Annotated in this window: 57 protein-coding genes and 1 pseudogene (1 of these 58 only partly in view); 29 read left to right on the top strand and 29 right to left on the bottom strand. The window is 59.3% G+C overall.

Going from position 1 to position 54972, the window contains the following annotated elements; all coding sequences use genetic code 11:
* Positions 1–974 carry the 5' portion of a bile acid:sodium symporter family protein gene (locus EJA70_RS11985; RefSeq protein WP_158830895.1) on the bottom strand. 25 nt of this gene lie to the left of the window's left edge, so the window shows 974 of its 999 coding nt (coding positions 1–974); it begins with the start codon at positions 972–974; its stop codon lies beyond the left edge, outside the window.
* Between the two features lie 84 nt (positions 975–1058).
* On the opposite strand from EJA70_RS11985, the gene EJA70_RS11980 reads away from it, so the two are divergent.
* A complete protein-coding gene (locus tag EJA70_RS11980) occupies positions 1059–1847 on the top strand; it encodes a helix-turn-helix domain-containing protein (RefSeq protein WP_158830894.1) in 789 nt (262 codons plus the stop codon).
* On the opposite strand, the gene EJA70_RS11975 is transcribed toward EJA70_RS11980, so the two are convergent.
* Positions 1848–2792, bottom strand: a complete 945-nt coding sequence (locus EJA70_RS11975) for a Dyp-type peroxidase (RefSeq protein WP_158830893.1) — start codon at positions 2790–2792, stop codon at positions 1848–1850.
* 195 nt (positions 2793–2987) lie between these two features.
* Here EJA70_RS11975 and EJA70_RS11970 point away from each other — a divergent pair, with 195 nt between their 5' ends.
* The gene (locus tag EJA70_RS11970) at positions 2988–3965 is read left to right on the top strand and encodes a TerC family protein (RefSeq protein ID WP_158830892.1); all 978 of its coding nucleotides are present in this window, start codon (positions 2988–2990) and stop codon (positions 3963–3965) included.
* A 121-nt stretch (positions 3966–4086) separates the two neighbouring features.
* Here the strand turns inward: EJA70_RS11970 and EJA70_RS11965 are convergent, their stop codons facing one another.
* Both EJA70_RS11965 and EJA70_RS11960 read right to left on the bottom strand, forming a co-directional pair.
* The gene (locus EJA70_RS11965) at positions 4087–5187 is read right to left on the bottom strand and encodes a polyamine ABC transporter substrate-binding protein (protein WP_008082750.1); all 1101 of its coding nucleotides are present in this window, start codon (positions 5185–5187) and stop codon (positions 4087–4089) included.
* Positions 5188–5544: 357 nt separating this feature from the next.
* On the bottom strand, positions 5545–6951 hold the full coding sequence (locus EJA70_RS11960) for a cytosine permease (protein ID WP_158830891.1): 1407 nt from the start codon (positions 6949–6951) through the stop codon (positions 5545–5547).
* 324 nt (positions 6952–7275) lie between these two features.
* Here EJA70_RS11960 and EJA70_RS11955 point away from each other — a divergent pair, with 324 nt between their 5' ends.
* Both EJA70_RS11955 and EJA70_RS11945 read left to right on the top strand, forming a co-directional pair.
* The gene (locus EJA70_RS11955) at positions 7276–7761 is read left to right on the top strand and encodes a flavin reductase family protein (protein ID WP_158830890.1); all 486 of its coding nucleotides are present in this window, start codon (positions 7276–7278) and stop codon (positions 7759–7761) included.
* A 378-nt stretch (positions 7762–8139) separates the two neighbouring features.
* Positions 8140–8238: pseudogene (locus EJA70_RS11945) on the top strand (flavin reductase); the annotation flags it as partial.
* Between the two features lie 139 nt (positions 8239–8377).
* Here the strand turns inward: EJA70_RS11945 and EJA70_RS11940 are convergent.
* Complete coding sequence (locus EJA70_RS11940) at positions 8378–10324, bottom strand: methyl-accepting chemotaxis protein (RefSeq protein WP_158830889.1); 1947 nt, start codon at positions 10322–10324, stop codon at positions 8378–8380.
* A 203-nt stretch (positions 10325–10527) separates the two neighbouring features.
* On the opposite strand from EJA70_RS11940, the gene EJA70_RS11935 reads away from it, so the two are divergent.
* The gene (locus tag EJA70_RS11935; RefSeq protein ID WP_158830888.1) at positions 10528–11571 is read left to right on the top strand and encodes an LLM class flavin-dependent oxidoreductase; all 1044 of its coding nucleotides are present in this window, start codon (positions 10528–10530) and stop codon (positions 11569–11571) included.
* A 552-nt stretch (positions 11572–12123) separates the two neighbouring features.
* On the opposite strand, the gene EJA70_RS11930 is transcribed toward EJA70_RS11935, so the two are convergent.
* Entirely contained in the window at positions 12124–12510 is a 387-nt protein-coding gene (locus EJA70_RS11930; protein WP_158830887.1) for a hypothetical protein, read from the bottom strand.
* Between the two features lie 208 nt (positions 12511–12718).
* Entirely contained in the window at positions 12719–13168 is a 450-nt protein-coding gene (locus EJA70_RS11925; protein ID WP_158830886.1) for a helix-turn-helix domain-containing protein, read from the bottom strand.
* A 163-nt stretch (positions 13169–13331) separates the two neighbouring features.
* On the opposite strand from EJA70_RS11925, the gene EJA70_RS11920 reads away from it, so the two are divergent.
* The 5 genes from EJA70_RS11920 to argE all read left to right on the top strand — a co-directional run bounded on the left by EJA70_RS11920 (position 13332) and on the right by argE (position 18290).
* The gene (locus EJA70_RS11920; protein ID WP_158830885.1) at positions 13332–14150 is read left to right on the top strand and encodes an alpha/beta fold hydrolase; all 819 of its coding nucleotides are present in this window, start codon (positions 13332–13334) and stop codon (positions 14148–14150) included.
* 369 nt (positions 14151–14519) lie between these two features.
* Positions 14520–15839 carry an NAD(P)/FAD-dependent oxidoreductase gene (locus EJA70_RS11915; RefSeq protein ID WP_158830884.1) on the top strand — a complete coding sequence of 440 codons (1320 nt, stop codon included), beginning with the start codon at positions 14520–14522 and terminating at the stop codon, positions 15837–15839.
* Positions 15840–15897: 58 nt separating this feature from the next.
* Positions 15898–16314, top strand: coding sequence for a RidA family protein (locus tag EJA70_RS11910; protein ID WP_008086115.1), 417 nt, complete (start codon positions 15898–15900; stop codon positions 16312–16314).
* Positions 16315–16467: 153 nt separating this feature from the next.
* The gene (locus EJA70_RS11905) at positions 16468–17145 is read left to right on the top strand and encodes a DUF1028 domain-containing protein (RefSeq protein WP_158830883.1); all 678 of its coding nucleotides are present in this window, start codon (positions 16468–16470) and stop codon (positions 17143–17145) included.
* Positions 17142–18290, top strand: a complete 1149-nt coding sequence (argE, locus tag EJA70_RS11900; protein WP_158830882.1) for an acetylornithine deacetylase — start codon at positions 17142–17144, stop codon at positions 18288–18290. The genes EJA70_RS11905 and argE overlap by 4 nt, the downstream gene beginning before the upstream one ends.
* A gap of 17 nt (positions 18291–18307) precedes the next feature.
* Here the strand turns inward: argE and EJA70_RS11895 are convergent, their stop codons facing one another.
* Positions 18308–19219: a LysR family transcriptional regulator gene (locus EJA70_RS11895; RefSeq protein ID WP_053121255.1), complete on the bottom strand. Its 912-nt coding sequence runs from the start codon at positions 19217–19219 to the stop codon at positions 18308–18310.
* Positions 19220–19603: 384 nt separating this feature from the next.
* Between EJA70_RS11895 and EJA70_RS11890 the strand changes: the two genes are divergently transcribed.
* Together EJA70_RS11890 and EJA70_RS11885 are read left to right on the top strand one after the other, a co-directional pair.
* A complete protein-coding gene (locus EJA70_RS11890) occupies positions 19604–21019 on the top strand; it encodes a cytosine permease (protein WP_158830881.1) in 1416 nt (471 codons plus the stop codon).
* A gap of 98 nt (positions 21020–21117) precedes the next feature.
* Entirely contained in the window at positions 21118–21741 is a 624-nt protein-coding gene (locus EJA70_RS11885) for a glutathione S-transferase family protein (RefSeq protein ID WP_158830880.1), read from the top strand.
* 55 nt (positions 21742–21796) lie between these two features.
* On the opposite strand, the gene EJA70_RS11880 is transcribed toward EJA70_RS11885, so the two are convergent.
* The 4 genes from EJA70_RS11880 to EJA70_RS11865 form a co-directional block, all read right to left on the bottom strand.
* Positions 21797–22225 (bottom strand): molybdopterin-binding protein, encoded by a 429-nt coding sequence (locus EJA70_RS11880; protein ID WP_158830879.1) that lies wholly within the window; start codon positions 22223–22225, stop codon positions 21797–21799.
* A gap of 96 nt (positions 22226–22321) precedes the next feature.
* The gene (locus tag EJA70_RS11875; protein WP_053121263.1) at positions 22322–22666 is read right to left on the bottom strand and encodes a gamma-glutamylcyclotransferase family protein; all 345 of its coding nucleotides are present in this window, start codon (positions 22664–22666) and stop codon (positions 22322–22324) included.
* 9 nt (positions 22667–22675) lie between these two features.
* Complete coding sequence (locus EJA70_RS11870; RefSeq protein ID WP_158830878.1) at positions 22676–23356, bottom strand: M24 family metallopeptidase; 681 nt, start codon at positions 23354–23356, stop codon at positions 22676–22678.
* An 83-nt stretch (positions 23357–23439) separates the two neighbouring features.
* On the bottom strand, positions 23440–24318 hold the full coding sequence (locus tag EJA70_RS11865; protein ID WP_158830933.1) for a LysR family transcriptional regulator: 879 nt from the start codon (positions 24316–24318) through the stop codon (positions 23440–23442).
* A 103-nt stretch (positions 24319–24421) separates the two neighbouring features.
* Between EJA70_RS11865 and EJA70_RS11860 the strand changes: the two genes are divergently transcribed.
* The 3 genes from EJA70_RS11860 to EJA70_RS11850 all read left to right on the top strand — a co-directional run bounded on the left by EJA70_RS11860 (position 24422) and on the right by EJA70_RS11850 (position 27477).
* Positions 24422–25813: an aldehyde dehydrogenase family protein gene (locus EJA70_RS11860; RefSeq protein WP_158830877.1), complete on the top strand. Its 1392-nt coding sequence runs from the start codon at positions 24422–24424 to the stop codon at positions 25811–25813.
* 384 nt (positions 25814–26197) lie between these two features.
* Positions 26198–26794, top strand: coding sequence for a paraquat-inducible protein A (locus EJA70_RS11855; protein WP_158830876.1), 597 nt, complete (start codon positions 26198–26200; stop codon positions 26792–26794).
* Positions 26791–27477, top strand: a complete 687-nt coding sequence (locus tag EJA70_RS11850) for a paraquat-inducible protein A (protein WP_158830875.1) — start codon at positions 26791–26793, stop codon at positions 27475–27477. The genes EJA70_RS11855 and EJA70_RS11850 overlap by 4 nt, the downstream gene beginning before the upstream one ends.
* Here the strand turns inward: EJA70_RS11850 and EJA70_RS11845 are convergent.
* Positions 27410–30436: an FAD-binding and (Fe-S)-binding domain-containing protein gene (locus EJA70_RS11845; RefSeq protein WP_158830874.1), complete on the bottom strand. Its 3027-nt coding sequence runs from the start codon at positions 30434–30436 to the stop codon at positions 27410–27412. The genes EJA70_RS11850 and EJA70_RS11845 overlap by 68 nt on opposite strands.
* A 158-nt stretch (positions 30437–30594) precedes the next feature.
* Between EJA70_RS11845 and EJA70_RS11840 the strand changes: the two genes are divergently transcribed.
* Entirely contained in the window at positions 30595–31479 is an 885-nt protein-coding gene (locus EJA70_RS11840; protein ID WP_158830873.1) for a LysR substrate-binding domain-containing protein, read from the top strand.
* A gap of 122 nt (positions 31480–31601) precedes the next feature.
* On the opposite strand, the gene EJA70_RS11835 is transcribed toward EJA70_RS11840, so the two are convergent.
* Positions 31602–32876 carry a glucarate dehydratase family protein gene (locus EJA70_RS11835; RefSeq protein ID WP_158830872.1) on the bottom strand — a complete coding sequence of 425 codons (1275 nt, stop codon included), beginning with the start codon at positions 32874–32876 and terminating at the stop codon, positions 31602–31604.
* A gap of 30 nt (positions 32877–32906) precedes the next feature.
* Positions 32907–34274 carry an MFS transporter gene (locus EJA70_RS11830; RefSeq protein WP_158830871.1) on the bottom strand — a complete coding sequence of 456 codons (1368 nt, stop codon included), beginning with the start codon at positions 34272–34274 and terminating at the stop codon, positions 32907–32909.
* A 121-nt stretch (positions 34275–34395) separates the two neighbouring features.
* On the opposite strand from EJA70_RS11830, the gene EJA70_RS11825 reads away from it, so the two are divergent.
* Positions 34396–35295, top strand: coding sequence for a LysR substrate-binding domain-containing protein (locus tag EJA70_RS11825; RefSeq protein ID WP_008085804.1), 900 nt, complete (start codon positions 34396–34398; stop codon positions 35293–35295).
* A gap of 143 nt (positions 35296–35438) precedes the next feature.
* On the opposite strand, the gene EJA70_RS11820 is transcribed toward EJA70_RS11825, so the two are convergent.
* On the bottom strand, positions 35439–36029 hold the full coding sequence (locus tag EJA70_RS11820) for a DUF6338 family protein (protein WP_158830870.1): 591 nt from the start codon (positions 36027–36029) through the stop codon (positions 35439–35441).
* 163 nt (positions 36030–36192) lie between these two features.
* Positions 36193–37398 (bottom strand): NAD(P)/FAD-dependent oxidoreductase, encoded by a 1206-nt coding sequence (locus tag EJA70_RS11815; protein ID WP_158830869.1) that lies wholly within the window; start codon positions 37396–37398, stop codon positions 36193–36195.
* A 292-nt stretch (positions 37399–37690) separates the two neighbouring features.
* Here EJA70_RS11815 and EJA70_RS11810 point away from each other — a divergent pair, with 292 nt between their 5' ends.
* Positions 37691–38239 carry an Rrf2 family transcriptional regulator gene (locus EJA70_RS11810; RefSeq protein ID WP_158830868.1) on the top strand — a complete coding sequence of 183 codons (549 nt, stop codon included), beginning with the start codon at positions 37691–37693 and terminating at the stop codon, positions 38237–38239.
* Between the two features lie 79 nt (positions 38240–38318).
* On the opposite strand, the gene EJA70_RS11805 is transcribed toward EJA70_RS11810, so the two are convergent.
* Entirely contained in the window at positions 38319–38654 is a 336-nt protein-coding gene (locus tag EJA70_RS11805; protein ID WP_158830867.1) for a hypothetical protein, read from the bottom strand.
* A 186-nt stretch (positions 38655–38840) separates the two neighbouring features.
* On the opposite strand from EJA70_RS11805, the gene EJA70_RS11800 reads away from it, so the two are divergent.
* Complete coding sequence (locus EJA70_RS11800; RefSeq protein ID WP_008085812.1) at positions 38841–39080, top strand: hypothetical protein; 240 nt, start codon at positions 38841–38843, stop codon at positions 39078–39080.
* A 67-nt stretch (positions 39081–39147) separates the two neighbouring features.
* On the opposite strand, the gene EJA70_RS11795 is transcribed toward EJA70_RS11800, so the two are convergent.
* Positions 39148–39345 carry a DUF2188 domain-containing protein gene (locus EJA70_RS11795; protein WP_158830866.1) on the bottom strand — a complete coding sequence of 66 codons (198 nt, stop codon included), beginning with the start codon at positions 39343–39345 and terminating at the stop codon, positions 39148–39150.
* A 223-nt stretch (positions 39346–39568) separates the two neighbouring features.
* On the opposite strand from EJA70_RS11795, the gene EJA70_RS11790 reads away from it, so the two are divergent.
* A complete protein-coding gene (locus EJA70_RS11790; protein ID WP_158830865.1) occupies positions 39569–39931 on the top strand; it encodes an NUDIX hydrolase in 363 nt (120 codons plus the stop codon).
* 4 nt (positions 39932–39935) lie between these two features.
* Here EJA70_RS11790 and EJA70_RS11785 read toward each other — a convergent pair whose 3' ends face one another.
* The 3 genes from EJA70_RS11785 to EJA70_RS11775 all read right to left on the bottom strand — a co-directional run bounded on the left by EJA70_RS11785 (position 39936) and on the right by EJA70_RS11775 (position 42268).
* Positions 39936–40178: a DUF1652 domain-containing protein gene (locus EJA70_RS11785; protein WP_008085818.1), complete on the bottom strand. Its 243-nt coding sequence runs from the start codon at positions 40176–40178 to the stop codon at positions 39936–39938.
* Between the two features lie 111 nt (positions 40179–40289).
* The gene (locus EJA70_RS11780) at positions 40290–41189 is read right to left on the bottom strand and encodes a polysaccharide deacetylase family protein (RefSeq protein WP_158830864.1); all 900 of its coding nucleotides are present in this window, start codon (positions 41187–41189) and stop codon (positions 40290–40292) included.
* 131 nt (positions 41190–41320) lie between these two features.
* Positions 41321–42268, bottom strand: coding sequence for an ABC transporter substrate-binding protein (locus tag EJA70_RS11775; protein ID WP_158830863.1), 948 nt, complete (start codon positions 42266–42268; stop codon positions 41321–41323).
* Positions 42269–42563: 295 nt separating this feature from the next.
* Here EJA70_RS11775 and EJA70_RS11770 point away from each other — a divergent pair, with 295 nt between their 5' ends.
* From EJA70_RS11770 to EJA70_RS11755, 4 genes are all read left to right on the top strand, one after another.
* Entirely contained in the window at positions 42564–43544 is a 981-nt protein-coding gene (locus EJA70_RS11770) for an aliphatic sulfonate ABC transporter substrate-binding protein (protein WP_158830862.1), read from the top strand.
* Positions 43545–43606: 62 nt separating this feature from the next.
* The gene (locus tag EJA70_RS11765; protein ID WP_008085827.1) at positions 43607–44446 is read left to right on the top strand and encodes an ABC transporter permease; all 840 of its coding nucleotides are present in this window, start codon (positions 43607–43609) and stop codon (positions 44444–44446) included.
* A gap of 47 nt (positions 44447–44493) precedes the next feature.
* On the top strand, positions 44494–45174 hold the full coding sequence (locus EJA70_RS11760) for an SOS response-associated peptidase (protein ID WP_158830861.1): 681 nt from the start codon (positions 44494–44496) through the stop codon (positions 45172–45174).
* A gap of 345 nt (positions 45175–45519) precedes the next feature.
* Positions 45520–45792 (top strand): hypothetical protein, encoded by a 273-nt coding sequence (locus EJA70_RS11755; RefSeq protein WP_158830860.1) that lies wholly within the window; start codon positions 45520–45522, stop codon positions 45790–45792.
* A gap of 47 nt (positions 45793–45839) precedes the next feature.
* On the opposite strand, the gene EJA70_RS30835 is transcribed toward EJA70_RS11755, so the two are convergent.
* From EJA70_RS30835 to EJA70_RS11740, 4 genes are all read right to left on the bottom strand, one after another.
* Positions 45840–45986 (bottom strand): hypothetical protein, encoded by a 147-nt coding sequence (locus EJA70_RS30835; protein ID WP_178116848.1) that lies wholly within the window; start codon positions 45984–45986, stop codon positions 45840–45842.
* A gap of 63 nt (positions 45987–46049) precedes the next feature.
* Positions 46050–46361 (bottom strand): AzlD domain-containing protein, encoded by a 312-nt coding sequence (locus tag EJA70_RS11750; protein WP_176472272.1) that lies wholly within the window; start codon positions 46359–46361, stop codon positions 46050–46052.
* Positions 46361–47059, bottom strand: coding sequence for an AzlC family ABC transporter permease (locus EJA70_RS11745; RefSeq protein WP_158830859.1), 699 nt, complete (start codon positions 47057–47059; stop codon positions 46361–46363). The genes EJA70_RS11750 and EJA70_RS11745 overlap by 1 nt, the downstream gene beginning before the upstream one ends.
* Positions 47052–47204: a hypothetical protein gene (locus tag EJA70_RS11740; RefSeq protein ID WP_158830858.1), complete on the bottom strand. Its 153-nt coding sequence runs from the start codon at positions 47202–47204 to the stop codon at positions 47052–47054. Before EJA70_RS11740 ends, EJA70_RS11745 begins: the two co-directional genes overlap by 8 nt.
* A gap of 38 nt (positions 47205–47242) precedes the next feature.
* On the opposite strand from EJA70_RS11740, the gene EJA70_RS11735 reads away from it, so the two are divergent.
* Positions 47243–48178: a GGDEF domain-containing protein gene (locus tag EJA70_RS11735; RefSeq protein WP_158830857.1), complete on the top strand. Its 936-nt coding sequence runs from the start codon at positions 47243–47245 to the stop codon at positions 48176–48178.
* A 52-nt stretch (positions 48179–48230) separates the two neighbouring features.
* Positions 48231–48611 carry a DUF2784 domain-containing protein gene (locus tag EJA70_RS11730; protein ID WP_158830856.1) on the top strand — a complete coding sequence of 127 codons (381 nt, stop codon included), beginning with the start codon at positions 48231–48233 and terminating at the stop codon, positions 48609–48611.
* On the opposite strand, the gene EJA70_RS11725 is transcribed toward EJA70_RS11730, so the two are convergent.
* Positions 48608–49135 carry a DUF3087 domain-containing protein gene (locus EJA70_RS11725; protein WP_158830855.1) on the bottom strand — a complete coding sequence of 176 codons (528 nt, stop codon included), beginning with the start codon at positions 49133–49135 and terminating at the stop codon, positions 48608–48610. The genes EJA70_RS11730 and EJA70_RS11725 overlap by 4 nt on opposite strands.
* Before the next feature lie 223 nt (positions 49136–49358).
* Here EJA70_RS11725 and ppnN point away from each other — a divergent pair, with 223 nt between their 5' ends.
* Entirely contained in the window at positions 49359–50732 is a 1374-nt protein-coding gene (gene ppnN, locus EJA70_RS11720) for a nucleotide 5'-monophosphate nucleosidase PpnN (RefSeq protein WP_105704980.1), read from the top strand.
* Between the two features lie 218 nt (positions 50733–50950).
* A complete protein-coding gene (locus EJA70_RS11715) occupies positions 50951–51685 on the top strand; it encodes an ABC transporter substrate-binding protein (RefSeq protein WP_158830854.1) in 735 nt (244 codons plus the stop codon).
* A 260-nt stretch (positions 51686–51945) separates the two neighbouring features.
* Here the strand turns inward: EJA70_RS11715 and EJA70_RS11710 are convergent, their stop codons facing one another.
* Complete coding sequence (locus tag EJA70_RS11710; protein ID WP_158830853.1) at positions 51946–53340, bottom strand: FAD/NAD(P)-binding protein; 1395 nt, start codon at positions 53338–53340, stop codon at positions 51946–51948.
* Entirely contained in the window at positions 53341–53904 is a 564-nt protein-coding gene (locus tag EJA70_RS11705) for a helix-turn-helix domain-containing protein (RefSeq protein WP_158830852.1), read from the bottom strand.
* A gap of 85 nt (positions 53905–53989) precedes the next feature.
* On the opposite strand from EJA70_RS11705, the gene EJA70_RS11700 reads away from it, so the two are divergent.
* Positions 53990–54928: a DMT family transporter gene (locus EJA70_RS11700; RefSeq protein WP_158830851.1), complete on the top strand. Its 939-nt coding sequence runs from the start codon at positions 53990–53992 to the stop codon at positions 54926–54928.
* Positions 54929–54972: the final 44 nt, after the last annotated feature.

Genomic DNA, 54972 nt, shown 5'->3' with positions numbered 1-54972 from the left:
TCCGGCACCGATTCCGGCCGCTTTGCGTAACGCTGGGCCAGCACCGCGCAGACCATCAGTTGAATCTGGTGGAACAGCATCAGCGGCAGAATCAACACGCCAATCGTGCTGCCGGCAAATAGCACCTGCGCCATCGGCACGCCAGTGGCCAGGCTCTTTTTCGAACCGCAGAACAGGATGGTGATGCGGTCTTCCTGGCTGAAGCCGAAGGCCTTGCCGAGCAGCGTCGATGCCAGCAATACCAGCGCCAACAGGATGCAGCAAACCACCACCAGCCCGAGCAGTTCGACCACCGGGATCTGATGCCAGATGCCTTCGTTGACCGCTTCGCTGAATGCGCCGTAGACCACCAACAGAATCGAGCCCTGATCGACGAACTTCAGCCAGTTCTTGTTGCGCCCGACCCACGCGCCGATCCAGCGACGGGCGATCTGCCCGGCAATGAATGGCAGCAGCAATTGCACGCTGATTTTCAGGATTGCATCAAGCGTCGAACCGCCGTCACCGTGGACGTTGAGCAGCAGGGTCACCAGCAACGGCGTGAGGAAGATCCCGAACAGGCTCGATGCCGCCGCGCTGCAAATCGCCGCCGGAATATTGCCCCGCGCCAAAGAAGTGAAAGCAATCGCCGACTGCACCGTGGCGGGCAGTGCGCACAGATACAGCATGCCCATATACAGCTTGTCGCCGATCAATGGCGACAGCAGTGGTTTCAGCGCCAGGCCCAATAACGGGAAAAGCACAAAGGTCAGGCCGAACACCAGCAAGTGCAGGCGCCAGTGGCCGGCGCCGGCAATGATCGATTCACGGGACAGTTTGGCGCCATGCAGGAAAAACAACAGTGCAATAGCCACGTTGGTCAGCCAGCCGAAGCCGACGGCGACCTGGCCGCTGGCCGGCAGAAAACTGGCGAGCAGCACAACGCCGATCAGCGTCAGGGTGAAGTTATCGGGCAAAAATCTTGGGCGAGTCATGGTGTTTTTATCCGGGGGTTGCCAGTGCGTGCCGATGACTCTAACGTGACTGAAAATTACCGACTAACGCCGAAGAGCCTTGAGATGCCGCCTAAAGGACATGACAAAAGCATCCGCCGCAGCATTCCCGGGCTGCCCAGCCTGCCGCGCCCTCTGTATGGACGCACGGAATCATTGCCCAATCGTGCACTGACCCGGCGCCATAGTCATCCGTGGGTGCAGTTGTCTTATGCGATTCAGGGCGTACTGGAAATACAGACCAGCGCAGGACGCTTCGTCGCACCGCCGGAGCGCGCCGTGTGGATTCCGGCGGGTGTGCCGCATCGGGTGTTCAGCTCGCCGCACACCGAAATGCGCAGTCTGTACATCGATTGCAGCGTTGCCGGATGGGCAATCGAGCGTTGTCACGTGCTCGGCGTCAGCGATCTGCTCAGGGAACTGATCCGCGCGTTCAGTCAGGTTCCGGTGGAATACGACCAGAGCGGCCCGCATGGACGTCTGGCCCAGGTCATCCTCGATCAACTGGCCGACGCCCCGCAGATCGATCTGATGCTGCCGCTGCCGCAGGACCCACGATTGCGGCAGATCTATCAGAGCCTGGAACAACATCCGGAACAACAGACCACGCTGAGCCACTGGAGCGAGAAATTCGGCGTCACTGAAAAAACCCTGACCCGCCTGTTCCTGCGCGACACCGGCTTGACCTTCCGCGCCTGGCGTCAACGCCTGCGCTTGCTCGGGGCGCTGACGCCGCTGGAGAAAGGCGAACGCGTGACCGATGTTGCGCTGGCCTGCGGATACGACTCGACGTCGGCGTTTATCGCGGCGTTCCGACAACAGTTTGGCGAAACGCCGGGGGAGTTTTTTCGCTGATCAACGCTCCGCGAGTTCTTCCAGCAGATCGGTTGAAGGTACGAAGTACAAGCCGCCGGTGACGGCGGTGCTGAAGTCGAGCAACTTGTCATAGTTGCCCACCGGATTGCCGACAAACATGTTCTCCAGCATCTGCTCCATCGGTTCAGGCTTGCGCGCGTAACCGATGAAGAATGTGCCGAACTCGCCAGCGCCCGGCCGGCCGAACGGCATGTTGTCGCGCAGGATTTTCACCTCCTCGCCCTCGGCGGTGGTGATCGTCGTCAGTGCACTGTGTGAATTGGAAGGTTTAACCGAGTCGTCCAGTTCGATGTCGGAGAGTTTCTTGCGACCGATCACCCGTTCCTGCGCTTCGACACTCAGCGAATTCCAGGCAGTCATGTTGTGCAGGTACTTCTGCACCAGCACGTAGCTGCCACCGCTGAAGTCCGGATCTTCGTCACCGACGATGGTGAAATTGACCGCTTTGCGCCCGACCGGGTTTTCCGTGCCGTCGACAAAACCGATGATGCTGCGCATGTCGAAGTAACGGAAACCCTGCACCTCGTCGACCACGGTGACGGCGTCGCCCAGCACGGCCATGATTTGCGTGGCCAGTTCAAAGCACAGGTCCATCTGATCGGCACGGATGTGCAACAGCAGGTCGCCCGGAGTTGACGGTGCGTGGCGCCCTTCTCCACCGAATTCGCGAAAGCTGTGCAGGGACGCCGGGCGCGGGTGGCCGAACAGGCGATCCCAGGCGTTCGAGGAAAAACCGCAGATACAGGTCAGATTGCCTGACGGCACGCGCTTGCCGACCGACCGCACCAGCCCGGCAACATCACCGCACCAGCCTTTCACGGTCTCGGCGGCGTCGGCCCCCTCATTGATTGTCGCGACGATAAAAATCGCGCTGCGGGTGATCGGGCTACACACGGCTTGAGGTTCGAGAATGTCGGTTTGCATGGCTGAAAATGCCGCTCCGTAAGGGTGACACCAACAGTGCGACCCGGAATCGAGGAAGAATCGGATGCCCCTGTTGGCCCGACACTTCGTTTTTATCGAACTCTGCCGCAGAAATAAACGATTTTTCTTGCCCGCTAACGCGCCGCTAGCATGGCTTCGTCTGAGCCTAATCGAATCACAGAGAGGGAGCGTGACATGCCAGCCACTCACATCAACATCGGCGAACCCTGGATGTGGGGCGCCTTCATCGTCTTTGTGCTAGCGATGCTGGCATTGGACCTGTTTGTTTTCGGTGGACGCAAGGCGCACCGGGTGTCAGTGCGCGAAGCCTTGTCCTGGGTCATTGCCTGGTGCTTGTTGGCGCTGAGCTTCGCCGCCCTGCTCTGGTGGTACCTGAACGGCACGTTCGGCGCGGATATCGCCCGGCAGAAGACTCTGGAATTTCTCACCGGTTACCTGATCGAGCAATCGCTGTCGATCGACAACATGTTCATCTTCGTGATGATCTTCACCTACTTCGCCGTGCCGCCCGAGTTGCAGCGACGGGTGCTGCTGTACGGCGTGCTCGGGGCGATTGTGATGCGCGCGGCGATGATCTTCGCCGGCGTGTGGCTGGTGTCGCAGTTCGCATGGCTGCTGTACGCGTTCGGTGTGTTCCTGATCATCACCGGGGTCAAGATGCTGGTGTTCGCCGAGCAACAACCGGATCTCGACAACAATCCGTTGCTGCGCTGGGTACGCGGGCATTTGCGCATTACCAGCGGCTTTCATGGCGAGCGGTTTTTCATTGTGCAAAACGGCGTGCGTTGGGCGACGCCGATGTTTCTGGTGTTGGTGTTGATCGAAGCGAGCGACTTGATGTTTGCGGTCGACAGCATCCCGGCAATCTTCGCTGTGACCACCGACCCGTTCATCATTTTCACCTCGAACATCTTCGCGATCATGGGCCTGCGGGCGCTGTACTTCCTGCTGGCGGACATGGCTGAGCGCTTTCATTTGCTCAAGTATGGGCTGGCGATTGTGTTGGTATTTATCGGCAGCAAGATGGTGTTGATGCCGTGGCTGCACATGCCGGTGGAGTGGTCGCTGGCGGTAGTGGGTGGGGTGATTCTTGGCTCGGTCCTGTTGAGCCTGCTCATCTCCCGCAAAGAGAACCGCACAAACCTCCTGTAGGAGCTGCCGCAGGCTGCGATCTTTTGATCTTGTCTTTTAAAACAAAGTCAAAAGATCGCAGCCTGCGGCAGTTCCTACAGGGGTTGTTTTCACGATCCGGCGATGTAATAGAAACAGAGGGTTATTTGTCGGATTTGATGTTGGTCCAGACGCGGGTGCGTACGCGTTCCAGTTTTTGCGGCAATGGCTGCACGACGTAGAGGTTTTTCAGCGCCTCCGGCGTTGGTGTCAGGTTCGGGTTATCGGTGATTTCTTTGTTGATCAGCGGGATCGAATCCTTGTTCGCATTCGGGTAGCCGAGGAAGTCACTGATGGGCGCGATCACTTTCGGATCAAGCAAGTTGTTGAGGAATTCGTGAGCCTCTTCGACATTTTTCGCGCTCTTCGGGATCGCGAAGGTATCGAACCAGATTGGCGCGCCTTCCTTCGGCAAGCGCCAGTCGACCACGACACCGTTTTTCGCCTCTTTGGCACGGTTGCCGAACTGGTAGAAACTGCCCGAATACCCGATGGCCACGCAGATGTCGCCGTTGGCGATGTCGGTCATGTACTTGGCCGAGTTGAAGTAGGTCACGTAGGGGCGGACCTTGAGCATCAGCTCTTTGGCTTTCTCGTAATCGGCGGGGTTCTGGCTGTTTGGATCGAGCCCCAGATAATGCAGGGCCAGCGGCAGAATTTCCGTCGGTGAATCGAGCATTGCTACGCCGCAGGATTTGAGCTTTTCCATGTTCTCCGGTTTGAACACCAGATCCCAACTGTCGACCGGCGCGTTATCGCCCAGCGCAGCCTTGACCTTGGCCGGGTTGAAGCCGATCAGCACGGTGCCGACCATGTAAGGCACGCCGTACTGGTTGCCCGGGTCGTTCTTGCCCAGGAGTTTCAACAGTTCCGGATCCTGGTGGCTCCAGTTCGGCAGTTTCGACTTGTCGAGTTTCTGGAACACGCCCGCCTTGATCTGCGTTTCGAGGAACTGGTTCGACGGCACAACGAGGTCGTAGCCGGAGTTGCCGGTAAGCAGTTTGGCTTCCAGCGATTCGTTGGTGTCGAAGGTATCCCAGATCACTTTGATGCCACTTTTTGCAGCAAAATCCTTGGGCACTGACGGCAGAATGTAATCCGCCCAGTTGTATACCCGCAGTTCGCGTTGCTCGGCCTGGACGGCGCTGGCCAGCAGCGTCAGCCCACACACGGTGGCACCCAGAATGCGTTTCATCGTGACCATGGTTGTATCCCCAGAATGCGGCGTGAGTTCGATGGTTTTTATGTTCTGTACACGGCAGCGGCTGTAAGGGTAGCCGGGGTAAAAAGGTCCAGCGTCTAGTTATGGTTTGATTCTTGCCGACAGCGTAGACGGATCACAGTGGGGGATGGGCCAAAAGGGGATCGATGTGGCCAATATGAATGACCACCCGGATGCGCGAGCATCCCGCAAATCACTTGTGGCGAGGGGATTTATCCCCGATGGGCTGCGAAGCGCCCCCCGTTCAATCCTAGGGAGAAACGCATTCGCTGATTTCACGACTGCTTCGCAGCCGATCGGGGATAAATCCCCTCGCCACAGTTTTGGCTGCGGGGGGACTTAGTCTGTGTACCCTAGTTTTGCCACCCTGCGCTGTTGAGCTTGGCCACGTGTCGCCAGGCAGTAATACAGCGGCACAGTAACCACCAGACCAACCAGCCAAGACAAGTCCGCACCATCCACCAGATTGGCATACGGCCCTACGTACAGCGAAGTGTTGGCAAACGGCAACTGCACAATGATGCCAATGAAGTAGGCAACGATCGCGTGCAGATTGAAGCGACCGTAGACGCCGCCGTCAGCCTGGAAGATCGAGGTGATGTCGTAGCAGCCGCGCTTGATCAGGTAGAAGTCGATCAGGTTGATCGAAGCCCACGGTACCAGCACCAGCAACAGCGCCAGAATCAGGCCGATGAACTCGGAAATGAAATCCGCCGACGCCCCCAGCGCCACCACGCAGCAACCGGCCAACACCACGCTCGACAGAACAACGCGCACCTTGATGCTTGGCGTCCATTGGCTGGCGAAGGTCTGGATCGAGGTGATGATCGAGAGCACCGCGCCGTACAGATTCAGCGCGTTGTGGCTGATGATATTGAGCAAGAACAGCACCATCAGAATCGGACCAAGCCACCCGGTGGACTGCTTGACCGCGACCATCGCTTCAGTGCCTTCCGGCGTCGCCAGCACGGCCACGGCGCCAAAGGTGAAAGACAAAATCGTGCCCAGCGTCGCGCCCAGATACGTCGCCCAGAACGGCTTGGCGATACCAATATCGGCCGGCAGGTAACGCGAATAGTCAGAGACGTACGGCGAGAAACTGATCTGCCAGATGATCCCCAGCGACACCGTCGCCAGCCAGCCCGACAGGTTGAAACTGCCGCGCGTAAAGAAGTCCGCCGGCAAGTCATGGGCAAAGATGTAGATGAAACCAGCCAGTAACGCGCTACCCATCACCCAGGTACCGATGCGGTTCAGCGTGTGAATGAAGTTGTAGCCGATCACGCCAATCGCCGTGGCCGCCAACGCACCGATCAAAATGCTCAGCGGCGCCGGCACTGACGGCGCGATGCCGACGATGGATTTACCGGCCAGCACGATGTTGGAAATGAAGAAGCCGATGTAGATGATCGCCGCAAAAAATACGATCAGCAGCGCACCATAGCGGCCGAACTGACCGCGGCTCTGGACCATCTGCGGAATGCCCATGCGCGGGCCCTGGGCCGACGCCAGCGCGATCACCACGCCGCCGATCATGTGCCCCAGCGCAATCGCCAGCAGCCCCCAGAGCAAATCGAGATGGAACACCTGGACCACCATGGCGCCGGTGACAATGGGCAGTGGCGCAATGTTGGTGCTGAACCAAAGGGTGAACAGGTCGCGGGCCTTCCCGTGGCGTTCCGCGAGTGGGACGTAGTCGACCGTATGATTCTCGATCAACGGATCTTGCCGGGACATCTGGGACATATGCATGAACTCAAGTTTGTCTGTTCTTATCGTTGTATGAAGCCAAACCGGGGGGACTCTCTGGTCGCCCCTCAGATGCAAACCATATTATGGTATTCCAAACTTTGCACAAGACTGATCCGGTAATTTGAGCGCTACCTGATCCGCTATCCTCGCTGATTCCGCACTCCTCTGACTAGGTTAAAGCCCCGTAAACATTGACTTTCCGACGAAATCAGCACGTTTATCGGTTCACCTGAAAATCCCTTGCAAAGAATGTATTACGGTATACCATCAGACCTACAAACACATAAAAACCGCGTCACACCACCCGAGGACCACCCAATGATCGATGCTGCCATCTACAAACAAGTCATGGGCTCGTTCCCGTCCGGCGTCACTGTCATCACTACGCTGGACGACGATGGCCAGATCGTCGGCCTGACGGCCAGCGCGTTCAGTTCATTGTCGATGGACCCGGCGCTGGTGCTGTTCTGCCCCAACTACAGCTCCGATTCCTATCCAGTGCTGATCAAGAAAAAACGTTTTGCCATTCACCTTTTGTCCGGCGGCCAGCAAAGCGAAGCCTACGCCTTCGCCCGTAAAGGCAAGGACAAGGCGCAGGGCATCGAGTGGACGTTGAGCGAGTTGGGCAACCCGATTCTGGCCAATGCAACGGCAGTCATCGAGTGCGAGCTGTGGCGCGAATATGAAGGGGGTGACCACGCGATCATGGTCGGCGCAGTGAAGAACCTGATCGTGCCCGAGCAGGTTGCCGCGCCGTTGGTGTACTGCCACGGCAAGATGGGCGCCCTGCCCGCTGTGGCCTGATCCCCTTTTCTACACATAACCCTGTGGGAGCTGGCTTGCCAGCGATAGCGTCAGTGCAGTCAGCATTAATGTTGACTGTGATGACGCCATCGCTGGCAAGCCAGCTCCCACAGGTTTTGTGGTGTCTGGGCTGGCGCGGTCAGGTTTGGAAGCGGCCACCCGTTGATTCAATGTCTGTGACAACGCCATAGTCGGCGCAGTGAAGAACCTGATCGTGCCCGAACAGGTTGCCGGGCCGTTGGTGTACTGCCACGGCAAGATGGGCGCCCTGCCTGCTGTGGCCTGATCCCCTTTTCAACACATAACCCTGTGGGAGCTGGGCTGGCGGGGTCAGGTTTGGAAGCGGCCACCCGTTGATTCAATGTCTGTGACAACGCCATGGTCGGCGCAGTGAAGAACCTGATCGTGCCCGAGCAGGTTGCCGGGCCATTGGTGTACTGCCACGGCAAGATGGGCGCCCTGCCCGCTGTGGCCTGATCCCCTTTTCAACACATAACCCTGTGGGAGCTGGCTTGCCAGCGATAGCGTCAGTGCAGTCAGCATTAATGTTGACTGTGATGACGCCATCGCTGGCAAGCCAGCTCCCACAGGTTTTGTGGTGTCTGGGCTGGCGGGGTCAGGTGCGGAAGCGGCTCACCAGTTGATTCAACGTCTGTGACAACGCCGTCAGGTTTTGCGCGTCCTGGCGGGTTGAATCCGCCAGACTGGCCACCAACTGCGCATCGCCATGGATCTGGCTGATGTGCCGATTGATGTCTTCGGCTACTTGATGCTGCTCCTCCGCCGCCGTGGCGATCTGCGTATTCATGTCGCGGATCACGTCCACCGATTCGCGAATCATCTCGAAACTCGCCCGCGCCTCATTGATCGACACCACGGTCTCCTGCGACACCTCGAGGCTGGCGTGCATCTGCTTGCCCATTTGATGGGTGCGTCGCGCCAGATTACCCAGCAGCGCGTCGATCTCGCCGGTGGAATCCGCCGTGCGTTTGGCCAGCGCCCGGACTTCATCGGCAACCACCGCAAATCCACGGCCCTGCTCGCCCGCCCGCGCCGCTTCGATCGCCGCATTGAGCGCGAGCAGATTGGTCTGCTCGGCAATCGAACGGATGGTGCCGAGGATCGACTGAATATCGTTGCTGTCCTTCTCCAGTTGCTGCATCGACTCGGCGCTGTGACCGATCTCCTGACTCAGCCGGCCGACATTGCTCACCGCCGCATCGATCTGCTGCTGCCCGGTGTGCGCCTGACGCTGGCCGTTATCGGCCGAGTCCGCTGCCTGGCTGCACGAACGCGCGACCTCGTTGGAGGTGGCGACCATTTCATGAAATGCCGTCGAGACCATGTCGACTGCCTCGCGCTGCCGCAAGGCGACTTCGGCCATTTCCGCCGAAACCTCGGTAGCGCTGCCGGAGCTACTGTGGATCTGCCCGGCCGCCTGACCGATGCGCTGAATCAGGGTACGGATCGCCTCAAGAAACTGGTTGAACCAGCCCGCGAGTTGCGCGGTTTCATCCTGCCCACGCACCGTCAGCCGCGCGGTCAGATCGCCCTCGCCTTGGGCAATGCCTTCCAGACCGCTGGCCACGCCACGGATCGGCTTGACCATCAACCCGGCAAACCACGCACCAGCCATGGCAAACAGCAACGCGCACACCACCGCGATGGCGCCGATGATCCACGTCAGCCGCGTGGCGCCGGCCATGACTTCACTGGCCTTGACCAGCCCGACAAAACGCCAGCCCAGTGTCTCCGATGGCCAGACCAGCGCCATGTAACGCTCGCCGGCCAATTCCACTTCCACCAAGCCCTTGCCGGCCTCGGCCAGTTGTTTGTAGCCATCGCCCAGATCGTTGAGTTTTTTGAAGTTGTGCGCCGGATCGCTGGGGTCGACCAGCACGGTGTTGTTGGCTTCCATCAGCATCAGGTAGCCGCTGTCGCCGAGGCGGATCTGCTTGACCAGATCGGTCAGTTGCTTGAGCGACACGTCGATGTTTACCACACCGGCGTTGCTGCCCAACTGATTGTTGAAGCTGCGCACAGTACTCACCAGCACCACGTCATCCGCCGCCCAGTAATAGGCGTCGGTGCGCAGGGTTTTGCCAGGATTGGCCATTGCGGTTTTGTACCAGGGCCGCGTGCGCGGATCGTAACTGGCCAGCTTCGAGTCACCCGGCCAGAACAGATAACCGCCCTCCTGCGTGCCCAGCGAGAGATAGGTGTAAGCCGGGTGGGCCTTGGCCAGTCCGGCGAACAAACTGAACACCTGTTGATCCTGCGGCCCCACCGGGATCTGCGCGGCATCACTGCTCAGGTAGCGCTTGAGGCTGCCATCAATCCCCTGCAATTGCGGATGTTCAGCCAGATACGCCACGTTCTGGCTGATACCTTCGAAGAACAGCTGCATGGCGTTTTCGACCTGACGCACCTCCCTCCCGGTGCTGTCGATAAAAGTGTCCCGCGCACCATCGCGTACGTTGAGGATGATCAACACTGCCACCAGCAACACCGGCAGGCTGGCGATCACCGCGAACGCCATGGTCAATTTTTGTTTTATGTTCATCTACTGCGCCTTCCTTGTTCGAAGTGTCGGTCAGAAATATTTTGCGGATATTCCGTATTATGGTATACCAATATTCAATCAACCGACCAGCCGTCCTCGAAGGCGTGCTTGAATGGTGAGAAGACTTGCGAGCGTTCACCGCTCATGCCAGTGACACAGGCCCGCAAACGACCGGCCATCAACAAAAGATCCGAGGTAGCGTCATGAAATTTTCCCTGTTCGTACACATGGAACGCTGGGACGAAAGCGTCAGCCACCGCCAACTGTTCGAAGACCTGACCGAACTCACCCTGATGGCCGAGGCCGGCGGTTTCAGCACCGTGTGGATTGGCGAACACCACGCCATGGAATACACCATCTCGCCAAGCCCGATGCCGCTGCTGGCCTACCTCGCGGCGAAAACCACCACCATTCATCTCGGCGCGGGCACCATCATCGCGCCGTTCTGGCACCCGTTGCGGGTCGCCGGCGAATGCGCCCTGCTCGACGTCATCAGCAACGGTCGCATGGAAGTCGGGCTGGCGCGTGGCGCCTATCAGGTTGAATTCGATCGCATGGCCGGCGGCATGCCTGCCTCAAGTGGCGGTCAGGCGCTGCGCGAGATGGTTCCGGTGGTCCGCGCCCTGTGGAAAGGCGATTACGCCCACGACGGCGACATCTGGAAATTCCCCACTTCGACCAGCGTGCCGAAGCCGATTCAGCAGCCGAACCCACCGATGTGGATCGCCGCCCGCGACCCGGATTCGCACAACTTCGCCGTGGCCAACGGCTGCAACGTCATGGTCACACCGTTGATGAAGGGCGACGAAGAAGTGCTCGACCTGAAGAACAAATTCCAGACGGCGCTGGACAACAACCCGGACGTGCCGCGCCCGCAATTGATGGTGCTGCGCCACACCCACGTACACACCGCCGACGATCCGGACGGCTGGAAAGTCGGCGCCAAAGCGATCTCGCGCTTCTACCGCACCTTCGATGCGTGGTTCGGCAACAAGCAAACCCCGGTCAACGGTTTCCTCGCGCCAAGCCCGGAAGAGAAGTTTGCCGGACGTCCTGAGTTCGAGCTGGAAAGCCTGCACAAGACCGCGATGATCGGCACGCCGGAAGAGATTATTCCGCGTATCAAGTACTACCAGGAGCTGGGCGTGGATGAGTTCAGTTTCTGGTGCGACAACAGCTTGCCGCATGAAGAGAAGAAAAAGTCGCTGGAGCTGTTTATCAAGCACGTGGTGCCGGCGTTTCGCTGAGTGATCTGCTGATCAGGCCCGGCCAATGAAAACGCCCCGATTGATTCGGGGCGTTTTTTTTAACAGTCCTGACAACTTTATTGCCAATGAAATTCGGGGCGGATTTCGCAAGTCACTCCAGCAGCCAGAAGACTCTTTCGAACCTTTAAAACCTCTTGAGCCCGACCGGCCATCAGCAGAGGAAGGTCCTGCTGCAGCAAAGTTCTTGCCTCTAAAAGATTGCCACCGGTCGCTCCTGCTACCGCTCTGACATGCGCCTGATCTCGATAGTCCCCGCGACAGTGCACCTCATATTGGGTCTCATCCATTTCCACAGGCGAAAAATGGGTGGTCACCACCGATGCGCCACACTGGACACACTGTAAGCCCTGAGTGCGGCCAGCCTTAAAAGCAACCAATCCTGCGCCACACTGCTCGCACGCCATCATACATTCCCCTCCCCCACGGCGGATCACAATTAAACAGCCCTTTGACGAGAAAGCGAGCCAGCCTCACAGCCACTCGCTGCGATGCCACCTCAACTTCTCAAGCGAATCGGCTAACGCGCTCTACTCAACACCCATATTTTTGAGCAACCTGATCACCGGACAGCAGAGCATCGTCGACGTCGGACAAAATACAAGGCCAGAGTTTCGCAACGCTCAAAAAGAACACCCGGTACATCAATCTCGAGTGTTGTGTATGGTCAAGGTTTATTTCAATCAGCGATTGGGGAGGATCACCCAATACGTTCTGCCACTCCAGACGATCTTCGCTGTCGTACATCTCGTAAAACCAATACTCCGGAAGCAATGACAGCCATATATCCGAGTCGCCTTCACCGATTGTCCCCCGAGGCTTCCCGCCAGCGTTAACGAATCCACCGGCGGCGAGAACAGCCGCTCTGAAATCTTCTACGGTTAGTTTTCTTGAGGAAATGATCATTGCGGATAACGACATTTACTCCGGCCTCCTCTGCTGGATCAGGGTCAACTCATCGCGGCTGACAATCTGGCCGCACGCTCGGATAGAACAGGGATCTGCGCCTGGGACAGTCGCCGCAAAGACCTGCACACATTCAACACTGTCGGTGTCCTTGGCTTCGAACGCGGCCTCCAACTCCCGAAGCACGTAATCCTTGGGCACTAACGAGCCCGGAAAATATACCTCAATGCGCAACGCCGAGCCGCGTGGACACGTCTTGCGGTGCAAGCACACGACCATCCTCGGCCACCAGCTCCAACTTGCGCAGCGGCTGGCGATTCTGCGCATCGACCATCACCGAGCCCGGCTCGCCCGGCGCGTACATGAATTCGCCACCCCATTGCGACAACGCCACGATCACCGTCTGCAGGGCTTTGCCACGCTCGGTCAGCACGTATTCCTTATGCGCACCGCCATCCGCTGCGGGCACCGTTTGCAGGATGCCCTGCTCGACCAGGCCCTTGAGCCGGGCGCTGAGCATGTTCTTGGCGATGTCCAGGTTCTTCTGAAAATCACTGAATCGCCGAATCCCCTCCAGCGCATCACGAATGATCAGCAACGACCACCAGTCACCGATCAGATCCAGTGTCCGCGCCACCGGGCAGGCAGCGCCTTGCAGGCTTTTGCGCTTCACGAAAGGTACTCCACTGACAGATCAAAGGTTGCATCATACAACTCTGTTGTGGATTAGCACCTGTATAACCCAGCACCTGCATACAAGTAGCCGTCGCGCTTTGCACCGATAGTGAAGTCGGCCATTTCGGCTTTACGAGCGATCCCTGACGCAAGGAGTTTGCATGAGCACGTTCTTCACTCAAGACGGCATCGAAATCTATTACAAGGATTGGGGCAGTGGTAAGCCCGTGCTGTTCAGCCACGGCTGGCCGCTGGATGCCGACATGTGGGAATACCAGATGGAATACCTGAGCAGTCGCGGTTACCGCACGATCGCTTTCGACCGTCGCGGTTTCGGGCGCTCGGAACAGCCGTGGAACGGCTACGACTACGACACCTTCGCCGACGACATCGCGCAACTGATCAACCATCTCGACCTGCGAGACGTCACCCTGGTGGGCTTCTCCATGGGCGGCGGCGATGTCAGCCGCTACATCGCCCGCCATGGCAGCGAACGTGTTGCTGGCCTTGTGTTGCTGGGCGCGGTGACGCCGTTGTTCGGCAAAAAGCCTGACTTCCCGCAGGGTGTCGACAAGTCAGTGTTTGACGGCATCAAGGCGGGTTTGCTGAAGGATCGTGCGCAGTTCATCGCTGACTTCGCGGCTCCGTTTTATGGCACCAATCAGGGCCAGACCGTTTCTGCCGGCGTGCTCACCCAAACCCTCAACGTCGCGCTGCTTGCGTCGCTTAAAGGCACGGTGGATTGCGTGACGGCGTTCTCGGAAACCGACTTCCGCCCGGACATGGCCAAGATCGATGTGCCAACGCTGGTGATTCATGGTGACGGCGATCAGATCGTGCCGTTTGAAACCACGGGTAAGCAGGCGGCTGCGCAGATCAACGGCGCTGAGCTGAAGGTTTATGCGGGGGCACCGCATGGGTTTGCGGTGACGCATGCACAAGCACTGAATGAAGATTTGCTGGCGTTCCTCAACCGATAAATCCTCTAAGGTTCCTATTACCCCTGTGGTGAGGGGATTTAGCGAAACGTCGCACCGCCCCGTTGGACTGCGCAGCAGTCCCTTCTTTTTAAAATCAAAAGAGGGGCCGCTTCGCAACCCATCGGGGATAAATCCCCTCACCACAAGGATCGCACGCTGGTTGAAGATTTTTGTTTGTAGTAGCAGGTTCGTCCACTGCTAGAACCCCCCGGTTTTAAAGGCCTTAACCTCCCTGCATCAGAATTTTATCTTCACATCCCAGCTTAATAATATTTTACCGATATCGCCCCTCTCCCTAGTCTGACCTCAAGCCAAACGGACAAGCCAACAGCGCCCGAATCCAACTGCCTTGCTAGGAAGGATGTAGAGATGACCACTGAAATAATAAAAACAGACACGCTGATCGTGGGTGCCGGCCAGGCAGGCGTAGCCATGAGCGAGCACCTGAGCAAACTCGGTGTGCCGCACCTGGTGCTGGAGCGCAATCGCATCGCCGAACGCTGGCGCACCGGGCGCTGGGATTCGCTGGTCGCCAACGGCCCGGCGTGGCACGACCGCTTTCCGGGTCTGGAATTCGATGACGTCGACCCCGACGGTTTCGCCCCGAAAGAACGTGTGGCCGATTACTTCGAAGCCTATGCGAAGAAATTCAACGCGCCGATCCGCACCGGCGTTGACGTAAAAAGCGTAGTGCGCAATGTCGGTCGCCCCGGTTTCACCGTCGAGACCTCCGAAGGCGTGATCGAAGCCAGCCGCGTGGTCGCCGCCACCGGCCCGTTTCAGAAACCGGTGATTCCCGCAATCACCCCGCAAGACGAACGCCTGCTGCAAATCCACTCCGCTGACTATCGCAACCCGCAGCAACTGCCACAAGGCGCGGTGCTGGTGGTCGGCGCAGGCTCGTCGGGCGTGCAGATTGCCGATGAACTGCAGCGCTCCGGCAAGCAGGTTTACCTGTCTGTCGGCGCTCACGACCGCCCGCCTCGCGCTTACCGCAACCGTGATTTCTGCTGGTGGCTGGGCGTGCTCGGCGAGTGGGATCAAGCGGCGATGAAACCTGGCCGCGAGCACGTGACCATTGCAGTCAGTGGTGCCCATGGTGGCCGCACCATCGACTTCCGTGGCCTGGCCCATCGCGGCATGACCCTGGTCGGCGTCACAGAATCGTTCAACAACGGCGTGGTGACCTTCAAACAGGATCTGGTCGGCAACCTCAATCGCGGTGACGAAAACTATCTGGCGCTGCTCGATGCGGCCGATGCCTACATCGAGCGTAACGGCCTCGATCTGCCGGAAGAACCTGAAGCTCGCGAAACGTTTCCAGAGCCTGAGTGCGTGAAGCATCCGCTGGCCGATCTGGATCTGGCCAAGGCCGGCATCACCTCGATCATCTGGGCCACCGGGTTTGCCGTGGATTACTCCTGGCTGCAAGTCGCCGCCTTCGACGACAAAGGCAAGCCTGTGCATCAGCGCGGCGTGTCGAGTGAGCCGGGGGTGTACTTCCTGGGTCTGCCGTGGCAGTCGCGTCGCGGTTCGTCGTTCATCTGGGGTGTTTGGCACGACGCCAAACACGTCGCCGATCACATCGCCACCCAGCGCAAGTATCTCGACTACCGCGATGCCGAGCAGCGTGAAGCCGAGCTGCACTCGCCTGCGCACAACAAAGTCGCCGACACCGTCGACGCCTGATTTCCCTCTTTCGCTCCGGCGCCGATTGCGCCTGGCAAACCTGATTCTGGAGCTGCACATGAGCAAGCCAACCCACACGCGCATTCGTATGTTCAACACCAAAGACACTTACCCGAACCAGACGCTGGACAACGACCTGTGCCAGGCCGTGCGTGCCGGCAACACCGTCTATGTGCGTGGTCAGGTCGGCACTGATTTCGACGGCAACCTGGTGGGGCTGGGTGATCCGCGTGCGCAGGCGGAACAAGCCATGCGCAACGTCAAGCAACTGCTGGAAGAAGCCGGCAGCGACATGAGCCACATCGTCAAGACCACCACCTACCTGATCGACCCGCGTTATCGCGAGGCGGTGTATGGCGAAGTGGGCAAGTGGCTCAAGGGCGTGTTCCCGATCTCCACCGGTCTGGTGGTGTCGGCGCTGGGGCAACCGCAGTGGTTGATGGAGATTGATGTGATTGCAGTGATTCCCGAGTAAGGCATCACACCGCGTTATGGCCATCGCTGGCAAGCCAGCTCCCACAGGGTTTTGGGTTGTTCCAAATTTTGTGACCCCCTCAATACCTGTGGGAGCTGGCTTGCCAGCGATGAGGCCCTCAAGGACAACATCTTCCTAGAAAGGAGTAAGCAGATGACCTTTTCAATCGCAGCCCGCTGCGCCGAAACCGGCCAGTTCGGTGTCGCCATCAGTTCCTCCAGCATCGCCGTCGGCGCGCGCTGCCCATGGCTGCTGCCCGGCGTCGGCGCGGTATCGAGCCAGAACATCACCCTGCCCTCCCTCGGCCCGGAAGTCCTCGCGCTGATGGAGCAAGGCCTGGCCCCGGACGACGCGCTGGACAAAGTTCTCACGCGCAACGGCTACAGCCAGTACCGCCAGATCACCGCGATCAACCACCTCGGCCAGACCGCGCATTTCAGCGGCTCGCAAACCCTCGGCGTGCACAACGCAGTCTCCGGTGAACAATGCGTGGCCGCCGGCAACATGCTCGCCGGGCGCTCGGTGATCGAAGCGATGGTCCGCGCCTTTGAAGACGGCGAAGGCCAACTCGCCGACCGTCTGCTCAAAGCCCTGCACGCGGCGCAAGCCCTCGGTGGCGAAGCCGGCCCGGTGCATTCGGCAGCGGTCGTGGTGGTCGGCGAACAGACTTGGCCGATCGTCAATCTGCGCGTCGACTGGGCCGATGAAAACCCGATCGGTCAGCTGCAAAAACTCTGGGACGCCTACCAACCGCAGCTTCAGGACTACATCGACCGCGCCCTCGACCCCGCCAAGGCTCCGGGTTACGGCGTTGCCGGTGATGACCGATGAACAGCGTCGAGTTGCTCAGAGCGCTGGTGGCGTTCGACACCACCAGCCGTGAATCCAACTTGCAACTGATCGAATTCGTCCGCGATTACCTCGAAGGCTTCGACGTACCGTGCGCGCTGATCTACAACGACGAGCGCAGCAAAGCCAATCTGTTCGCCACGATCGGCCCGGTGGATCAACCGGGCATCGTGCTGTCCGGCCACACCGATGTGGTGCCGGTCGACGGTCAGCCGTGGACCCTGCCACCGTTCGAACTGACTGAGCGCGATGGCAAGCTGTTCGGGCGTGGCACGGCGGACATGAAGGGCTACATCGCCAGCGTGCTCGCCTTGGTGCCGGCGCTGGTGCAGGCGTCGTTGCGCATCCCGGTGCACATCGTCTTGTCGTATGACGAAGAAGTCGGCTGCCTCGGCGTGCGCTCTTTGCTCAAGGTTCTGCAGCAACGTCCGGTCAAACCGCTGCTGTGCATCATCGGCGAGCCAACCGAACTGAAACCGGTGCTCGGGCACAAAGGCAAACTGGCGATGCGCTGCGATGTGCACGGCCATCCGTGCCATTCGGCCTACGCCCCGCTTGGGGTCAACGCCATTGAGTACGCCGCCGAACTGATCGGCGAGCTGGGGCGCCTCGGCCAGCAACTGAAAGCGCCGGAGCATCACGACAAGCGTTTCGATCCGCCTTACAGCACCGTGCAAACCGGTGTGATCAGCGGCGGTAAAGCGCTGAACATCGTGCCGGCCGATTGCCGTTTCGATTTCGAAATCCGCGCCCTGCCCTCGCAGGATCCGGCGCGGGTTGCCGAGGCGCTGAAGAATTATGCCGAGAGCGAAGTGCTGCCGCGTATGCGTGCGGTCAGTGCGCAAAGCGAAATTCGTTTCAGCGAGTTGTCGGCGTATCCGGGGCTGGTCACCGATGCGCAGAGTCAGGCTGCCGAGTTGATTGCGGCGTTCTGCGGCTCAACGGAATTCGGCACGGTGGCGTTCGGCACTGAAGGTGGTTTGTTTGATGCGGTGGGCATTCCGACCGTGGTCTGCGGCCCCGGCAGCATGGATCAGGGCCACAAACCCGATGAGTTTGTCAGCCTCGATCAACTGAGTGCTTGCGATGACATGCTCCAACGTGTGCTGGCGTATATCCGCGATTGAAACCGGCTCGACTGCGCTCAAGCGTACAGTCGGGCCAATTCCTCACGGCAATGGTCGACAAACAACTGCACCGGTTTGGTCAGTTGCACGCGTCGCAACCACGCCGCCGACAAGCCCGAACCGGTCACCGTTTCCGCCAACGGCACACAGACGACTTGCTGGCCGTCGTAGGTGTAGTCGCTGAACGGTTTGGTCACCAGAATCGAAAAGCCGAAACCGTTGCCGACCATGCCGCGCACCATCTCGATCGACGGTGAGCTGAAGACGATATTCGGCGTCAGTCCGCGCTCTTCGAAGATGCTCACGAAGTAGGTTCGGCTCGGCACCACGTCGAGCAGGATCATCGGCTCCAGCACCAGATCATGCAGCGAGACCTTGGCCTGTTGCGCGAAGCGATGGTTGGCCGGGAGCAAGGCGTACGGCTGCTGCGGTGGCATCAGTGGCGTGGTTTCGATGGTGCTGTCGAGGTCGTGCTCGAACATCATCGCGACGTCGATGCTGCCGGCGGTCAGGGCTTGCACCAGTTCCTGTTGTTCGCCGTCGCGAATGCGGATTTCCACGCCGGGCCAGCGCGCCTTGAAACCGGCGATCAGGCGCGGCAAGTACAGCGGCGCGACGGTTTCGAAACAGCCGATATCGATCTGTCCGGAGACCACGTCGTTGTCGGCCAAAGCGTTTTGTTCGAATTCGTGGGCAACGCGCAACAGCTCCAGTGCCTTGCGATAGAAACGTGAGCCGCTGGGTGTCAGGGAAACGCCCTGGGCGTGGTGGCGGATGAACAGCTGCACGCCGAAGCTTTCTTCCAGATGCTTGATCGCGGTGGAGACCGACGGCTGCGCGATGTACAGCTTGCGCGAGGCCTCGGCGACACTGCCACAGTCGGCGGTGGTGACGAAGTATTTGAGCTGACGCAGGTTGTAGGCGGCCATGGAAATCTCCAGAAAATCAAAGGATCGCTGTGGCGAGGGGATTTATCCCCGATGGGGCGCGGAGCGGCCCCTGTTTTTAAAGTCAAAAGAGAGGCCGCTGCGCAGCCCATCGGGGATAAATCCCCTCACCACAGGACCCTCATTGCAGATAAATCTCTGCTTGCAGGTAAATCCCATCATCACAAAGGGTCACTGACTACTGGAGGCGAACATACCGGAGCACCGCCTCCCCCAGAGCATATTTTTTTTAACGTCTGTAGCAACAAACTTACTAATTTATCTATCCCGACGCTTTACCCATGATCACTTCAACAAGAATTGCGCCGCCCGTGCCGGCGCTTGCCGAAGTACGTCCACGTACTCATCCTTGCCTTGGAGTTCGTCATGGCTACCCCTGCAGCATCCTCCGCTCCGCTGATTGAAAAACACACGATAGGATACGTGCCCCCCGAAGATCGCCACGGAAAGGTCAGGGATCTGTTCACGCTCTGGTTCGGCGGTAACATCGCGCCGTTGCCCATCGTCACCGGTGCGCTGGGCGTGCAGTTGTTTCACCTGAATCTGGTCTGGGGCATCGTCGCGATTCTCGTCGGCCATCTGGTCGGCGGCGTGCTGATGGCGCTGCACTCGGCGCAAGGCCCGCAGATGGGCATTCCGCAGATGATCCAGAGCCGCGCCCAGTTCGGCTCCCTCGGCGCCCTGCTGGTGGTGCTGATTGCCGGCGTCATGTACATCGGCTTCTTTGCCTCCAACATCGTCCTTGCCGGCAAGTCGTTGCACGGCGTGGTCGACAGCGTTCCGGTGCCGGTCGGCATTGTTATCGGCGCCGTGGGTTCGGGCATCATCGGCATCATCGGCTACCGCTTCATCCACGTGCTCAACCGCATCGGCACCTGGGTGCTGGGGATCGGCATCGTCGTCGGTTTTGGCTACATCTTCACCCACATTCAAACCGATGACTTCCTCACCCGTGGCAGCTTCAACCTCTCCGGCTGGCTGGCCACCGTGTCGTTGGCAGCGCTGTGGCAGATCGCGTTTGCACCTTACGTGTCCGACTATTCGCGTTACTTGCCGGCCGACGTCAAAGTCTCCTCGACGTTCTGGACGACGTACCTGGGTTCGGTGCTCGGTTCAAGCCTGGCGTTCATCTTCGGTGCCGTTGCCGTGCTTGCCACACCGGTTGGCATGGACACCATGGACGCGGTGAAAATGGCCACTGGCTCGATTGGCCCGCTGATGTTGGTGCTGTTTCTGCTCAGCGTGATCAGCCACAACGCCCTCAACCTCTACGGCGCCGTGCTGTCGCTGATCACCCTGGTACAGACCTTCGCCTACCGCTGGATCCCCACCGCCAAGAGCCGCGCGGTGATCTCGATCATCGTGTTGCTGGCCTGCTGCTTCGCCGCTGTCGGCGCCTCGAAGGACTTCATCGGCCACTTCGTCGACATGGTGTTGGTGCTTTTGGTGGTGCTGGTGCCGTGGACCGCGATCAACCTGATCGACTTCTACGCGATCCACAAAGGCAAATACGACATCCAGTCGATCTTCCAGGTTGATGGCGGCATCTACGGCCGCTACAACCCGCAGGCCTTGCTGGCCTACGCGATCGGCATCGCCGTGCAGATCCCGTTCATGAACACGCCGCTGTACGTCGGCCCGGTGTCAGCGCACATCAACGGCGCGGATCTGTCATGGCTGGTGGGCTTGCTGGTGACGTCGCCGCTGTACTTCTGGCTGGCGAATCGGGACACCTCCTATCGTCGGCGGATGATGGGCGGGAAGTTGGCGAGCAGCCTGTGAGTTGATTCGATGAAAACGGAAGGCCCGCCATGAGCGGGTCTTCTTCGTATCGGTGTGGTATTTCTTTACGTCCGACGACCTGATGGAAAGGACATCCGATGCTGCGAATACTTGGCAAAGCCTCATCGATCAATGTACGTAAGGTGCTGTGGACCTGCGCCGAATTGCAGCTTCCGTTCGACCGGGAGGATTGGGGTTCAGGGTTCAAAACGACGCATACGCCGGAGTTCCTCGCGCTCAATCCCTGCGCCATGGTGCCGGTGATTCAGGACGGCGATTTCACGTTGTGGGAATCGAATACGATCATTCGTTATCTGGCCTCGCGCTACGGCGGTGCGCAGCTGTATCCAGTTGATCCGATGGCCCGGGCGCGGGTCGATCAGTGGATTGACTGGCAGGCTTCGGAACTGAATCGTTCGTGGTCGTATCCGCTGATGTCGCTGGTGCGCAAGTCACCTGATTATCAGGACGGCACTGCGCTGGCGGTCGGGATCGAGCAATGGTCGAAGAACATGGAGATTCTGAATCGACAGCTGGAATCGACCGGCGCTTACGTCAGCGGCAACGAGTTTTCCCTGGCGGACATCCCGATCGGACTCTCGGTTAACCGCTGGTTCGAAACACCGCTCAAGCATCCGCACTTGCCCGCCGTCAGCGCCTATTACGAACGCCTGAACCAACGCGAGGGCTATCGCCTGTACGGCCGCAACGGCACGCCATAACGCAAAAAAACCGCTGATCCCGGAATCAGCGGTTTTTTATTTGCCTGAAAAACTATCAGGCCGGAACACCCAGAATGATGTGCGAAGCCTTGATCACCGCCGTAGCGCTGACGCCTTTGGCCAGGCCCAGTTCGGCAACGGCATCGCGGGTAACGATCGAGTAGACTTTCGAACCGCCAGCCAGCTCGATCACCACTTCAGCGTTGACCGCACCGTCCGTTACGCTCAGCACTTTGCCTTCCAGGCAATTGCGCGCCGACAGACGAATGTCACTGGATTCAGTCATCAGCATCACCCATGGCGCCTTGATCAGGGCAACGGCTTCTTTGCCGACGGCGATGCCAAGGCTCTTGATGCTTTCCATGGTCACGACGGCAACCAACTGCTCACCGCCAGCCAGGGTCAGTACCACTTCGGCGTTGACGGCGCCGGCCTGAACATTGCTGACTTTGCCCTTGAATACGTTGCGTGCGCTGACTTTCATGATGGACGTCCTATTTTTTGACTTTGGAGTTAGGAAACGGCGTACATCATCGAAGTTGACGCTATATAAAAACAACTACAGCGCTGCGTTCTGTTGTCACGCCTGCACGTAAACCCATGCATCGACTCCAGACTTTAGCAGCACGCTGACGCGTTTGTAGTCCGCCACTTCGTATTCATCCGCTGCCGCCAGCTCCTGCGCGGTGATCTGGAAAACCGTGCCGGCAATCTCATCGGCCGCATTGCTACTTTCCTGCACGATCGGATGGTGGGTCTTGCCGCTGGTGGCGAGCACCGCAGGATCGGTGATCTCGACCATTTCCTGCTTATAGCCCGGCAGACTGTCCGGGCGCCCTTGCAGCTCGCGGCCGAAGTTGGAGAGTTGCACGGCGCGATCCTGCAAAGTGCCGTAGGAAAAAAGCAAAACATTAGGTGTAGTCATGAGGCTTTCCTAAATGAGCAAGTCTTCGTAAAAAGCGCCGAACGGCCGCGTCGGATGGGCGATCTGGATTTCCAGAATCCAAACGCCGGCGTTCGGCGCCTGCTCGAAATCGCCCAGATCGCCGCCACGGTGAATCGCGTGCGGGAAATCGCTGACCCGGTGCCCTTTAATGTTCAGGTTCAGTACCCAACCCATCGCTTCGGCCTGTTCAGTCGCATAGCGGTAAAGCTCAACGCCGGAAACACCCTTGCGCCAGAACGCTTCGACCCGGTCGAACAATTCCTTGGCAGCCGCCGCGCAGGCAATCATTTGCGAGTCGGAACCGGTGGTGTAGGTCGCACCCGCATCGCCTTCGTGGCCTTGCCAGACCACGCCCATGTCGATGAAGAAAATGTCGTCCTCACCGAGCACCGGATCGCCGTCGGAGCGCTGTTTGAAGGTCTTCAGCGTGTTGGCACCGAAGCGAATCAGCAGCGGATGCCAGATCCGGTCCATGCCCAAGTCGGCGAGGATTTCCTTGCCTCGCGCCGTCGCTTCGGATTCAAGCATGCCCGGTTTGATCACCTCGGCAATGGCGTCGACGGCTTTCCAGGTCAATTGCTGGGCGTGGCGCATCGTTTCCAGCACAAAACGTTCGCCGACCGCTTCTTTACCGCTCAGGGCAACTTTTTCGCTCAGGGCTGTGGTCATTTCCTTGGTCCTCATGGCTGCGCTGTATAGTTTTTTATATTGCGAAACGCCGATAAAGATACAGTCATGACACAAAGTGTCAATTATTCTTCTGCGCGCACCACGCCGCGCTCTTCGAGCAACCGCACGAACATGCTCAAGCTGCGCGACACCGTGCCCCGGCGCCACACCAGCCACGTGGTCAGATAGCGAAAATCCTTTGCCAGCGGCCAGACGCTGACGGTCGCGCTGCCAGGCATGCTCTGCAACATCTTGCGTGGCATCAGCGCCAGACCGGCACCGGCGCTGACGCAGGCGAGCATGCCGTGGTAGGACTCCATTTCGAAGATTTTGCCAGGCACGGCGGCGTCGGTGCTGAACCATTTTTCGAAGTGATGACGGTAGGAGCAGTTGGAGCGGAAGGCGTAGATATTCTCGCCATTCACATCCGCTGCACGCTTTACCGGGCCGTGATTGAGTGGCGCGATGATGACCATTTCTTCTTCGAAGGCCGGCACACCTTCCAGCGTCGGATGCAGGACAGGGCCGTCGACGAATGCTGCCGCAAGACGCCCGGAGAGCACGCCGTCGATCATCGTCCCCGAGGGCCCGGTGGACAGGTCCAGATCAACTTTCGGGTGCAGTTGGTTGTACGCCGCGAGCAGTTCGGGGATGCGCACCGCTGCTGTACTTTCCAGTGAACCCAAAGCAAACGCGCCCTGCGGTTCTTCGCCGGCCACGGTGGCGCGCGCCTCTTGCACCAGATCAAGAATGCGCCGCGCGTACTCAAGAAAACTCCACCCCGCCGGCGACAGGCGCAGACGACTTTTCTCGCGAATGAACAGATCGACACCCAAATCCTGCTCAAGCTGCTTGATCCGCGTGGTCAGGTTCGACGGCACGCGGTGGATCTGCGTGGCGGCGGCGCTGATGCTGCCGTGTTCGGCAACGGCTTTGAAGATTTCCAGCTGCACCAGATCCACAGTCATTCTCCAATCGTGAAAGAAACGATCTTTATTATTCAGTTTCCAGAAAACAAACACCACTCTACTCTAGGCTCATCCGACGAACATGCAGGACGAGACCATGAGCCAGATTTCCAGCCAGACCCACGCCATCTCGATCAACCCCGCCACCGGCGAGCAGATCGGTCATTACGCTTTTGAGTCCGCCACCGTGCTCGACGCCGCGCTGACCCGCGCGGCTTACGGCTTCGGCAAATGGAAACGCAAGCCACTGCAGGATCGCTCGCGTTTGCTCACCGCCCTTGCTGGCGCGCTGCGTGACACCGCTGAAGCCATGGCGACCATGATCACTCAGGAAATGGGCAAGCCGATCGCTCAGGCCCGTGGCGAAATCGAGAAATGCGCCAAGCTGTGCGAGTGGTACGCCGAAAACGGCCCGGCCATGCTCGACGCTGAGCCCACCCAGGTTGAAGGTGGCAAGGCGCGTATCGAATACCGCCCGCTCGGCCCGATCCTTGCCGTGATGCCGTGGAACTTCCCGATCTGGCAAGTGCTGCGTGGCGCCGTTCCCGCGCTGATCGCTGGCAATACTTACGTGCTCAAGCATGCGCCGAACGTGATGGGCAGCGCCTACCTGCTTCGTGACGCCTTCACCCGTGCCGGTTTCGCTGACGGCGTATTTGAAGTGATCAACGTCACCCCGGAAGGCGTTTCGACCGCCATTGCCGACCCGCGCATTGCGGCGGTGACCCTGACCGGCAGCGTGCGTGCCGGCATGGCCATCGGCGCTCAGTCCGGTGCTGCGCTGAAGAAATGCGTGCTGGAATTGGGCGGCTCCGACCCGTTTATCGTGCTCAACGATGCTGATATCGACGAGGCCGTGCAAGCAGCTGTCATCGGTCGCTATCAGAACTCCGGTCAGGTCTGCGCTGCGGCCAAACGTCTGATCATCGAAGAAGGCGTGGTTGAAGAATTCACCCGCAAATTCGTCGAAGCCACGCGCAAGCTGAAAGTGGGCGACCCATTGGCCGCCGACACTTACATCGGCCCGATGGCGCGTTTTGATCTGCGTGATGAACTCGATCAGCAAGTGCGCGACACCCTTGAAGAAGGCGCGACGCTGTTGCTCGGTGGCGGCAAAACCGCAGGCGCCGGCAACTACTACGAGCCAACCGTGCTGGCCGATGTCACCGACCGCATGACCTCGTTCAAACAGGAACTGTTCGGCCCGGTCGCCTCGATCATTACCGCCCGCGATTGCGCCCATGCAGTAGCGCTGGCCAACGACAGCGAGTTCGGCCTGACCGCGACGATCTACACCGCCAACGTGCCACTGGCCCAGCAACTGACCAGCGAACTGGACACCGGCGGCGTGTTCATCAACGGCTACTCCGCCAGCGACCCGCGCGTAACCTTCGGCGGCGTGAAGAAAAGCGGTTTCGGCCGCGAACTATCGCACTTCGGCGTCCGCGAATTCTGCAACGCCCAAACCGTATGGCTCGACCGCAAATAACCGATCCGACGCCATGTAGGAGCTGCCGAAGGCTGCGATCTGTTGATCTTGTCTTAAAAACAACATCAAAAGATCGCAGCCTGCGGCAGCTCCTACAGGGTTGGATGCGCGAAGGCGTCGCGTCAGTCAAAACAGATGTTCACTGGAACGCCGAAGCATAACCTTGAACCAGACACTCATTCGCCAGACCTGTTGGGGTGGGCGTATGTGTTTGCAGACGTGGTCAGCGAATCCCGCACTCAATCCATTGCCCCTGTAGGAGCTGCCGCAGGCTGCGATCTTTTGATCCTGATCTTCAAAAACCAGATCAAAAGATCGCAGCCTGCGGCAGCTCCTACAAGGGAGCGTCTATAGTGATCAGGTCTTTGCTGTCGAGCGTTGTCCATGGTCAACACCGAACACCTGATCATCTGCGAGCACTGCGACTGTGTGTATGAAAAAGCCGTGCTCGGCAAACACCAGAAAACCTCGTGCGTACGCTGCGGTGGCGTGCTTCAGCGCTTCAATGGTTTGAGCGTTGAGCAGCGCCTGGCCCTGACGTTTACAGCGGCGATGCTGTGGCTGTTCGCCAATTTCTACCCGGTGATGAGCATCAGCATGAAAGGCCTGAAAAACAGCGCGACGCTGTGGGACTCGGTGCTGGCGCTGAGTCAGGGGCCGATCACGTTCATTGCAATGGTCGCGGCGATCTCGATCATTATCGCGCCGGCGTTTCAACTGGTACTGCTGATCTGGGTGCTGGGCTTCGCCCTCGGCGGACAGCGTGCGCCGGGGTTCAAGCTGTGCATGCGCTGGCTGGAAACCCTGCGCCCCTGGAGCATGCTCGAGGTGTGTTTGCTCGGTGCCATGGTCGCGGTGTTCAAACTCGCCGGCTTGCTCGACGTGTTGCCCGGCATCGGCCTGTTCGCGCTGGCGGTACTGAGCCTGATGATGATCCGCATTGCCGGTCGCGACATCCGTGACCTCTGGGACATTCTATGAAGCGACCACCGACCGCCAGCGAACTCAATCTGTGCCTGTGTCACAGCTGCGGGCTGGCTTGCGACATGACCGACGAGCCGCATGAATGTCCGCGCTGCGACGCGCCGCTGCATCGGCGCAAGACCAATTCGTTGACGCGTACCTGGGCCTACATGCTCGCCGCGCTGGCGTTTTACGTGCCGGCCAATCTCTTGCCAGTGATGAACACCACCATGCTCGGCAGCGGCGCCGACAGCACGATCATGAGCGGCGTGCTGGAGTTCTGGGAGGCTGGGGCGTGGGACATTGCGCTGATCATCTTCATCGCCAGTATTGCCGTGCCGGGGATCAAGTTTGTTGCCCTGACCCTGCTGCTGACCACCGTGCAACGCGACAGCGCCTGGGCGCGCAAAGAGCGTTCGAAACTGTACCGCTTCGTCGAGCTGATCGGCTATTGGTCAATGCTCGACGTGCTGGTGGTGGCGCTGGTCGCGGCGCTGGTGAAATTCCAGGCGCTGGGCGATATCGAGCCACGACCGGGCATTCTGTTTTTTGGCCTGGTCGTGGTGTTCACCATGCTTGCGGCGATGAGCTTTGATCCGCGCCTGATCTGGGACAAGGACACGGGCAACGACCTCAGCGACGTTGAACCTCAAGCAGCACCTGCAACGGGTGGCGCAGTGCCTGATCCGACTGGCGTTTGACCTGGCTGCGGCAAGAATAACCGGTGGCCAGTGCTTCGCCCTTCTCTGCCGGCGCATCGATCTGACGCGCCCACGACTGCTGGTAAATCACCGCTGAGGTTTCACGGTTGCGCGCCTCGTGGCCATAGGTGCCGGACATGCCGCAGCAACCCGTGGCCTGCGTCGCCAGTTGCAAACCGGCACGCTCGAACACCTGCTCCCACTGGCGGGTCGCGGCCGGTGCGTTGGTTTTTTCGGTGCAGTGGGCGAGCAGTCGGAATTCTTCGCGATGATCCTGAGGCGCTTGCTCCGGCATGACCTTGAGCAGCCACTCCTGCACCAGCGCCACCTCCGGGCATTGTTGCATGCCGGGTACTTTCAAATATTCCTGGCGATAGACCAGGGTCATGGCCGGATCAAGGCCCAGCAGCGGCACGCCAATATCTGCAAGCTCACGCAACTGCCGAGCATTGCGCAACGCCGCGCGATTGAACGCCGAAAGGAAACCCTGCACGTGCAAAGGCTTGCCGTTGGCGCTGAACGGTGCCAGATAAACCTGATAACCAAGACGCGAAATCAGCTCGACCAGGTCGGCCAGCAGCGCTGCTTCGAAGTAGCGCGTGAACGCATCCTGGACGATCACCACACTGCGCTCGCGTTGCGCCTCGGTCAGTGCGGACAAGGTCGAGACCGTGGCCGGTTGCACCTGCCAGCGACGCATGGCGGCATGAAAATCAAAACGACTGAGCAACGGCACATCGACCATGCCGCCGACACGCTCCAGCAGACCACGCACCCACGCAGCGCCCATCATGCCGTTGTACAGCGCCGCAATTCGCGCCATGTACGGAATGCTGTACTCCAGCGAGGCGATCAGATAATCCCGCGCCGGACGCAGATAGCGGCCGTGATACAGCTCAAGAAAGCGCGAACGAAACTCCGGCACATTGACCTTCACCGGGCACTGCCCCGCGCAGGACTTGCACGCCAGGCAACCGGCCATGGCGTCGTAAACCTCATGAGAGAAATCTTCGGACTGCTGACGCGTGTTGCGCCAGCGCTGCCACAGCGTGCTGAAAAACGCCGGTTTGCGCATGGCATCAGACAACACATCGACGCCCGCCTCGCCCTGCAAACGCAGCCACTCGCGGATCAACGACGCGCGCCCCTTCGGCGACTGCGAACGCTCGCGGGTGGCCTTCCATGACGGGCACATCGCATCATCCGGGTCGAAGTTGTAGCAGGCGCCGTTGCCGTTGCAGTGCATGGCCGCGCCGTAGTCCTGCCAGACCTTTTCGTCGATCTGCCGATCGAGTTCACCGCGCAGGGTCACTTCGTCGATCTTCAGCAACGCCGCATCGGTGTTGGCTGGGGTGGCGATCTTGCCGGGGTTGAACTGGTTGAACGGGTCGAACGCCGCTTTCAGTGCTTGCAGCGCCGGATAGAGTTCACCGAAAAATGCCGGCGCGTATTCCGAACGCAGACCTTTGCCGTGCTCGCCCCACAGCAGACCGCCGTAACGCTGGGTCAGCGCCGCGACGCCATCGGACACCGGACGCACCAGCGCGGCTTGCTGCGGGTCTTTCATGTCGAGAATCGGCCGCACGTGCAGCACGCCCGCATCGACGTGACCGAACATGCCGTACTGCAAACCGTGGCTGTCGAGCAGGTCGCGCAATTCGGCGATGTACTCGGCCAGATGCTGCGGCGGCACCGCCGTGTCTTCGACAAACGGCTGCGGCCGCGCTTCACCGGCGACGTTGCCGAGCAAGCCCACCGCCCGTTTGCGCATGCCGTAGACCTTGTTTACCGCCGCGTGACCGACCGCCAGTGTGTGGCCCAGACGCTCGACCGTGCGGTCGCTGCTCAAGTGCTCGACAAACGCCTCGACCCGCCGTTGCAACTCTTCCGGATCGTCACCACAGAACTCGACCAGATTGATGCCCAGAGTCGGCCGCTCGGCACTCGCCGGGAAGTATTCGGCGACACCGTGCCAGACGATGTCCTGCATCGCCAGCAGCAAGACTTTCGAGTCGACGGTTTCGATCGATAACGGCTTGAGCGCCATCAACGCCCGCGCATCACGCAAGGCGTCCATGAATCCGGCGTAGCGGATGTTCACCAGCATCGTATGCGTGGGGATCGGCAGCACATTCAGGCGTGCCTCGACCACGAAACCCAGCGAGCCTTCGGCGCCGCACAGCACGCTGTTGAGGTTGAAACGGTTGTCCGCTTCACGCAAGTGCGCGAGGTCATAACCGGTCAGGCAACGATTGAGATCGGGGAAGCGTTCTTTGATCAGCTCACCCTGCTCATCAATGATCTGCCGCGCACAGCGATAGACTTCGCCGACGCGATCTGTGCGGGCGCAGAGCGCTTGCAGTTCGCGCTCTTCCAGCGGCTGACCGTGCAAACGCTCGCCACCGCGCAAGACCATGTCGAGTTCAAGCACATGGTCGCGGGTCTTGCCGTAGGTGCAACTGCCCTGCCCGCTGGCATCGGTGTTGATCATGCCGCCGACGGTGGCGCGGTTGGAGGTCGACAGCTCAGGGGCGAAGAACAGCCCGGCAGATTTCAGTGCGGCGTTGAGCTGATCCTTGACCACCCCGGCCTGCACGCGCACCCAGCGCTCCTCGACGTTGATTTCGAGAATGCGGTTCATGTGCCGCGACAGGTCGACGACGATGCCATCGGTCAACGATTGGCCGTTGGTACCGGTGCCGCCGCCGCGTGGGGTGATCACCACGTGTTGATAGGCCGGCTCGGCGATCAGTCGCGCCACCCGCGCGACGTCATCGGCGTCCATCGGAAACACCGCCGCTTGCGGCAAGCGCTGATAGATCGAGTTGTCGGTCGCAAGCACCACGCGGCTGGCGTAATCGGCGCTGATTTCACCGCGAAAACCGCTGTTCTTCAGCGCATTCAGGAACTGTTGGTAATCGGCGGCCAGGGCTTTGGCGGGGGACAGCTGGGCAATCATCGGTCAGGAAATCTCGGTCAACATCGGGCTATGTGGCGCTGAACAGTTGTACGCAACGAATGATTGCGTCAGGCTGCGCCATCTAATGGTGCCCATGTTCATTGCTGAACGACCTTGGGACAACCGTAAATTCGACCCGCTATTGATGACTTTTACGAATGAATCCGCGCACACTCACACCGTCGATGTCGTTATTGCTGGCGTTCGAGGCTGCCGCACGCCATGAAAGCTACACCCGCGCGGCGCATGAACTGTCGCTGACGCAAAGCGCGGTCAGCCGGCAAGTGCAGATTCTCGAGAAAATGCTCGGCATGCGCTTGTTCACTCGTGAAGGCCGGCAAGTGGTGCTCACCGACGTCGGGCGCATGTATCAGCGCGAGCTGGCAGAGGCGTTGGGGCAAATTCGCAGCGCGACATTGCAGGCGATGGCGTTTGGTTCCGGCGTTCACAGTTTGCGCCTGGCGACGCTGCCGACCTTCGGTTCGAAGTGGCTGTTGCCGCGACTCAAGGATTTCTATAACGCCCACCCGGGCATGACGGTGCATTTGCATTCGCGTATCGAAGCGATCGACTTTGATACCAGCGAAATCGATGCGGCGATTTGCGTCGGCAGCGGAGAATGGCCGGGGCTGACCGCCCTGCCCCTGCACACCGAAGAGCTGGTGGTGATCGCCAGCGCGCAGCTCTCGGCTGCCGAGCGTGATGACGCCGAACAGCGCATCGCCGGGCAACTGCTGCTCAACGTCAGCAGCAATGCGCAGGCGTGGGCGGAATGGTTCAGTCATCACGGCCTGCCCCACCGCAGCATGCGCATCGGCCCGAGTTTTGAGATGACCTCGCACTTGATTCGGGCAGTGCGGGCGAATATCGGGGTGGGGTTGGTGCCGCGGATTTTGGTGGAGGATGAGTTATTGAATGGTGATCTGCTGCAACTCGGGGAAGCGATTACCAGCCGACGCAGCTATTACCTGGTGTATCCGCCGCGCAATGAAAATCTGCCATCGCTGAAAGCGTTTCGGGATTGGCTGGTAAAGACACTCTGACTGGAGAACCTCATCGCGGGCAAGCCCGCTCCCACAGGGTTCTTCGTTGAATACAGAGTTTGCAATCGACACGATAACCTGTGGGAGCGGGCTTGCCCGCGATGAGGCCAGTCCTGACGCTATCAAAACCTCGGTTTGACCGCCTTCCAGTCCGGCTTATAGCGTTGCATCTGCCGCACATCATCACGCTGACGAATCCCGCACGTCAGGTACTGATCATGCAGCATGCCCAACTGCTCGTGATCCAGTTCCAGCCCAAGCCCCGCCGCTCGCGTGATCTTCACGCAGCCGTCGACAATCGGCAGCTTGCCGCCTTTGATCACCTCTTCATCCGGCTCCTGCCACGGGTAATGCGTGTCGCAGGCGTAATCCAGATTCGGCACGGCCGCCGCCACATGCGCCATCGCCATCAGGCTGATGCCCAGGTGCGAATTGGAATGCATCGACACGCCAACGCCGAACACATCGCACATCTTTGCCAGCGTCTGCGTGTCGCGCAGGCCGCCCCAATAATGATGGTCGGCGAGGACGATCTGCACGCTGTTCTGCGCGACACTGCGGCGAAATTCGTCGAAATCGGTGACCACCATATTGGTCGCCAGCGGCAGGCCCGTGCGCTTGTGCAATTCGGCCATGCCGTCGAGGCCCGGGGTCGGGTCTTCGTAATACTGCAGATCATCACCGAGCAACTCGGCCATGCGAATCGAGGTTTCCAGTGACCAGTTGCCGTTCGGATCGATGCGCAACGGATAACCAGGAAAAGCTTTTTTCAGCGCCTTGATGCACGCCACTTCATGCTCCGGCGGCAACGTACCCGCCTTCAGCTTGATGCTCTTGAACCCATGGGCCTCGATCATCCGTGCAGCCTGCGCAACGATTTGCTGCTCACTGAGCGCTTCGCCCCAGTTATCCGGTTTGTATGGCGAATCGACGTGCTGCGCGTACTTGAAGAACAGATAGGCACTGAACGGCACCTCATCGCGAATGGCGCCGCCGAGCAGGTCCACCAATGGCACGTTCAGGTAATGCGCCTGCAAATCGAGAAAGGCCACTTCGAACGCCGAATAGGCGTTGCTCACCGCTTTGCTGGCGTGGGAACCGGGTGCCAGCTCGGCACCGGCAACACTGGCCGGTTTGTTCGCCGCGACGGTGGCCTGCACGATGGCGCGCAACTGGTTGAGGTTGAATGGATCGAGGCCGATCAGCTGCGACTGCAACTGCTGCTGGATCGCCAGCGCCGGGGCGTCGCCGTAGCTTTCGCCGAGGCCGATGTAGCCGTTGTCGCTTTCGATCTCGATGATCGAACGCAGGGCGAAAGGTTCGTGGATGCCGCTGGCGTTGAGCAACGGCGGATCACGAAAGGCAATCGGGGTCACGGTTACGCGGGTGATTTTCAAGGTAACGCTCCTGACAGATCAACAATCAATTCAATGGCTCGCGGCCGGGCTGGCCGTCACGACAACGGCGGCCCCGTCATGCGGCTTTGCAAGGTTTTTACCTTTTGCGCCGGGCGCCGTGCGGGCAAAAAAGATCACCACCGCGGCGATCAGCGACGTCGCCGCCAGGCCATACAGACCGCCCTCGATGGAGCCGGTGGTTTGCTCGAGAAAGCCGAACGCGGTGGGCGCCACGAAGCCGCCGAGGTTGCCGATCGAGTTGATCAATGCGATCACCGCAGCGGCGATGCGCGCATCCAGATAGCTTTGCGGAATCGGCCAGAACAGCGCCGACGCCGCCTTGAAACCGATGGCCGCGAAACAGATCGCGACGAAGGCGAAGATAGGTCCGCCGGTGGTCGACATGAACATGCCGATCGCCGCGATCACCAGCGTCAGGGCGACCCAGGCTTGCTGAAACTTCCATTTGCCGGCCATCGCCGCGAAGCCGTACATGGCGACAATCGAGATAATCCACGGGATCGAATTGAGCAGGCCGACCTGGAAGTCGCCGAGGTTGCCCATCTTCTTGATCATGCTCGGCAGCCAGAACGTCGCGCCGTAAATGGTCAGGGCGATGGAGAAATAGATGAAGCAGAACAGCGCGATCTGCCGATCCGCCAATAGTTTGAACATCGACGGCTTGGCCTCTTGCACCATTTCACGGGCTCGCTGCTCTTCGGCAATCGCCGCGACCAGCGCTTCACGCTCCTCTTCGCTCAACCATTTGGCCTGACGCGGATGCGATTGCAGCCAGAACCACACAAACCCACAGAGCACCACGGATGCCGCACCCTCGATCAGGAACATCCATTGCCAGCCATGCAGGCCCAGCCCGCTGATGTGCAGAAGCGCACCGGACACCGGGCCGGAGATCACCGAGGCAATCGCCGAACCACTGAGAAACACCGCCATGGTCTTGCCGCGCTCAGAGGCCGGCAGCCATTGGGTGAAGTAATAAATGATCCCCGGAAAGAACCCGGCCTCCGCCGCGCCGAGAATAAAGCGCAGCACGTAGAAACTGGTTTCACCTTTGACGAACGCCATGGCCATGGCGGCGGCACCCCAGGTGAACATGATCCGCGTCAGCCAGACCCGCGCGCCGTAGCGTTGCAGCAGCATGTTGGACGGCACTTCGAACAGTGCGTAGCCCACGAAAAACAGCCCGGCGCCAAGCCCATAGGCCGCAGCGCCGATGCCCAGATCGGTTTCCAGGTGGCTGCGCACGAAACCGATATTGACCCGATCGATGTAGTTGACGATGAACATCACCACGAACAGCGGCAGCACATGGCGCTTGACCTTGGCGGCGGCACGGGCGAGTACCGTGACATCCGGCGAACTCTGCAGGGTTTTCAAGGGGCGACTCCCGATCTTGTTTTTTTTAGGGACGGCGTGAAGCGATGGAGTCGATCATGGACGGCGATCATTGATCCCGTCTAATCTAACTTGGCATTCGATTGATACCTGGATTAGATCAATGTTCGAACTCACCCAACTACGCTGCTTCACCACCGTCGCCACGGAACTCAACTTTCGCCGCGCCGCCGAGCGACTGAACATGACCCAGCCACCGCTGAGCCGGCAGATCCAGTTGCTGGAGCATCACCTCGGCGTCGAACTGTTTACCCGCAGCACGCGCAGCGTCGCGCTCACGGCGGCAGGCCGGGCTTTCTTCATCGAAGCACAGAACCTGCTCGAGCGCGCCCAGCAAGCCGCCGTCACCGCCCGACGGTTTGCCGAGGGCGATATCGGTTCGGTGAACATCAGTTTTGTCGGCAGCGCGGTGTATGAATTTTTGCCCAAGGTCATCGCCGAAGCCCGGCTGAAACAACCGCAGGTGAAAATCGATCTCTCGGAGATGAACACCTACCAGCAGCACGAAGCGCTGCGCGCGCGACGCATCGATCTGGGCATCGCCCGCGCTCCGTTGCTGGAGCCGGGCTACGCCACAGAATGCCTGGTGCGCGAACCGTTTGTGCTGGCAGTACCGAGCAATCATCCGCTGGCGACTGCGCTTGAAGTATCAGTCGGCGATCTGGATAAACAGCCGTTCCTGATGTACTCCCACGCTGCCTATCCGCCATTCAACGAACTGCTGACCGGCATGCTGCGCTCAGCCCGGGTCGCGCCGGATTATGTGCAGTGGCTGGGGTCGTCGCTGACGATTCTGGCACTGGTCAACGCCGGCATGGGCCTGGCGCTGGTGCCGCGCTGCGCCACCAGTGTGGTGTTCCGGAATGTGGTGTTTCGCGAGATCGATCTGGGTGAAGGGGTGCAGAGCGAGCTGCACCTGATCTGGCGGGAGAACAACGACAACCCGGCGTTCGCGATGTTGCTGGAGGCGATTCGCCGGGCGGTGAAGGAAGGTTGGGGCTGAAAGGCGCTAGTTCTTCAGTGGGGGGGGCGCGCTCGGTGCTCTGGGCTGTGGATTCGCCACTGGTTTCCCGTCAGGCCCTGTGAATCGGCGCGCCACATTCGGTGGCATCGGTTGCGGTGCTCTAGCGGTCATGATGAACCCTCTTATGTCGGATTGAATTCAACCCATTTGACGTTCCCGGAATCTATCAACAAATACTCGGCGCCAAAAGCCGTCTCTGTCCCGTCAGCATTCAACCAGCGTGGATTTTGCATCACGAACTGACCACTTGTGGATTCCGGAGGCCACTCGACAGGCCAGCCAAAAACGCGTCTTTCGTCGTTCAAATGAAGTGTGATGAGTCGATGGTGCTGGGCAAAAAAACTGAACCATTCGCTCGGATAGGAAGATTGTTTCGTGACATTTCGACGGCGCAACCAGCTATGCAACCGGTCATTCGTAGCCAGATAACAAGACAACAATCCAAGCGAAACGGACACCATAAATGCGCACAGCGTTTCTGACTTCGCATCCCATTGCCCTATGGAAAACCCTTTTGCACCTACCCAAAAACACAGAGTGGACATCCCCATCACGGCACCCTGAATCACAAATGTGAAGATCAGCGCCTGCGCGATCTGACCGAATGTGTCAGGTCGCTTGAACGCTGTCAGGGCATAAAAAATCCACGTCGATAAAAACCCGGGAATCAAATACTGCAACAGCGGAATAACATCTTTCACCAGATCATCCATGATCCAAGCTCCTTCAAACAGCCAACAAACAAAAATGCCAGCCCCTCCTGGGGCTGGCACTCAAAAGCCTAGTCGCTGCAGAAAAAATCCTCTGCCAGCAACTGTCACAGCGCATTGCGAACCGCCTCCAGCGCATCAGATCCGCGCCCTTCTCTGCCGTGGCTCAGGCGACCACAGGAATCATCGGATCCGCCGCTGCCAGCGCACTCACGCGATCAGCCGCAGGCGGATAGATCCACTGCGTATTGATCTGGGTCTTCAAGGTTTTGCCTTCCTGCTTGACCAGTTTCACCTGACGATCCCAGCCCTCGGTGTACACCGCGCCCCAGGCACCGAGGTCCAGACAGGTCACGTACTTCGGCTGGCTGTACGGTGTCGGCTCGACCCCGAGCAGTTGCGCAGCAACGTTGTTACCGGCGTGCCGCCCCAGCGAAATCGCGTGCTGGCAGGTCATCAGTGCATAGTTGCCGATATCGTCGGTGGCCGCGTAAGCCACATCACCCGTGGCAAAGATGTCGTCCTGACCGATCACTTTCAGGTGGGCGTCGACATGCAGGCGACCTTGCTTGTCGCGCTCGGCCGCAATCTGCTCGGTCAAAGAACTGGCGCGCACGCCGGTCGTCCAGACCACCGTTTTCGCCTCGATGTGCTGGCCGTCAGACAGTGTCACGCCGCTGGCGTCGACCGACTGCACCGAGACACCCAAACGCCATTCGACGCCCAGTTCTGCACTGGCCTCGATGATCGACAGACTGATTTCTTCGCCCATCGAAATGCCGATCTTCTGCCCGCGATCCACGATGATCACCTTGAGATCGGCCTGCTCACCGAGTATTTCGCGCAGACGCCCTGGCATTTCGGTCGCGGTTTCAATCCCGGTGAAGCCGCCACCAGCGACGACCACGGTGTTGCGTGCCGGACTGTCAGGCAGGTCTTTCAGGGATTTCAGATGCGTTTCCAGGCGGATTGCCGCCTCGATCTGATCAACGTCAAAAGCATGCTGCACGACACCCGGCGTGGCGGACTGAGCCAGACCGCTGCCGCTGGCCAACACCAGCTTGTCGAAGTGGAAGGTTTTTTTGCTGCCGGAGGCATCGGTGTAACCGACGGTTTTGGCCGCCACGTCGATGGTCTCGGCCGCTCCTTTGATGAAGTGAACGCCGACCGCTTCGAACAGTTCGTGCAGCGGTGCTGCCAGTTGATGAGCGTTCGGCTCGTAGAAACGTGGGCGCACACGCAGTTCCGCCTGGGGTGCGAGCACGCTGATTTGAACATCGTCACGGCCATGAATATCGACCAGACGTGTAGCGCTCAATGCCGACCACATACCGCCAAAACCTGCGCCGATGACCAGAATCTGCTGCTTCATTTGTGAATCTCCAGAAAAGCCGTGCCCTTTAAAAGGGCGTCATGAATATGTCCGGAGGTGTTTGGCTCTCGCTCCGATAGCGCCGACTGTATTGGTCGGATATAAATCCAACAAGTCAGATTATTCGATTGGTTTAATCTAATTAACCGATACTTAAACGCTCAAATTTAACAGAAAAACCCTCAAATACATGGGCTGCAAGCCCGTAAAACGCTAAATCTGGCCAATCCAGCGGATTGCCGGTCGCCGCTCGGGCTGCTAGTATTTACGACAAATAAAGTCGGATATATCTATGTCTCTTTACAGTGCAGGCGTCGAATACGGTATTCATTGCCTGGCCTTTCTGGTTGGCAACGGCGGTGACAGCCGCGAGGCCAGCGTGCGTGATCTCGCCGAATTGCAGGGCGTGCCAGTGGAGTATCTGGCGAAGATTTTCACCAAACTGGCCAAGGGCAAACTGGTGGTAGCCAGTGAAGGCGTGCGCGGCGGCTTCAGCCTGGCGCGGCCGGCTGACGAAATCACCCTGCTCGATATCGTCAACGCCATCGACGGGCGCAAGAATATTTTCGAATGCCGCGACATTCGCGGGCGTTGCGCGCTGTTTGAGGGTAATCCACCGGAATGGGCAATCGAGGGCACCTGTTCGATCCATGCCGCGATGATGACCGCGCAAAAACGCATGGAAGAAGCCCTCGCCCAACAGACCATCCTCGACATTGCGCGCAAGGTCGGGCGCAAGGCGCCGGCGCAGTTCGGCCAGCAAGTGGAAGACTGGATTCAGGATCGACGAGAGAAAAAGGGCAACGTGGGGAGCATCCCGCTCACCGACATTTCAGACTGACGGCCTCGCGTCAAAAAGTCGAAAAAAAAGCAGAAGCCGTTGACCCGGCTTCTGCTTTTTCTGCACCTGAAAACAGTCGTTACAGGCAGTCGCGCACCGATTTGCGCAACGAACCCGACTTGGCCCACGGTGGCCCCTGGTACAAGGACACCCGGCTGCCGTCCTTGTATTTGACGATGTCGAGAATCTCGTCAGCAGTAATGACGCTCGGCGCGGTGATGCGATAACCGTTGGAGATCGACGTTTGCGTAGTCTTGGCAACGTCTTTCTGCCACAACGGTAATACACACGCGGCATAGTCTTTGGGGGCCTTGCCACTGATCTTGCTGACATTCGGCTCACCCGGTACCAGTGACGCCGGCAACGAGCACCCTGCCAACATGACCAACGCCAAACTCCCGATCCACATCCGCATGGTGTTTCCCTGCTCTGAAAAAAAGCGAATGTAACTTGTAACCGGGTGTACATCCATCGTGGCAAAGCGTCTTTGCGAAACTTTGGACAATTTTTCACAACCACTCAGCCCAACGACAGGCAAGCCTTGCACCGCTGGCGGAAAATGCGACTACTATTTTCTACCGAGAACGTTCTGGAGGTGATCATGCGGCTCAATGAATACGAACACGAACTTCAACGCGACCTGCAAAGTGTCGCATCGGACCTGAGATGGTCGGCAGTCGACCTTAAACGTATTGCTGAACAGTTGCGCAAGTCCGGCAATGAAGCGGATGCGCAGACTGTATTGAGATCCTGCGAAGTACTGCAAAGCGATGAAGAACGCTTGCAGCTTTACGCCAAAGAAGTGAAAGCACGCGCCATCAGTCGAACCAAAGTGCACTGATCCCGAGCTCCACCCGACCCCAAACAAACAGCCCCGGTCTATACCGGGGCTGTTTTTTTACCGCCAATCAGCTTGTTTTGTGACTTTGCGCGCGTGTCGGGCGTTTTGTGTAGCCAGGCAGTGCTGCGGCATACGCCAGCGCTTCCTCTTTGCTGGCAAACGAGGCCAGACGATCGCCCTGGGTGCAAACCCGCCATGGGCCGTTATTTACGCTGAGCACGTCATACCCGTTCATATGCATCTTGTTCAGCATCGGAATGCTCATGGGCACCTCCTTTTTGCTAACGGTGGATTCAGCTTCACGTTCTAACCTTACACCCGGATCCAAATCGGATGCCAACCGGGTGTCGCCAACGCAACAAGTCAAAGTGCCGGCACTTTTCGCTCAGCCAAGCGCTCCTAAACTCAACGGGAACCTTTAAATCCGGGCGCGGCTCGAATATTGCAGTTTCATTACATTCTCGTGACAAGCAGTAAACAGGTAACAGATGAAAGTACGTGCCACCGTCATTTGCGAACAGGATCGCCACATTCTCCTGGTGCGCAAACCCCACTGTCGCTGGACTTTGCCCGGCGGCAAAGTCGAGCCAGGGGAAACCCGAGCCCATGCGGCTGTGCGCGAATTGCAGGAGGAAACCGGGCTGGACGCCGACGATGTGCTGTATTTGATGGAACTGCAAACCGGCGGCACAAGGCATCACGTCTACGAAGCTTCAGTGCTGAACATCGATGAGGTGCGCCCGCAGAATGAAATCATTGATTGCATCTGGCACCCGCTGGACGCGGTGCAGAATCTCAACACCAGCGAGGCGACGCTGCGCATCGTGCAGGCTTTCCAACGTCGTTTATAGGGGCTCAGCCCGCAAAGGCGCGGCGCCCCGCCGTCATTTCGGTGCGCAACTCGCCGATGAAGTTGGAAATGTCACGGATGGTGACGAGGTGCTCCGGGGAAACGCCATTGAGCAGTAAGTCCACCCGGCCACTTTCCGGCTCATACACCTTGATCTGCAAAAGCCCCTGTGCGGATGGCGTGCAGTCACATTTGAGCGCAGGAAAGCCAGACTCGACGATGCGGCAAATGTCGGTAATCGCAAGCATGGGCGGACGCCTCGCAGGCGGTGAATCGATCGATCCGTTGAGCATAGATGAGCAATGTGTGTCGTGCTCGATACAAAAATGCCAACTGGATCACAACTTTCATTTACCTCTTCATTCAGCGTCATGATTCCAGATCCAGTTCCAGATGCCGGGCAGCTCCACCGCTTCCGAACTTTGCTGAACCGTTCGCGCCAGCGCGGCTTTCTCCAGGGCAGCGTGATCATCATAGAACGGCTTGTCCGCCAATCTCACCCCCGTCGCTGCGGCGCTGTCGAGCAGGATCTGCAGGTATTCGCGTGCATGCCGCGCGGTGTAACGGTTGAGGTCATGAAAGGTCACCACCACCGGAATCACGCCATCGACCGTCGGAAACTTACCCAGCGCCACCTCTTCACGCACGACCGACAGTTGCCGCAGCATATTTGCCCGACGACGTGGGCTGGCATTGAATCCCCAGATTTTGCCGTCATTGGCGCTTATATCCGTGAGTAAAACGTGTAAGCCGTGCTGCTGATAAGCGGCAAATGTGCGCTTGTCATAATTCCAGAATGGCGGGCGCAGCAATGTCGGCGGCGCCCCGGTGATCGCCGCGATATCAGCCGTGCCGTGAGTCAGCGATTCTTCGAGTTCTTGCGGATCGAGCGAGCGATGGTTGGTGTGCCAATGCGTGGCGGTGTGAAAGCCGAGGATATGCCCTTCTGCGTATTCGCGACGCATGATGCCGCGGCCAATGTCGCTGTTGCCGGCGCGGGGGGCGCGGGTCTGGACGAAAAACACCGCTTTGATGCCGGGTTGCAGCGGATTGTCCTTGAGGCTGTCGAGCACGGTCGCCGATGGGTTCCAGAAACTCGACGCACTGGGGCCATCATCGAACGTCAGCAGGAAGCGCACGGGCGCCTGGTCCTTGAGGCGTGTTTCGGTTTGCACGGTCATTTCGATAGGCGCGGCAATGCAGCCGGCCAGCCCTAGGGCAATCACCGCGGCCCACACAAGTTTGAATCCGGAGGTCATGTTTTGCCTTGCTTTCGACCACTGTGGTCAGGTTGTCGACTGGCAAAACTCCCTCGCCCTCATCCATCCTTGTGCCCGGCGCTACGAGCCGAGGTTGGATAAGGTACACAGGGTTTGGTTCCGACGCTCGTTCAGTGCGCAAACGCTTGTTGGAAAGAGGTGTCGATGATCCCTGCGGTGGCCAGCGGCGTTGGCAGCGCTTTGACCTTGAACAGAAAGTCTGCGGTGCCTTGCAGGTCCGTCGCGGCTTGCTGATCCACCGGCCCGACGGTCATGTGCGCCTGGCGCAGCCAGTGCCGGGAAACCTGTTGATCGAGATTGGCCTTCTTCGCCCACAGATCGGCGTACTCGTCGGTATGGTTGTCAACCCAGGCCCGTGCCTGCTTCAAACGCCCGAGAAAATCGGCGATTGCCTCACGCTTGCTATCGATCGATGGCGTCGAGGCCGCGATAGCGCTGAGCCCCGGCATCAGGTTTTTCGCGGTGAGAATCGGCCGGGCACCGGAGAACAGGATCTGCTGGGAAATGTACGGTTCCCAGACCGGGAAGGCATCGATGCTGCCCTGCGGCAATGCGGCGGCGGCATCGATCGGCATCAATTTGACGAAGTCGACATAGTTTTCCGGTAGGCCGCCCTGCTCCAGAGCGCGCAGCGTCAACTGCTGGCTCCAGGCCCCCGGCCAATAGGCGACTTTCTTGCCCTTCAGGTCTGCAATGGTTTGCACCGGCGAGTCCTTCGGCACCAGCAGGGCAATGGTGTCGGGGTTCTGCCGTGAGACACCGATGAGTTTCACCGGTGCCTGTTTTGCCGCCAGAAACAGAAAGCCCGAGTCTCCGAGAAAGCCCAGATCCAGCGATCCAGTCTGCAAGGCTTCTGCCAGCGGCGCTGCGGCCTGAAAGTGTTTCCAGTCGACGGTGTAAGGCGCGTCCTTCAAAACCCCGGAGGCTTCCACCGAAGCGCGGATGTTGTAGTAATTCTGATCACCCACGTGCAGGACTAACGGCTCGGCGGCGTAGGAAAGTGGTGAGGTAAATAAAGCCGCGGTCAGCGCGCGGCGTAGGAAACGGGAAAGCTTCATGGCGAGTCCTGCAAAGAGGGTTTGCATAGACCATAACGCTCTTAATATTTACTTTTGAAATTCGATTAACGCATAAGCTCAGCACCGTCACTATCGACTGTTGGCTGAGCAACAGTGGCCGTCCACACTGTTTCCCGCACAACACCTGAATTCCCCTCCCAAGCAATAAATCCCCCGTATTCCGGGGCTTTGGCTCACATGGCACAGAGCCTGCAATATTCCATTCATGCAGGAAGCATTCGATAAAAATATCTTTTTGGACATAAGAAACCTGTGCCTTCGCCGGAGCGCGCCCATGACATCGTTCTTCCCTCGTATCAAGACACTGCTGGCTGCCAGCGCCATTGCCCTGAGCCTGCAACCCATCGCTCATGCCGCCGAAATCGCACCGGCGGAGGTGCACCTTGATTACGCCTATTACTCGCCGGTGAGTCTGGTGCTGAAGAATTTCGGCTTCCTCGAAAAGGCCCTGCCCAACACCAAAGTCAGCTGGGTGTTGAGCCAAGGCAGCAACCGCTCGCTGGAATACCTCAACAGCGGCGGCGTTGACTTCGCCTCCAGCGCCAGCCTCGCGGCAGTGCTGAGCCGCGCCAATGGCAGTCCGATCAAATCGGTTTACGTCTACAGCCGCGCCGAATGGACGGCGCTGGTGGTGCGCAAAGATTCGCCGTATCAATCCATCGCCGACCTCAAGGGCAAGAAGATCGCCGCGACCAAAGGCACCGATCCTTACCTGTTCACCTTGCGCAGCCTGCAACAGGCCGGCTTGAAAAAAGACGACGTCGAACTGGTGCACCTGCAACATCCCGATGGCCGCACGGCGCTGGAAAAAGGCGATGTCGACGCCTGGGCCGGCCTTGATCCGCATATGGCCGCCAGCCAGGTGCAAGCGGGTTCGCGCTTGCTCTACCGCAACCCGGCCTTCAACAGCTACGGAGTGATCAGCGTCACTGAGCAATACGCCAAAGAGCATCCGCAAACCATCGAGACGGTGATCAAGGCCTACGAACAGGCCCGCGACTGGGCGCTAAAAAACCCTGACGCGTTCGCCGCCCTGCTCGCCAAGGAATCCGGACTGCCGCTGGACGTGGCCAAATTGCAGCTGTCGCGCACCGACCTGAACAGCCCGCAACTGACGACAAAAGATGTCAGTGCCTCCAAGGCTGCCGCGCCGATTCTGGTCTCCGAAGAGTTGGTGCGTCGCGGGGTGAATGTCGATCAAGTCATCGATCAATTGCTCGACAGCGGTGTGCAGCAAGCCGTCGCCCGCCAGTAACCGAACAGCTTCATGACAAATCCGCGCCCGTCGCGGTTTTGTCGTGAGCGGAGCCCGATTTCATGAACAGTCACAGCAAACAGCTGCCCGCGCCACTCGTTGCGCCGCGACGCACGTCGCCCCTTCATCCGACCTGGCAGCGCCGTTTCAAAGGTCTGGCCTTACCGCTGCTGATCGTTGTGCTGCTGGAAATTATCGTACGCATCGGCTGGCTGCCGTCCTACCAGATGCCAGCGCCCAGCGAGATCGCGCTGACCCTCACCGACCTCGCCGAAGGCGCCTTGTGGAAACACATCGGCGCGAGCCTGATTCGCGTGCTGTTGGGCTTCGCCATTGGCGCCAGTCTGGCGTTGGTATTTGCCGCGTGGGTCGGTTTGAGCCGCGAAGCCGAGGCGTATCTGGAGCCGACGTTCGCCGCCCTGCGCGCAATTCCGAGTCTGGCCTGGGTGCCACTGTTGTTGCTGTGGCTGGGCATTGATGAAACCTCGAAAATCGTCTTGATCGCCATTGGCGCGTTCTTCCCGGTGTACGTCAATGTTGTCGCGGCCATTCGCAACATCGATCGCAAACTGGTCGAGGTCGGTCATATCTACGGCTTCAGCCGCCTGCAATTGGTGCGGCGAATCTTGCTGCCCGCCGCCCTGCCCGGCTTGTTCACCGGGTTGCGCAGCGGCATGAGTCTGGCGTGGATGTTTCTCGTTGCGGCCGAGTTGATCGCCGCCACCAAAGGCCTGGGCTATCTGCTCAGTGACGGCCGCGAAACCTCACGGCCGGACATCGTACTGGCGGCGATTATCGTGCTGGCCTTGCTCGGCAAGCTCAGCGACGGAGTGCTGGCGGTGCTCGAACGACGCTGGCTGAAATGGCGCGATACGTTCACCGGTCAGGGCGCACAGGATTGAGTGCGAAGAAGCAACTACGCTGAAATTTCCTACCGGAGATTCAGCCCATGTGCGGAAGACTCTCGCAGTACCGAGGCATCCACGACTTCGTCGCCGTCCTGAGCATTCCCGATGCGCTGATCAACTATGTCGGCGACGCGCCATTGGCTCGCTACAACGCTGCACCGACCACCGCACTGGCCGTGCTCCACCAGCATGAGCAAACGCTCTACGCCGAAAACCTGCGCTGGGGTTGGCGTCCGCATTGGGCCAAGGATCGCGCGGCGCCGATCAATGCGCGGGTGGAGAAAGTCGCCCATGGACCGTTCTTTCGCGCGATCTGGCGCCATCGGCTGATCGTCCCCGTCGACAACTGGTTTGAATGGGTCGATGACGACGACAAAACCCGACAACCCTGGCTGATTCGTCGGGCAGATCAAGGTCCGGTTTTCTGCGCAGCCATCGGTCAATGTCCTACGCCCGAGGCGCAGGCTCGGGACGACGATGGTTTCGTGATCATCACCGCCGACAGCGTGGGCGGCATGCTCGATATCCATGACCGACGGCCGGTGGTGTTTCGCGCAGAATTGGTGCAGGAATGGCTCGACCCGGCGACGCCCGCCGAACGCGCCGAACAAATGCTCCTGTTCGAAGGTGAAAGTCCTGAAACCTTCGAATGGTACAAAGTCGGTAAAGCAGTCGGTAACTCACGCAATCAGGGCGCCAACTTAATTATTCAGCAAGCCTAAACATCCCCCAACCTCACCCGTTCACTCATGTAGGAGCTGCCGCAGGCTGCGATCCTTTGCCCTTGTTTCTTCATGAGCAAAGGCAAGATCAAAAGATCGCAGCCTGCGGCAGCTCCTACCGGTGAGCCGTTGGCGTTACAGGGGGTGTTTCATCCTTGAGACAGCTTGAATAAAACAGTCGTTTGAGTGAACTAACCGCCTGTCTGACATTTCAATCGTCATACATACATTTAGTAGCACTACGGCTAGCATGCGCGCCGCATTTCCGATTGGTATACCAGTTGACCAAAGAGTCAAGAAACCAGGAATCCACAACAACTTTTACAAGCCTTGCAGAGAAATAAGTTGCGCGACGATTTTGCAATCAAACAGGTCAGCGGCCTGGAGTGTGTTTATCTGTCGATGACAGAACGCTTTGAACTCGACTGTTTTATCGGCCACTACATCAAGACCCGAAACCTGCGTACCGTTCCCGACATCGAACGCGTCCTGCGCACCACCCTCGAAGGGTATCCCGGTCATCCGCCGGTGATGGTCAACGAGTTGAATGCCTGGATCGACAGAACCTTGGGATATCGGGCTTCACACCCCGATTTCACGCAGTTGGACGATCTCTGACACAACAAAAAGCCCCGCATTTGCGGGGCTTTTTTTGTGGTGACTGGTCAAAACTTGCGGTCAGGATCGGAAAGCTCTCTGCCGTCATCGTGCTTCCAGGTTTGTTCCTTGTGCTTCTCCCGCTCTATTTCTTCTTGCGTCGGCTCATCGTTGTCTTCGTCATCCGGTTCCGGATGCTTCTGCTCAGTCGCCATGCTCGCCTCCTGTCACAAGTAAAGGGTCATCTTTACAGCGTAGAACAGTTTCCATCAGACAACTTACAACCACCAACGCAGTAAAAAGAAGAACGCCATGCTCAATAACATGCTGAGCAAGGTATTGCGTGTGTAGATCACCAGGGCAATGGCCACCAGCGAACTAAGCAGATAAGGGTTGTCCCACTGCAGATTCAGCTGTTTGTCCGGCATGAACACGATCGGCCCGCAAATGGCGGTGAGCATGCCCGGCACCGCAAACCCGAGAAACTGCCGAGCATTGCTGCTCAAACGCACCGGCAAGCGCGGTTCGAGGAACACGTAACGGTTGAGGAACACCAGAATCCCCATGCCGAATATCACTGCCCAGACCATCATGTGCGCCCCCGATACAGCTTGTTGCAGATAAACCCGGCGGTCATCCCCGCCAACCCCGACAGCACCAGCGCCGAACCCCATTGCCAGTAACTGAACAGCACCGAACAGAACAGCGATACCGCCACGCAAACCACCGTCGGCACGTTACGCACCACCGGTGTGATCAAGGCAATGAAGGTGGCCGCGATCGAGAAATCCAGCCCCAGATGTTCCAGCCCCGGAATGCTGCTGCCCAAGACGATGCCAGCGAGGGTGAAGAGATTCCAGGCGATATAGAACGTCAGGCCGACGCCCAGCGCATACCAGCGATTGAACTGTTGGCGATCATGCTGACTGGTCAGCGCAAACAATTCATCGGTGAGCAAAAAGCCCAGGCCGATCCGCCAACGCCCCGGCAGCGGTGAAATCACCGAGCGCATGCTCATGCCGTACAACAAATGCTGCGAGGTCAGCAGCAACGTCGTCAGCAGAATCGAGAAAATCCCTGCGCCGCCCTTGAACATGCCGATCGCCACCAACTGCGCAGCGCCAGCAAAAACGATGCTCGACAGGCCCTGACCTTGCAGCGGCGTGAGGTTGGCTTCAATCGCCATGGAACCGGCTAACAGACCCCATGGTGCGGTGGCCAGTGACAGCGGCATGATCGCCGCAGCGCCGCGAAGAAACGCACTGCGCGGCATGAGTGAGTCAGACATAACGCTCTTCAACCGAGGAAACAGTCGGCAACTCTGCCAGTAATGGCTGTTTTTTGGCTTGAACAATCTTGCGCACTTGCAAGAAATCTCCGCAACGTCGCCGTTCATCGGCGTGCTGCTTGCAAGCATTGCGCGCCAACAACATGCTGGCAGCGCATTTTCCCTCCGAGACCGTGCCCCGCCATGACCGCCATCGACAGTGACGTGTACAAGACTCTGCTGGAATCGACCAAAGCCATCCCGTGGCGGATCGACTGGAAAACCATGACCTTCAGCTACATCGGCCCGCAGATCGAAACCCTGCTGGGCTGGCAGCAGGACAGTTGGGTCGGGGTCAACGATTGGGTCGAGCGCATGCACCCGGATGATCGTGATTACGTCGTCGAGTTTTGCGTTTCGCAATCCCGCGCCGGCGTCGATCACGAGGCCGACTATCGCGCCCTGACCCGCAGCGGTGAGTACGTGTGGATTCGCGACGTCGTGCACGTGGTGCGCAAGGACGGCGAAGTCGAGGCGCTGGTGGGGTTCATGTTCGATATCAGTGAACGCAAGAAAACCGAAGAACACCTGATCCGCCTGCAAAAGCAACTGGAAGAGTATTCGTTCCAGGACGGCCTCACCGGCATCGCCAACCGGCGGATGTTCGACACCGTGCTCGAACGCGAGTGGATCAGCGCGCAGCGCAGCGGATTGCCGTTGTCGCTACTGATCCTCGATATCGATTATTTCAAGCAATACAACGACCATTACGGCCATCTCAAAGGCGACGAATGCCTGCGCCAGGTGGCCAAGACGCTGTCGCTGGCGGCCAACCGACCACGGGATTTCATTGCACGGATCGGCGGTGAAGAATTCGTCTGGCTATTGCCGGAAACCGACGCCGAGTCAGCGCGCCTGGTGGCGCGCAAATGCCTGCACCTGATACGTCAGCAGCAGATTGCTCATGCGCATTCGCCGGTTTCGTCGCTGGTCAGCCTGAGCCTTGGTGTCGGCACCGTACAGCCGGCAATTGCCAGCGATCCCCTGCCCTTCATCGAACAAGTCGACAAACTGCTCTACCAGGCCAAGCACAATGGACGGATGCGCGCCGAGTTTGCCGACTTTCGCAGTGAGCGATAACGCGCTCGCTGGCGTAACATAGCGGCCATCGCAATTACGTCAGGGAGACACCATGCTGTACCGAATCGCAGCCGACGGGCTGGTGCTGTTTCATTTGTGCTTCATTTTGTTCGTGCTGTTCGGCGGACTGCTGGTGCTCAAGTGGCCGCGTTTGATGTGGCTGCACTTACCCGCAGCCGCCTGGGGCGTGGCGGTCGAAGTGTTGCACCTGACCTGCCCGCTGACGTACTGGGAAAACCTCATGCGCCACGCCGCCGGGCAGACCGAATACGCCGGCGGCTTCATCGAGCATTACATCTGGCCGATCATCTACCCGGCCGGGCTCACTCCGCAGATTCAACTGGCGCTTGGCAGCGTGGTGCTGGCGGTCAATCTGCTGGTCTACGGTCGCCTGTTCCGCGCTTGGAAACTGCGCAGCAAGCAGGCGCTTTAACGCGAAGCCTGTTTGAGGTGTTCCAGCCACGCTGGATCCAGGCGCGTCTGTTCGGTATCGAGACCCAGCGCCTGCATCCGCTCCTTGTGCGCCTCGACTTCCCGCCACAGTTGCCCATGATCGCTGGAGTTGCCGTCCAGTTCATGCATCTGCGTCAGCCCCAGATGGTAGAAACGCAGCACTTTCATGGCCGTCGGATCATTCTTCTCGACGGCTGCCGTCACCTGATGCATCACATTGGTGATGCTCATCAGGCTGCGCTTGAGCCGCCAGCTGTACACCGCCGGGGCCATCCAGGTCTGATGCCAGAAGCGCCCGCGCAGCAAGCCCGCCGTCAGCAGAAACGCCACAAACACGCCGCCGACATTGAACCGCAGGTTATCGCCGCCGGGCTCGCCGAACAGCGCCACCGCGACGCTGGAAAACAACATCGCCAGCACCAGGAACAGCACGGCGATGATGATCGTGCTGCGGCGGGTCTGCTGGCGAAAGGTGGCGGCGTCCATCGGCTGAATCTCGAACATCACAAATGACTTCCTTGAGCGACAAAAGGGGCAATCAAAAAAACTCGTCGGCGCATTATCGCCTCCACGAGGGATTTAGCTATGCTGGGGCTCCTTTTCATCTTTTCAGCGTCCAACGGGGACATGGCGGTACAGCGCAGATCGTGCCATCTTCATTCATGGATACACACTATTCGGATGCCATCGCCTAGTCTTGAGATGACATCGTTTTAAGGATCATTGCATGACCCAACGACACGTAATCAATGCCTCGGTCAGCCCGAAAGGCAGCCTGGAAACCCTTTCTCAACGTGAAGTTCAGCAACTGAGCGAAGCCGGATCCGGCAGCACCTACACCCTCTTCCGCCAGTGCGCCCTGGCCATCCTCAACACCGGCGCCCATGTTGATAACGCCAAGACCATCCTCGAAGCCTACAAGGACTTCGAAATCCGCATTCACCAACAGGATCGTGGCGTACGCCTGGAGCTGTTGAACGCTCCGGCCGATGCCTTCGTCGACGGCGAAATGATCGCCAGCACCCGTGAAATGCTCTTCAGCGCCCTGCGCGACATCGTCTACACCGAAAACGAACTCGACAGCCAACGCATCGACCTGACCACCTCGCAAGGCATCAGCGACTACGTCTTCCACCTGCTGCGCAACGCACGCACCCTGCGTCCGGGCGTCGAGCCGAAGATCGTCGTGTGCTGGGGCGGCCACTCGATCAACACCGAAGAATACAAATACACCAAGAAAGTCGGCCACGAACTGGGCCTGCGCAGCCTCGACATCTGCACCGGCTGCGGCCCCGGCGTGATGAAAGGCCCGATGAAAGGCGCGACCATCGCCCACGCCAAACAGCGTATTCATGGCGGCCGCTACCTCGGCTTGACCGAGCCGGGCATCATCGCCGCCGAAGCGCCAAACCCGATCGTCAACGAGCTGGTGATCCTGCCGGACATCGAGAAACGTCTGGAAGCCTTCGTGCGCGTTGGCCACGGCATCATCATCTTCCCGGGCGGTGCCGGTACCGCTGAAGAATTCCTTTATCTGCTCGGCATCCTGATGCACCCGGACAACGCCGGCCTGCCGTTCCCGGTCATTCTCACCGGGCCGAAACACGCTGCGCCGTATCTGGAGCAGCTCGACGCCTTCGTCACCGCCACCCTCGGTGAAGCCGCCAAGCAGCACTACGAGATCATCATCGACGACCCGGCCGAAGTGGCGCGGCAGATGACTCAAGGCCTGAAAGCGGTGAAGCAGTTCCGTCGCGAGCGCAACGACGCGTTCCACTTCAACTGGCTCCTGAAGATCGACGAAGGCTTCCAGCGTCCGTTCGATCCGACCCACGAAAACATGGCTAACCTCAAGCTGCACCGCGACCAGCCACCGCACGAACTCGCGGCGAACCTGCGTCGGGCGTTCTCCGGGATCGTTGCCGGCAACGTCAAGGACAAGGGCATTCGCCTGATCGAAGAACACGGGCCGTATCAGATCCGTGGTGACGCAGCGATCATGCAGCCGCTGGATGCACTGCTCAAAGCCTTCGTCGCCCAGCACCGGATGAAACTGCCGGGCGGCGCGGCGTACGTGCCGTGCTACCGAGTCGTGGCATAACCCCCGGGTAGGGGTGAGCCTGCTCGCGATAGCGGTCAATCAATCAGCATCAATGTTGACTGATACGCCGCCATCGCGAGCAGGCTCACTCCTACAGTTTGCATCCATCCCACCTAACCGATCCGTCCTGTTTTCTGACACAAAAGCCCCGCAGATTCCTCACGACAGCCACCCTCGGCCCGTACTAAGCTGCGCGATTGTTTTTTCAGGGACGTTTCATGAAACGGATTGCCGCGTGTCTGCTCTCACTGTTGGCCCTCACGGCCAACGCAGCGGATCTGCAACTGCTCAGCGACAACCACCCGCCCCTGCACTTCCTGCAAGGTGATCAACTGGTCGGCTACGGCGTCGACGTGGTCCGTGCGCTGGCCGAGCAAACCGGTGATCAGATCCACCTCCAACAAGTGCCGTTGCTGCGCGCGCTGCATCTGGCCAGTGAGCATCCGGACACCGGTGTGTTCACCGTGTTGCGCACCGATGAGCGCGACAATCGCTATCAGTGGGTCGGGCCGTTGATTGAAGTGGAAACTGCCCTGTACGCCCAGGACAACCAACACCCGCCGGTGCACGATTTGCGCGAAGCCGATGCGATCGGCCGCATCACCGTGCCGCGCAAATGGCTGGCCTACAGTTTTCTGCAACAGCAAAACCTGAACAATCTCTACGGCGTGGAAACACCCGAGCAGATGATGCGTCTGTTCAGTCTTGGCCGAACCGACTTCGTCGTCTCCGACACCTTGTCGATCGCCTCACTGGCGCGCGGCCAAGGCATGGAACCCGGGCGCTTGCAGTATCAGATCCCGCTGATGAAACAGGACACCTACATCGCCTTCTCGCTGCAAACCGATCCGCACCGGGTCGCCCGCTGGCAACGCGCGCTGAACAAACTGCGCGCCAATGGTCGGCTGGAACAACTGCGTCAGCGCTGGCTGGTAGGTGCACTGCCAAGATAAGTATCGGCTGAATTGACGCCATCGCTGGCAAGCCAGCTCCCACAGGGATTCAGGGGGCTCAAGATTAATGGCTACACACAATCCCTTGTAGGAGTGAGCCTGCTCGCGATCGCGGTTTATCAGCCTGGATGAATGGGGCTGACACACCGCTATCGCGAGCAGGCTCACTCCTACAGGGATCTGGATTGAATGAGGACTTTGTGGCGGCAGCAGAAACCGTGGGAGTTCGCTTGCCAGCGATGGGGCCAATTCAGGCAGCCTCAAACCACAAGACGCGCCGCCAGTGCCTTCGCCTGCAACGCCACATCGGTCACCGCCGTACTCTCCCACCACATCCCCCGCAACGGCGGCCCCATGGCGAACAACCGCTCGGCGGGCACCCCGTTCGCATCCAGCACCGCACCTTCAACTGTCGCTGCAACCCCCAACGCCAACGGCCCCGGTTGCACCAATCCGCGAGCCAGCAACTGTTGCGGCAACGATCTTGCGACACGCCGCCAGTCGTACTCGATGCCACTGGAATTGATCAACGCCGCGCCCTGCACGACGCACGTCTCGTGTTCGCCACGACGACGGATGCGGATGCTCACAGCAGCGTTCGAATCGGGCTCAAGGCCTTTGAACGAGGCTGCGTGAATACGCAACCGACCTTGGCTGTGCAACCGCTGCAGCAGTTCGGCGCTCAACGGCGGTGAGCGATGATGATGGCTCTCCCACCACGGCCGCACGTGACGTACGAATTGTCGACGCTGCACGTCAGTCGCCTGACTCCACAATCGGGCAATGTGCACACGCACGGTGTCCAGGGGTGCTTGCCAATCGATGCCTTGGGCGATTGCGTCACGACATTGCCGACGTAATTCGCGCAGCAACTGTCGCGGCGTACGGAGGCTGTGATCTTCGCCCAGAAAATCCACCCAGGCCGGTGGTTGTCGACGTACATGGGGTAACAGGCCGTGCCGGGAAAAAACCTCGATCGGCCCGCGATGCCCGGCCTGCTCCAGTGAGACGACAGCATCGACCATGGTCAGGCCGGAGCCGATGATCAGCACGGTCGATTGCGGATCGAGTTGGCGCATGGCCGCAACGTCCCACGGATCCAACGCGGCCGCGTTAACGCCGCTGGATTCGGTCTGCGGGGTGCGAGCCGCAGGAAACATGCCTGTTGCAATGACCGCAAACCCGGCCCGCAATCGTTGCCCATCGCTCAAAGTCAGCTGCACGGCATCGACATCCGCCTGCAGATCAACCACCTCCGCCCGCACATGCTCAACCGTCGAACCGTACGTCGCACCAATCGCCTGCGCTTCGGCCAAGCGCTGCTGTACATACACACCAAACAGCCCGCGCGGCGGGAACAGTTCACTGATCGGCACAGCCTGTTCGGCCGATTCCGGCCAGCCACCGGCGGCAATGTGCGCGGTCAGCCATTGCGTCAGGTCATCAGGGTTGTCCGGGTCGACACTCATCCGCGCCGCATTGCCATTGAGCGTATGGCCCAACTCGACGGCGCTATAGGCCTCGCCACGCCCCAACTCGGTACGCGGCTCGACAATCACAATCGTGCGCTGGCCAGGCAGGCGCAGCAGTTGCACCGCCAGCATCGTGCCGCTGAGGCCCCCGCCAATGATCAGGATGTCTGCGTTCTGACTCATTCAAATCACCACATTACGAACGAACCGCGCCGCGACGTCGCCATCATTGCGATAGGTGTGCGGCTGATTGCTGGCGAACATGAAAAACTCGCCGGTGCCAATGTGCTGCGGCTGATCGCCGAGCATCAACGTCAGGCAACCTGCGAAGACATAAATCTGCTCGCTCCAGCCCTCGGCATCCGGTTGCGAGGGATAGACTTCGCCCGGTTGCAGGCACCACTCCCACTGCTCGACTTCGCGGGTGGCGGTGGCTTTCGACAGCAGCACCGCTTTGCTGCCCGGAATGGTACCCGCCCACGCCAGCTCATTGATCCGGCTCGGGTCGCGCGCCTCCGGGGCCTGGATCAAATCACTGAAGGCGACTTCCAGCGCAGCGGCAACGCGATCGAGCGTGGTCAGGCTGACATTTTTCTCACCGGCCTCGATCGCCACCAGCATCCGCCGACTGACGCCGGACCTTTCCGCGAGCACGGTCTGACTCATGTCCGCCGCATGGCGCAGGCGTCGAACGTTCTGACTGACGTGCTGAAGGACGGACATTCTTGGGCTGGAATCTTTGGGCACTATATTGCTCACTCGGTGGGGTTGGGCAGTATACTGCGCAACGTTGGGCGCATTGTGCGTCCTGCCTTTTACAGTGCGCAAGGTCATGACGTCGGTGAACAACTCCCCCACCTCCCTCCGTTTCTCGAAATTCAGCAAAGCCGAATGCGTGCTGGTACTGATCACCATGATCTGGGGCGGCACCTTTTTGCTGGTTCAGCACGCGATGACCGTCAGCGGACCGATGTTCTTCGTCGGCCTGCGCTTTGCCGCAGCGGCATGCATCGTCGCGCTGTTCTCCTGGCGTCACCTGCGCGACCTGAGCCTGTTCGAACTCAAGGCCGGTGCCTTTATCGGTGTGGCGATCATGCTCGGTTACGGCTTGCAGACGGTTGGATTGCAGACGATCCCCAGCAGCCAATCGGCGTTTATTACCGCGCTTTACGTGCCGTTCGTGCCGCTGCTGCAATGGCTGGTGCTTGGCCGGCGCCCGGGGTTGATGCCGAGCATCGGCATCATGTTGGCGTTTACCGGTTTGATGCTGCTGTCGGGGCCATCGGGCGCCGCGCTGAATTTCAGCCCCGGTGAAATTGCCACGCTGATCAGCGCCATCGCGATTGCGGCGGAAATTATTCTGATCAGCACCTACGCCGGCCAGGTCGATGTACGCCGGGTGACGGTCGTGCAACTGGCGACGACGTCAGTGTTGTCGTTTTTGCTGGTGGTGCCGACCGGTGAATTGATTCCGGACTTTTCCTGGACGTTGCTGGTGACTGCGCTGGGGCTGGGCGCGGCGAGTGCGGCGATTCAGGTGGCGATGAACTGGGCGCAGAAGAGTGTTTCGCCGACTCGGGCGACGTTGATCTATGCCGGTGAGCCGGTGTGGGCAGGGATTGTCGGGCGAATTGCGGGGGAGCGGCTGCCGGCGATTGCGCTGGTCGGGGCCGGATTGATTGTCGCGGCAGTGATTGTCAGTGAGTTGAAAACCAAGGGTAAGGTTGTTGCTGAAGTCGATGAAGAGTTGGAGGGTGAAAGCAGCAACTGAAAGCAAAATCAAAAGATCGCAGCCTGCGGCAGCTCCTACACGGA

Source organism: Pseudomonas sp. PB103, assembly GCF_009764635.1.
GTDB lineage: Bacteria > Pseudomonadota > Gammaproteobacteria > Pseudomonadales > Pseudomonadaceae > Aquipseudomonas.
This window is presented reverse-complemented; position numbering and strand designations above follow the sequence as displayed.

What these genes read in the sequence shown, in the direction of transcription:
- EJA70_RS11825 (WP_008085804.1), top strand. Translation starts at nt 34,396, where the DNA reads ATGTTCGAACTCACCCAACTACGCTGCTTCACCACCGTCGCCACGGAA.
- EJA70_RS30835 (WP_178116848.1), bottom strand. Translation starts at nt 45,986, where the DNA reads ATGGCGACTGAGCAGAAGCATCCGGAACCGGATGACGAAGACAACGAT.
- EJA70_RS11880 (WP_158830879.1), bottom strand. Translation starts at nt 22,225, where the DNA reads ATGAAAGTCAGCGCACGCAACGTATTCAAGGGCAAAGTCAGCAATGTT.
- EJA70_RS11860 (WP_158830877.1), top strand. Translation starts at nt 24,422, where the DNA reads ATGAGCCAGATTTCCAGCCAGACCCACGCCATCTCGATCAACCCCGCC.
- EJA70_RS11820 (WP_158830870.1), bottom strand. Translation starts at nt 36,029, where the DNA reads ATGGATGATCTGGTGAAAGATGTTATTCCGCTGTTGCAGTATTTGATT.
- EJA70_RS11940 (WP_158830889.1), bottom strand. Translation starts at nt 10,324, where the DNA reads ATGAACATAAAACAAAAATTGACCATGGCGTTCGCGGTGATCGCCAGC.
- EJA70_RS11920 (WP_158830885.1), top strand. Translation starts at nt 13,332, where the DNA reads ATGAGCACGTTCTTCACTCAAGACGGCATCGAAATCTATTACAAGGAT.
- EJA70_RS11745 (WP_158830859.1), bottom strand. Translation starts at nt 47,059, where the DNA reads ATGTCTGACTCACTCATGCCGCGCAGTGCGTTTCTTCGCGGCGCTGCG.
- EJA70_RS11845 (WP_158830874.1), bottom strand. Translation starts at nt 30,436, where the DNA reads ATGATTGCCCAGCTGTCCCCCGCCAAAGCCCTGGCCGCCGATTACCAA.
- EJA70_RS11870 (WP_158830878.1), bottom strand. Translation starts at nt 23,356, where the DNA reads ATGACCACAGCCCTGAGCGAAAAAGTTGCCCTGAGCGGTAAAGAAGCG.
- EJA70_RS11955 (WP_158830890.1), top strand. Translation starts at nt 7,276, where the DNA reads ATGATCGATGCTGCCATCTACAAACAAGTCATGGGCTCGTTCCCGTCC.
- EJA70_RS11975 (WP_158830893.1), bottom strand. Translation starts at nt 2,792, where the DNA reads ATGCAAACCGACATTCTCGAACCTCAAGCCGTGTGTAGCCCGATCACC.
- EJA70_RS11965 (WP_008082750.1), bottom strand. Translation starts at nt 5,187, where the DNA reads ATGGTCACGATGAAACGCATTCTGGGTGCCACCGTGTGTGGGCTGACG.
- EJA70_RS11970 (WP_158830892.1), top strand. Translation starts at nt 2,988, where the DNA reads ATGCCAGCCACTCACATCAACATCGGCGAACCCTGGATGTGGGGCGCC.
- EJA70_RS11960 (WP_158830891.1), bottom strand. Translation starts at nt 6,951, where the DNA reads ATGTCCCAGATGTCCCGGCAAGATCCGTTGATCGAGAATCATACGGTC.
- EJA70_RS11785 (WP_008085818.1), bottom strand. Translation starts at nt 40,178, where the DNA reads ATGCTTGCGATTACCGACATTTGCCGCATCGTCGAGTCTGGCTTTCCT.
- EJA70_RS11855 (WP_158830876.1), top strand. Translation starts at nt 26,198, where the DNA reads ATGGTCAACACCGAACACCTGATCATCTGCGAGCACTGCGACTGTGTG.
- EJA70_RS11700 (WP_158830851.1), top strand. Translation starts at nt 53,990, where the DNA reads ATGACGTCGGTGAACAACTCCCCCACCTCCCTCCGTTTCTCGAAATTC.
- EJA70_RS11725 (WP_158830855.1), bottom strand. Translation starts at nt 49,135, where the DNA reads ATGTTCGAGATTCAGCCGATGGACGCCGCCACCTTTCGCCAGCAGACC.
- argE (WP_158830882.1), top strand. Translation starts at nt 17,142, where the DNA reads ATGAACAGCGTCGAGTTGCTCAGAGCGCTGGTGGCGTTCGACACCACC.
- EJA70_RS11890 (WP_158830881.1), top strand. Translation starts at nt 19,604, where the DNA reads ATGGCTACCCCTGCAGCATCCTCCGCTCCGCTGATTGAAAAACACACG.
- EJA70_RS11710 (WP_158830853.1), bottom strand. Translation starts at nt 53,340, where the DNA reads ATGAGTCAGAACGCAGACATCCTGATCATTGGCGGGGGCCTCAGCGGC.
- EJA70_RS11815 (WP_158830869.1), bottom strand. Translation starts at nt 37,398, where the DNA reads ATGAAGCAGCAGATTCTGGTCATCGGCGCAGGTTTTGGCGGTATGTGG.
- EJA70_RS11850 (WP_158830875.1), top strand. Translation starts at nt 26,791, where the DNA reads ATGAAGCGACCACCGACCGCCAGCGAACTCAATCTGTGCCTGTGTCAC.
- EJA70_RS11795 (WP_158830866.1), bottom strand. Translation starts at nt 39,345, where the DNA reads ATGAGCATTCCGATGCTGAACAAGATGCATATGAACGGGTATGACGTG.
- EJA70_RS11735 (WP_158830857.1), top strand. Translation starts at nt 47,243, where the DNA reads ATGACCGCCATCGACAGTGACGTGTACAAGACTCTGCTGGAATCGACC.
- EJA70_RS11910 (WP_008086115.1), top strand. Translation starts at nt 15,898, where the DNA reads ATGAGCAAGCCAACCCACACGCGCATTCGTATGTTCAACACCAAAGAC.
- EJA70_RS11730 (WP_158830856.1), top strand. Translation starts at nt 48,231, where the DNA reads ATGCTGTACCGAATCGCAGCCGACGGGCTGGTGCTGTTTCATTTGTGC.
- EJA70_RS11770 (WP_158830862.1), top strand. Translation starts at nt 42,564, where the DNA reads ATGACATCGTTCTTCCCTCGTATCAAGACACTGCTGGCTGCCAGCGCC.
- EJA70_RS11935 (WP_158830888.1), top strand. Translation starts at nt 10,528, where the DNA reads ATGAAATTTTCCCTGTTCGTACACATGGAACGCTGGGACGAAAGCGTC.
- EJA70_RS11875 (WP_053121263.1), bottom strand. Translation starts at nt 22,666, where the DNA reads ATGACTACACCTAATGTTTTGCTTTTTTCCTACGGCACTTTGCAGGAT.
- EJA70_RS11840 (WP_158830873.1), top strand. Translation starts at nt 30,595, where the DNA reads ATGAATCCGCGCACACTCACACCGTCGATGTCGTTATTGCTGGCGTTC.
- EJA70_RS11930 (WP_158830887.1), bottom strand. Translation starts at nt 12,510, where the DNA reads ATGTCGTTATCCGCAATGATCATTTCCTCAAGAAAACTAACCGTAGAA.
- ppnN (WP_105704980.1), top strand. Translation starts at nt 49,359, where the DNA reads ATGACCCAACGACACGTAATCAATGCCTCGGTCAGCCCGAAAGGCAGC.
- EJA70_RS11780 (WP_158830864.1), bottom strand. Translation starts at nt 41,189, where the DNA reads ATGACCTCCGGATTCAAACTTGTGTGGGCCGCGGTGATTGCCCTAGGG.
- EJA70_RS11915 (WP_158830884.1), top strand. Translation starts at nt 14,520, where the DNA reads ATGACCACTGAAATAATAAAAACAGACACGCTGATCGTGGGTGCCGGC.
- EJA70_RS11885 (WP_158830880.1), top strand. Translation starts at nt 21,118, where the DNA reads ATGCTGCGAATACTTGGCAAAGCCTCATCGATCAATGTACGTAAGGTG.
- EJA70_RS11800 (WP_008085812.1), top strand. Translation starts at nt 38,841, where the DNA reads ATGCGGCTCAATGAATACGAACACGAACTTCAACGCGACCTGCAAAGT.
- EJA70_RS11760 (WP_158830861.1), top strand. Translation starts at nt 44,494, where the DNA reads ATGTGCGGAAGACTCTCGCAGTACCGAGGCATCCACGACTTCGTCGCC.
- EJA70_RS11775 (WP_158830863.1), bottom strand. Translation starts at nt 42,268, where the DNA reads ATGAAGCTTTCCCGTTTCCTACGCCGCGCGCTGACCGCGGCTTTATTT.
- EJA70_RS11765 (WP_008085827.1), top strand. Translation starts at nt 43,607, where the DNA reads ATGAACAGTCACAGCAAACAGCTGCCCGCGCCACTCGTTGCGCCGCGA.
- EJA70_RS11750 (WP_176472272.1), bottom strand. Translation starts at nt 46,361, where the DNA reads ATGGTCTGGGCAGTGATATTCGGCATGGGGATTCTGGTGTTCCTCAAC.
- EJA70_RS11740 (WP_158830858.1), bottom strand. Translation starts at nt 47,204, where the DNA reads ATGTTGTTGGCGCGCAATGCTTGCAAGCAGCACGCCGATGAACGGCGA.
- EJA70_RS11905 (WP_158830883.1), top strand. Translation starts at nt 16,468, where the DNA reads ATGACCTTTTCAATCGCAGCCCGCTGCGCCGAAACCGGCCAGTTCGGT.
- EJA70_RS11895 (WP_053121255.1), bottom strand. Translation starts at nt 19,219, where the DNA reads ATGGCCGCCTACAACCTGCGTCAGCTCAAATACTTCGTCACCACCGCC.
- EJA70_RS11715 (WP_158830854.1), top strand. Translation starts at nt 50,951, where the DNA reads ATGAAACGGATTGCCGCGTGTCTGCTCTCACTGTTGGCCCTCACGGCC.
- EJA70_RS11980 (WP_158830894.1), top strand. Translation starts at nt 1,059, where the DNA reads ATGCCGCCTAAAGGACATGACAAAAGCATCCGCCGCAGCATTCCCGGG.
- EJA70_RS11805 (WP_158830867.1), bottom strand. Translation starts at nt 38,654, where the DNA reads ATGCGGATGTGGATCGGGAGTTTGGCGTTGGTCATGTTGGCAGGGTGC.
- EJA70_RS11790 (WP_158830865.1), top strand. Translation starts at nt 39,569, where the DNA reads ATGAAAGTACGTGCCACCGTCATTTGCGAACAGGATCGCCACATTCTC.
- EJA70_RS11810 (WP_158830868.1), top strand. Translation starts at nt 37,691, where the DNA reads ATGTCTCTTTACAGTGCAGGCGTCGAATACGGTATTCATTGCCTGGCC.